We start from the raw sequence: 54943 nt of genomic DNA on the forward strand, positions 1-54943 counted from the left end.
CCCGGAGGTTCTCCTCACGTCAAGCCCGAAACGCCACCAACCTCATGGCCGGGTACACCTAGAGGCCGGCCCGGCTGAACGGAAGGACCGGGCTCATCCGAATGAGTTGATCACCCGAAGCGACCGTGCTCCACCGACTCGAAAAGGTGTCTCATGTTCACCATCAAGGTGCAGCTGCTCGAAGTGCACTGCGCGAAGACCGAATCCGACCTCTCGTCCGACAAGTTCCTGCTGACCGGCGCGATTCTCACGAACGGAGACAAAGCCCCGTTCGTCATGGACTCTTACGTCCGCATCAACGACGGCGAATCTCGTGATCTCTCCAAATACTCATGGACGCTCAAATCGCCCGACCGCAGCGTCACGTTCGCGCTGTCCGGGTGGGATATCGATGAGAACGACAGCTGGACGAACGAGGGAACGCAATATGCGTACGCCGCCATCGCTACCGCGATCTCTGGGACGGTCGGGGCCGTGGCGACTCCTGTGGCTGGCGTCGCCGTTGGGCTTGTCGCCGCCTTCGCCCACGGAATGATCGACGCGTTCACAGCCTGGGACAAGAACGACCATCTCTTCGACTACACAGAGACGGTGTCATTCGGCGGGATGTTCTTCGCGGATCGGGAATATGAAAAGACCGTTACACCGAACTTCCGCGGAAGTGGAGCAATCGCCGATGTGAATTACTCCCTGACGATCAAGATCCACTGTTCAGAGGACTCGGACGTACCCCAACCCCAACCCGACTTCCCGCAGCTGTATCGGTGGGCGAACAAGATGGCCGGATACGAGGGTTTCATCGGTGCCTTTCCAACGAACATCACGAAGAGGCACCAAGATGGGAGCCTCTGGGTCGATTGCGTCTGCTTCACTGCCGAGCACGCCACCTGGCGTGATGTCCCCGCACGGCAGTTGGGCAACGTCCCATTGAACGACTTCGTGGCGCACATGATAACGACCCACACCTACGCCGCCCAGAATGGATTCCGGGTCGGCTTTCCCACCTACTTCGGTGCCGAATACGAGGAACGCGTCTACGGCGCGATCCTTCTCCCCGAATCGTCCGTCGTCGTTCAGGATGTGAGCAGAGCGGGCGAATTGAACAACATACCCGTCGACGACATCGGGCAACGCCTGCAACAGGTCTCCGACTACGCGACACGAAACGGGTATGTGGGCGGATACCCAACCATGCAGAACGCGACGTACAACGGCAACGAAGTCTTCGGCGTGATTCTCGTCAAACCCGGCTGCGCGGAGGTGCGCAGTTACGCGATTTACGAACCCCCGAAGTAGACGACGGCCGGGCCGTTGCAACGTTGATGGGCGGCGAAGGCAGCGGAACGATCGTAAGTGTCCGAACGGAGTCCGCCCGCATGATGACGTCATGCGCGCGGCAATGCCCTGGATGCTCGTCAGGCGTCGTCGCGCACCTCGAACCGCGCAGTCAGCAGCGCCTCATCGACAGAGGACGGGCCGACCAGCAGCTCGAACTCACCCGGTTCGACGTGGCGATGCGCAGCGGAGTCCACGATGGAGCATTCGGCGACGGGCAACTCGATGCGCACCGTGGTCGACGCACCCGGGGCGAGGTCCACCTGCCGGTAGGCCTTCAGCTCCTTGTCCGTCCAGCTGACGCTCGTGACGCAGTCCCGCACGTAGACCTGCACCGTCTCCCGAGCCGGGCGCTCCCCGGTGTTGGTCACGGTCACCTCCGCGACGATGGTGTCGCCCGTGCCGAGCACCCCGTGTGCGAGCTGCAGGTCGGCATATTCCACGGTGGTGTAGGAGAGGCCCTCGCCGAACGCCCACGCGGGCGCCATCGTGAGGTCCGCGTACCGGTCGCCGTGCTGACCACGGATCTGGTTGTAGTACGTCGGTTGCTGACCCACATGCCGGGCGAACGAGATCGGCAGGCGCCCTGACGGCTCGACCTTTCCGGCGACGATCTCGGCGATCGCCTGACCGCCGAGCATGCCGGGGTTGGCAGCCCAGATGACCGCGGAGGCCTTCGCCACCGAGGGCGGCAGCACGAGTGGCTTGGACGCGAGCAGCACGACGACGACCGGCTTTCCCGTCGCGATCATGGCGTCGAGGAGCGCGATCTGGGCACCGATCAGCTCGAGCGTCGCCGTCGAGCGACCCTCGCCCACGAGCTCGATGCGGTCGCCGACCACGGCGACCACGACATCCGAGGCCTCCGCGGCCGCGATGGCCTCGTCGATGAGTCCTTGGTCGGGCGCGCACGGCACGACGATGTGCGGCCGCGGCTGTCCGTCAGGGAAGAGCGTGCCCTGCGGGTCGTCCTCGAGCGTGAGGATGTCGGCACCGCGTGCGTGCTGGATGCTCCAGCCGTCGATCTGGCGCAGACCGTCGAGCACGGTCGTGATCATCTCGCGGGGCTGACCGTCGAGCCAGCCGGCCTGACCGGATCCGCCGGCCCAGTCGCCGAGCTGCGTCTGGGCGTCGTCGGCCAGGGGGCCGACCACCGCCACGCGCACGGGGTCGGTGGCAGCGAGCGGCAGGATTCCGTCATTCTCGAGAAGGACGATCGAGCGGCGTGCGACCTCGAGGTTGAGTTCGGCATGCTCAGCGCTGCCGACCACGGCGTCGAGCCCATCGACGGGAAGGCGCGGATTCTCGAAGAGTCCGAGGTCGAACTTGAGGGTCAGGATGCGCGCGACGGCGTCGTCGAAGGCGTCCTCGGCGAGCATGCCCTGGGCGACCGCGTCCAGCGCGCCTTCGTAGAACTCCGGCGTGGCCATTACCATGTCGTTGCCCGCAGTGACCGCCGCGGCGGCCGCGTGGGCGTGGTCCGTGTGCACCTTCTGCTCCCAGACCATGCGGCCGACGTTGTCCCAGTCGGTGACCAGCGTGCCGGTGTATCCCCACTCGCCACGGAGCACGTCGTTCAGGAGCCAGTCGTTGACGGTGATCGGAACGCCGTCCATGCTCTGGTAGCCGAGCATGAACGATCGGCATCCCTCGCGCGCGACGCGCTCGAACGGCGGGAGGAACCAGCTGCGGAGCTTCCGCTGCGAGATGTCGGCCTCGCTCGCGTCACGGCCGCCCTGGGTCTCCGAGTATCCGGCGAAGTGCTTGGCCGTCGCGAGGATCGCGGTCGGATCATCGAGTCCCTCGCCCTGATAGCCGCGCACCATGGCGCTCGCGAACTCGCCGATGAGGAACGGATCCTCGCCGAACGTCTCGTTCACGCGGCCCCATCGCAGGTCCCGGGCGATGCAGAGCACCGGTGAGAAGGTCCAGTGCACCCCTGTCACGGCGACCTCTTCTGCCGTCGCCCGCGCGACCCGCTCGATGAGCTCCGCGTCCCACGAGGCGGCCATGCCGAGCTGGGTCGGGTAGATGGTCGCGCCGGGCCAGAACGAGTGCCCGTGGATGCAGTCCTCGGCGACGAGCAGCGGGATGCGCAGACGGGTTCCCTCGGAGAGCCGGTTCGCCTCGAGGATCCGCTCCGGAGAGGTGTGCAGGATCGAGCCGACGTGGCGTCGCACGACGATGTCATCGAGGTCGTCGCGTGCGTCGAGCTGCAGCATCTGCCCGACCTTCTCCTCCACGGTCATTCGCCCGAGAAGGTCGGACACGCGCTCCGCGGTGCTCAGCATCGGATCCTGATAGGGGAGCACCCCCGGGGCCTGATCGGCGTTCACCGTCTGCTCGGCGTTCACCGTCTGGGCGGAGCTCATGTGGTCGAACTTCCCGTCGCGGATCGGCCGGGTTCCGCATCCGTGACCACGGCGTCGATCGTGCGCACCTGGGTGACGGCGGCATTCATGTTCATGCCCTTCTTCTTCATGGCGCGAGCGCGCTCGCCCGCCGAGCGAAGACGCGGGTTGACGTACTCGTCGATGCCGAAGTTGACCAGTGCCAGGGCCACGCCGAGAAGCGCGATGCACAGACCGGCCGGCACGTACCACCACCAGTAGTCGGGGAAGGCGTTGTTCTGCTGCGCCCAGAAGAGAATGGTTCCCCAGTTCAGGTTCGACACCGGGATGACGCCGATGAACGCAAGGGTCGTGAGGCCGAGAACTGCCGCGGTCATGGTGCCGACGAAGCTCGACGCGATGATGGCCATCAGGTTCGGGAGCATCTCGACCAGGATGATGCGGTGCAGGGGCTCGCCGTTGGCGCGCGCCGCCTGAACGAAGTCGCGGTTGCGCAGCGACATCGTCTGTGCGCGCAGCACCCGTGCGCCCCAGGCCCATCCGGTCAGTCCCAGAACGGCCGCGATGAGGATAAGCGGTGGATTCTGGAACTGCGACGCGATGATGATCATCAGCGGCAGCGCGGGAAGCACGAGGAACACGTTCGACAGTGCCGAGAGGGACTCGCTCTTCCAGCCGCGCAGGTAGCCCGCCGTCACTCCCACCACGATCGCCGTGATCGTGGCCATGATCGTCGCGAGGAATCCGACCACGAGCACGCCGCGGGTTCCGTACACGAGCTGGCTGAAGACGTCCTCCCCGATGTGGGTGGTTCCGAGCAGGTGCTTGAACGACGGAGGTTGCAGGGTCTCGTTGAGGTTCTGCGTCGTCGGGTCGTACGGCGCGATCAACGGTGCGAAGATCGCCACGAGCACGAAGACGCCGAGGATGATGAGGCCGGCGGTCGACTTCGGGTTGCTGAACATCGCCAAGGATGACTTCAGCTGGGTCCAGAACGTCTTCTTCTTGGGGGTCGACAGGTCGGCGGTGAGCACGCTGGCGGTCTCCGGCGTGCCGGCGCCGGCGGGTCGGACGAGGGTCGAGGACTTCTCTGCGGGAGCGTTCATGTTCAGGACTCCGTCTCGCGAACGCGAGGATCGAGGATGGCGTACGCGATGTCCGCCAGGATGTTTGCGATGAGCACCGCCAGCACGAGCACGAGGAAGATGCCCTGCATCAGCGCGTAGTCCTTCGCGTTGGTCGCCCCGAGCAGCAGCAGCCCGATACCGGGGTAGGAGAACACCATCTCCATAACGAGGGTGCCGCCGACGATGAACCCGAGGGCGAGGGCGAAGCTCTGGATCTGGGGGAGCACCGCGTTGCGTGCCGCATAGCGCCAGAGAACGCGCTTGTCAGGCATTCCCTTGGCCTGCGCCACCGTGACGTAGTCCTCGTCGAGCACCGTGAGCATCATGTTGCGCATGCCCAGCACCCAGCCTCCGACCGAGGCGATCACGATGGTGAGCGCCGGGAGAGCCGCGTGGGAGAGCACTTGGGAGATGAAGTCGACGTTGAAGCCGGGCTCCACGCCGAGCTCGTAGGCGTGGCCGGCCGGGAACCAGCCGAGCAACGACGAGAAGACGGCGATGAAGATCAGTCCCAGCCAGAAGTAGGGCACCGTGCCCAAGAAGGTCGTGACCGGTACGAGAAAGTCGAGTCGCCCGCCGCGCCGCCAGCCGACGACGGCTCCGACGATGGTTCCGACGACGAACGAGATGATGGTCGCGATGCCGACGAGGCTGAGCGTCCATGGGAGGGCTGCGCCGATGACTTCGCTCACGGGCGCCATGCCGCTCGAGATCGAGATGCCGAGGTCGCCACGGAAGAGCATTCCCCAGTAGTGCGCGTACTGCTCCCACACCGTCGTGGAGTTGTCGAGGCCGAACTGAATGCGCAGCGCCTTCTCGGCTGAGGGCTGCAGCAGCCCTCGGCTGCCGGCCATGTAGGCCTGCACGGCGTCGCCCTTCATCATCCGCGGGATGAAGAAGTTGATGCTGATGGCCGCCCATGCGGTGAACGCGTAGAACAACACACGGCCGCCGATGAACCGCCACGGTATGCGGCTGTGGCCGCGCTCCGCCTTGGTCGCGGTCGTGCCGACGAGCGTCGGATCCACAGGCAGAGGCTCTGCCGGTGCCTGATCGACGGGCAGCGTGACGAGCGATTGGCCGTCGACGGACGACACCGTTTCGGGATCGTGGTGGCCGGTTGACAGGTCGGCGCTCATCGCACACCTCCGAGGATCGATGCCGCCCGGTTGCGGAAGAACTCCTCCGGGTCGGGTGAGGCAGCCCGCAACTCGCGGGTGTACGGGTCGCGGGGATGAAGGATGACGTCGTCGGCCGTGCCGCGCTCGACCACCTTGCCCTGGTTGAGCACCATGATCTCGTCACTGAAGTGGCGCGCGGTGGCGAGGTCGTGGGTGATGTAGAGCACGCCGAGTCCCTCTTCACGCTGCAGGTCGGCGAGCAGGTTCAGGACTCCGAGGCGGATGGACACGTCGAGCATCGAGACGGGCTCGTCGGCCACGAGCAGGGCGGGACGGGAGGCGAGTGCTCGGGCGATCGCCACGCGCTGGCGCTGTCCTCCGGACAGCTCGTGGGGACGGCGTTCCATCACCGAATCGGGGTCCAGTCGAACGCGCAGCAGCAGGCGCCGTACCTCGTCGTCGAGCTCCTGACGCGGAACGACCTTGTCCAACCGCAACGGCCGTTCGATGTGATGGCGGATCGAGTGATAGGGATTCAGAGACGCGAATGGATCCTGGAAGACCATCCGCAGCTGCTGGCGATACTTGCGCAGGCCGGCGCCTCCGCGCGGGATGGGGGTGCCGTCGAGCAGCACTTCGCCGCGAGTGGGCGTCTCCAGCTGAGTGAGGATCTTCGCGATCGTCGACTTGCCGCTGCCCGACTGGCCGACGAGGCCGATGGTCTGGCGCGAATGCAGCGTGAAGCTCACGTCGTCGAGAGCCTTGAGCTGGCCGGAGCCGCGCACGTTGTAGATCTTGGTGACGTTCTTGAACTCGAGAGTGGTCATCGGACCACCACTCCCTTCTCGCCGGTGAGGCGGGGGAACGAGCGGAGCAGGCTTCGGGTGTACTCGTGCTCGGGATCCGACCAGATCTGCTCGGAGGTCGCGAGTTCGACGATCTCGCCCTCGCGCATGATCGCGATCCGATCGCTGATCTCCAGCAGCAGCGGAAGGTCGTGGGTGATGAAGATCACCGAGAAGCCGAATTCGTGCCGGAGCTGCGAGATCTGCTTGAGGATCTCGCGCTGCACGAGCACGTCGAGGGCGGTGGTGGGCTCGTCCATGACCATCAGCTGGGGGCGCAGCGCGAGGGCCATGGCGATCATCACGCGTTGGCGCATGCCACCGGAGAGTTCGTGAGGGTAGGAGCGGATTCGCTGTCCACCCACCTTGACGATCTCGAGCAGCTCGATCACGGCCGCGCGTCGCTCCGAGCGGTTCATCTCCGGACGGTGGATGAGGAACACGTCGTCGAGCTGCGAGCCGATCGTCGTGACCGGGTTGAGGGCGTTCATCGCCCCTTGGAAGACCATGGAGATCTTGTCCCAGCGGAACCGGCGCATGTCCTCAACGTCGAGGGTGTTCACGTCGATGTCGTCTCCGTCGGCGTCGTGGAAGACGACGCTGCCGCTGGTGATGACCGCCGGCGGCTTGAGGAGGCGCTGGATGCCGTAGGCGAGAGTGGTCTTCCCACTCCCGCTCTCTCCGGCAAGGCCGACGATCTCGCCGCGCTGGATGTCGATGGTGACGTTCTTGACCGCCGCGACCGGCGGATCCACGTCATACACGACCGAGAAGTCGCGTATGGAAAGGAGGGAATCTGTCATGAGGAAATGCTTTCAGGCTCACAGCATGCGCATCCGGGGTGGATGGGGACCGTGAGGTCCACCATCCACCCCAGATGCACGGGATGGCTACTTGACGGGCTTCAGGTTCATCAGAACCTGGACAGCCGACGGCTGCGTCGGGTCGGCGGTCGCGTACTGGTCATCCTCGCTGGGCCAGCCGGTGTACTTGCGCGTGTTGTACTCGCCCAGGGTCGGGTGCGTACCGATCGGGATGGCGGGCACGTCCTCAACGAAGATCTTCTGGATCTGGTTGAGGGTCTCGGTGCGGGTCGCGTCATCCGATGCGCTGGCGTACTGCTGAAGCAGCTTGGTCGCCTCCGGGTTGTTGTAACGCCCGAAGTTGTCGGCCACCTGTCCGCCCGATGCCTGGTCGAGGTAGGCGCCGTTCATCGTGTCGTCGTAGATGTGCCACGGGTTCGATCCCGAGCCCGACCAGTGCAGCGCGGCCTGGAAGCTGCCCGAGGCGATGTTTCCGAACCACGTGTTGGCGTCAGGAGTCGCCACCTGCACGTCGGCGCCGAGAGCGGTCTTGACCTGCGACGCGACCAGCTGGATGCCGGTGACGTAGTCGTTCCAGCCCTGGGGGTCCTGCAGCGTGAAGGACACCGGCTGACCGGAGGGATCCGTCAGCGCGCCGTTGTTCCACGTGTAGCCGGCGTCGGTCAGAACCTTCTTCGCGCCGTCCACGTCGATCGAGAACTTCTGGTCCTGGTATTCAGGAGCGATGTACTGGTCGCCGGTCGGCTGGGGGATGCCCGTGACGCTCGTGAGTTCGGGGCCGGCGTTGCTGCGGGCCTTCTCGGCGTGCGCCTTGCGGTCGATGACCATGTTCACTGCCTTGCGGAACGCCACGTTGTCGAACGGAGCCGTGGTCGTGTTGACGAGGATCATGTCGGGGCTGAGCACGTTGGCGCCCCAGAACACGTTGTGCTTCGGGTCCTTGTCGACGTAGTTCGTCTTGTAGTCGGTGATGAAGATCTGGGCCCAGTCGGTCTCGCCGCTCTGCAGTGCGCGGAGCAGGCCCGTGTTGTCGTTGTACTCGAGGTACTTCAGCGTGCCGACGGGAACCTTGCCGCCCCAGTAGTCGGAGCGAGCCTTGAGGACGACGCCCTGCGACGAGAAGCTGCCGACCGTGTACGGGCCCGTGCCGACGGCCTTCTTCACCGGGTCCTTCGCCGGGTCCTTGATGTCCTTCCACTGGTGCTCGGGAACGATGCTGGTCTGCAGCACGTCGCCCTGCTTGACGAACTTCGACTCGCTGAAATTCAGGACGACGTTGTCGCCGTCCTTCTTGATGTCGGAGAGCTTCAGGCCGGCGAGGTCCAGAGCGGGAGTCTTCTTGATCAGGCTGAAGGTGAACACGATGTCATCGGCGGTGAAGGGCTTGCCGTCGCTCCACTTGACGCCTTCACGCGGGGTGACGGTCAGCTGGGTGTAGTCGCTGTTCCACTCCACCTTCGATGCCAGCCACGGGGTCGTCTCGTTCTTGCCGACGGGGTTCACCATGGCGAGCGGTTCGTAGAGCATGCGGTCGTAGCCGAGGGACATGCCCGAGCCCGTGCTGATGAACGGGTTGTTGATCTGCGTAGCGAGAACGGAAGAACCGTCCGGCTTCGCGACGGTGAGCGAGCCGCTGCCGGCCGCTTTGTCACCGCCGGATGACGCGGAGCATCCGGTCAGTGCGAGCGCGCTGAGCGCGACGACCGCGCCCCCCACGATCAGATGTTGCTTGAGCCTCATTGCTTCTCCTTTGTAAGACACTTCAGTGTGCCCCTCTGGGCGGGGTGGACCGGCTAGCCGGACACTTTACTTACTTGCAAGTAAGTAAGCTGAACAGAGAGTACTGGATAGTATTTCACTACACAAGCCGAGCCCGATGGAGAGTTATGAGCACCGGGAACACCAGCAATGCGCGCCCTGAGACGGAGCGCAGACGCACCGAGATCCTCCGTGCCGCGCTCGACGTCTTCGGCGCCAAGGGATCGACGAACGGGACTCTCGGCGACGTCGCCGACGAGGTCGGCATGACACACGCCGGCGTGCTCCACCACTTTGGATCCAAGCAGCGGCTGCTGCTGGAGGTGCTCGAATTCCGCGACAGAGACGACGTCGCAGGTCTGGCGAAGCGCCACATCCCTGGGGGTCCCGCCCTCTTCATGCACCTCGTCGGGACGGCACTGCGCAACTCGCTGCGGCCCGGGATCGTGCAGGCCTACACCGTTCTTTCCGCCGAGTCGGTCACCGACGGCCATGCCGCCCGCGAGTTCTTCCAGAAGCGCTACCGGGTGCTCCGCAGCGACGTGGATGGGGCCTTCCGCGAATTGTGTGCACAGGAGAACGTGAGCGACTCCGCCAGAATCGATCAGGCCGCGGCCTCCATCCTCGCGGTGATGGACGGACTGCAGCTGCAGTGGCTGCTCGACCCTTCGGTCGTCGACCTCGCCGACGCGACTGAGTTCGCCATCGGGGCGATCGTCAACGGGGTCGTGCGTCCAGGGCCGGCGCTGGCCTCGTACGTTCACGACTGAGAGGGCGACCTGCACAGCCGCCGACCTCGAGAATTCTCAGAGACAAGTTCACGTGGAATGGCTTATAACGGCGCTTTATAAGCCATTCTGCAGAGTCGCGAGGTAGGCCGCCGCGAGGCCCGCAATCGTCCAGCTGACGAGGCTGCCGACGAGGAATTCCTCGGCCTTGGATCCTCTGCGCTCATCGGCGCTGATCTCCGGAAAGCGAACGATGCCCTTCGCTGCCAGCAGGCCGACGATCACGGCCTCTGCGCCGGCGAGAGCGAGGGCGGTGATCAGGATGCGTTCGAGGGGTCCGATCACTCGACCACCCTTGAGTGTCGTCGCGGCATCGCCGACGCTGGCCGCCCGTAGCGTGTCGTCTTCCGCGACGGATGCGAGTTCCCGGGACCGGATCGACACCGTCCATCGACGCGGTCCCGATGGCGCGGACGGTTCCATGACGACGGTTCGACCCAACGCCGCGCGACAGATGAGGTTCGCCGTGCGCGTCAGAATCAGAACCACGGCCACCGCACCCACGAGCAACTCGGGCGCGAGCGGAAGGCCGATGCTCTTCGCGTAGTCAGAGTAATCGGTGACGAGTGGAGACACGGCCCGTTCTCCCGCTTCGGTGAAGACTCCAATGACGACGGCGACGACGAGTGCGAGCGCCGCCGCAATGAACCACGCGTTCGCGGCTCGCCGGATGAATCGACACTCCTGCCAGATCCAGACCGCCGCGAAGAAGGCGATGGCGACCGCGGCAGGGAGGGGAGCGGCGAGGACGAGCCAACCCGCCGCCGGCAGCGCGACTGCAACGAGCATCCCGAGCCAAACGACTCGCACCGGAATGGAGGGCGCGTTCTTTCCCGTGCGTGGCTCGGGCATTCCGGCGATGCCCATGACGATGTCGACCACGGCGACGGTGAGGAGCAGCAGAGGCGAGATCATCGTGAACCTCCGCCCGAGAACTGCTTCAATCCGCTGACGAGCGCGATAGCACCGGAACGGCTGAGCGTCTGGGAGACGGCGGATTGGCTGATGCGCTCGACGGTGGCGAGTTGGGTCTGGGTATTGCCTTCGAGCAGGCCGGCGGCCAGTCGCCGCTCGCGGCTCTTCATTCGCGAGATGGCCTGATCGCGCTGCAGGAGAAGGGCGTTGACGGCGGCGGTCAGACTCGGGTCGTCTGAGGCGAACCAGGTTCGCAGATACGGATGCCCGGAGGTCTGCAGTCGACGGCCAGTCGAGATCGCCTCGCGAGCGTGCCACCACGCAGAGCCGTCTTGGATGGAGCTCCCGTCATTGTTGACCTCGACCTCGATCGCATCCCCTTCTCCGATCCCGAAGCGGCAGTCAACGTCGCCAGGCAGCGTCAGTCTCACGAGTGCTGTGATGGCCAGTGCTGCTCCGAGACGGGTGAAGCGCGCCTGGAACTCGTCGCCGACTGTCGCCCACAGGGGCAACTCCGCCGGGAAATGCTCCTCCGCCCGCTCGAAAGCGGATCGGATCGCCTCCTGAGCCTTCGCGCGACTGGTGAGTTGGCGCGAGCCGACGATGTCGACGATGAGTGCGATCGATGTCACTTCGTCATGATATCGCTTATATCGTCCACATATAAGGAGAAATGTGCGCTGAGCAGCTCGGGGTTCTGACCAGGATGCCGTCGTTGTCCACGATCACGCCTCCGTCGAGCACGTCGCCGCACTGCGGGCACGCCCTCCAACACGCACGAGCGGCACGTCGGAGGTTTAGCCTGTGCACAGGAGCGTCGCTGGGCGGCTGAGCACCCTCGACGCTGCGCCGCGGATGCGGGATGCTGAAATCGAACGGAAGAGGCTGACATGAGCAATGAGACCGCACCGGAGACTGCAGTCGTCGAGCCCGACGACGAGCCGCGGGAGGCAGTGGTGATCGACCCCGAGCATGCCGCGCTCGCCGTTCCCGAGCCGCGTGTGGAGGTGCGGCGAAACGAGGACGGCGGCCGCTACGAACTGAGCATCGACGACCACATCGCCGGATACTCGGAGTTCAAGCTGCGCGACGGCCAGATCATCGTCACGCACACCGAGACCCTGCCCTCATACAAGGGGCGCGGCGTCGCGACCACTCTCGTCGAGGCGATGCTTCCTGACATCCGTCAGCGTGGCGAACGCCTCGTGGCGAAGTGCCCGTTCGTGGCCGAGTACCTGCGCGAGCATCACGACTTCGACGACATCGTCGATGGCTGAAAGCCTCGGGGTCGCCGTCGCACAATTCGCCCCGACTGCGGATGCGGCTGCGAATCTCGCCGAGATCCAGCGGCTCGCTCGACGGGCCGTCTCACGCGGCGCCGGTCTCGTCGTCTTCCCGGAGTACTCGGCCTTCTTCACGCCGGAGCTCGGGCCGCAGATGGTCGCGGCCGCTGAGCCGCTCGATGGCGCCTTCGTCGCCAGGCTCGCATCCTTGGCCGGAAAACTCGGCGTGCACCTGGTGGCCGGCGTGCTCGAGGACACCCCTGAGGGGCGGCTGTTCTCGAACACGCTCGTCGCGATCGAGCCCTCCGGCGACGTGGCCGCGGTCTATCGCAAGCAGCACCTCTACGACGCCTTCGGCCAGAAGGAGTCGGACTGGGTGCTCGCCGGCCCCGTTGCCGAGCCGGAGACGTTCTCGGTGGGCGGCGTCCGGGTCGGAATGCAGACCTGCTACGACATCCGGTTCCCCGAGGTCACGCGCCGGCTGGTGGACGCCGGCGCCGATCTCGTGCTCGTTCCCGCGGAGTGGGTGCGTGGTCCGCTCAAGGAGCACCACTGGCGCACGCTGGCCACCGCCCGCGCCATCGAGAACACCATCTATCTCGCCGCGGCCGATCACGCGCCACCGATCGGGGTGGGCAACAGCTTCGTTATCGATCCGATGGGCGTTGAGCTGGCCACCATCGGCGAGACGACGGACGTGGCGATCGGCTGGATCTCCGCCGAGCGCATCACCGCGGTGCGGCGCACCAACCCCTCGCTGGCCCTGCGGCGCTATGCAGTGACGCCCCGCTGAAGGGGCTCGGCGTCGCGGGGGGTGTTGGCCCTCAGGTTCGCAGCGCGGCGAGCTGTGCGGCTGCCCGCTGCAGAACGTCGATCCGCTTGCAGTACGCGAACCGGATGAGACTTCCGTAGGCAGACCGCCGGTCGGCATGGACGAAGGCGCTGATGGGAACGGCGACCACGCCGGCTTTTCCGGGTAGTTCCCGGCAGAAGTCGACGCCATCGCGCGCGCCGAGCCCGGCGGCATCCGCCACGATGAAGTAGCCCGCGGCAGGCAACGACACCCCGAAGCCGGCTTCGCGCAGGCCACTGGCGAGGAGGTCCCGCTTCTCACGGAGCACGGCCGCGATGTTCGTGAAGAACGCGTCGGGCAGGCCGAGCCCCAGGGCGATGGCAGGCTGGAACGGGGCGCCGTTGACGTAGGTGAGGAACTGCTTGACGGCGAGCACGGCGGTGACGAGCTGCGGGGGAGCGGTGAGCCAGCCCACCTTCCACCCCGTTGTGCTGAAGGTCTTTCCGCCCGACGAAATGGTGATGGTGCGTTCGCGGGCTCCGGGCAGGGTCGCGATCGGCACGTGCGGGGAATCGAAGAGAAGGTGCTCGTACACCTCGTCGGTCACGATGAGAGCGTCGTGGCGGTGCGCCAGCTCGACGATGAGCTGCAGTACGGGGCGTGGGAACACCGACCCGGTCGGATTGTGGGGCGTGTTGAGCAGGATGACGCGGGTGCGGTCGCTTACCGCCGCGCTGAGCTCGTCGAGATCAGGCTGGAAGTCGGGGGCGCGCAACGGCACGGTGCGATGGGTGCCGCCGGCGAGGGCGATGAGCGCGCCGTACGCGTCGTAGAACGGCTCGAAGGTGAGCACCTCGTCTCCCTCGTCGACGAGGGCGAGCAGGGTCGCGGCCAGTGCCTCCGTCGCGCCGGCCGTGACGAGCACCTCGCGGTCGGGGTCGAGTCGGATGCCGTAGAACCGTTCCTGGTGCGCAGCGATCGCCTCCCGCAGTACCGCGAAGCCCATGCCCGGCGGGTACTGATTGACGCCGTCGGCGATGGCCTCCCGAGCGGCCTCGAGCACCTCGCGGGGGCCGTCCTCGTCGGGGAATCCCTGACCGAGGTTGATGGCGCCGGTGCGGGTGGCGAGGGCGCTCATCTCCGCGAAGATCGTTGCGGCGATCGTTCCGTCGGGCGCGAGCAGACCCGCCCCGGTTGCCGCGCGCTGCCACGGTGCTGCCGCCATGTCGCTCCCGTCGGTGCTGGGGTGGTGCTGTTCTCGGTGGGCGTCGGATGCGGGCCCCGGTGCGGCCCGCCCGCCTGGTCTCAGGCTATGCGAATCGCCCGGTGGCTGTGGATATCTCCTGCGCCCGGAGGGCAGATGTTCTAGCGTTACGGAATGCGCGCCGCACGGTTCCGCCTCGCCTTATCGATGGCGGCCGTGCTCTCGGCACTCGTGCTTACCGGATGTGAACCGGCAGCCGAACCCCGCCCCACGCCGACGCCGACGGCGACCCCTGTGTTCGCCTCCGACGAGGAGGCGCTCGCCGCGGCGGAGAAGGCGTATGCGGCGTACTTGGCGGTGGATGATGGCGTTTCTCGAGATGGCGGACGGAATTCTGATCGCTACAAAGATGTGGCCACGGGCCAGGTGCTAGCGGACGCGTTGAGCACTGCAGCACAGCTTCAATCTCTGGGAGCTCACACGACCGGGACATCAACGTTCAGGACGTACAAGCTCGAGTCTGCGGATTATAGGGACGCGCGTGCCGTGACGATCCGCATTTACGTTTGTGATGACGTCTCGGGGACCAATCTCATCGATGCCGAAGGACATTCAATGGTGAAGCCCGATCGGAACCCGATAACACCGTTTGTCGTCGGAGCAACCTCCAACGGCGGCAAAATCCGTGTTTCCGAGCGGGAACTATGGACGTCGGGCAACTTCTGCTGATGAAACGTCGTGCCATAGCGATAGTGGTCGCAACCCTCCTTCTCGTCGGGCTGCCAGTTGGCGCTGCCGTCGCGGATACTTGTGCCCGCCTCGACCAGTTGGCCGGCGGTTGCGATGTTCCCGACTCGACCGGCTCAATCGATGGGGATCATGTCGATGTGTCCGCCGGCACCGGCGCGTCCGGTGGCGGGGGATCAGGGGGCGGCGAGTCAACCGGTGGCTCCGACGATGGCGAGCAGAGTGACGCACCGCCGCCACTCACCACGGTCATCAACGAGAACGGCGTGCCGGTCTCTCGCCGCGCTGTGGAAGGCGGCCAAGGCGACGCCGGAGCGCTCGGATGCTCAGGGCCCGTGGTGTGCAATCCGGCGACTCCGCTCCCCACCGTCGTCACCCTGAGCGACATCGCTTCATTCCGGCCGACTCCGCCGACCCAGGGCATGGATCCGGTCGGCTGGGCCGTGGTGGGCTTGCCCACGAACTTCTACGGGCAGGCATCCGTCGACGTCGTCAATGGCACGCTGCTGGGATTCCTGGCCGCCGTTCGGTTCACGCCTGTTCGTTACCGCTGGACCTACGGCGACGGAACGAGCGCCGCCTTCGCGTCGGGCGGCGGCAGTTGGACTGGGCTTCGCCTGGCCGAGTTCGACGCCACTCCGACGAGCCACGTCTACCGGAGCAGCGGACGGTACACGGCCGTACTCAGCGTCGACTACAGCGCAGAATACAGCTTCGCCGGGCAGCCATGGCGTTCGATCGCGGGTACGCTCGCAGTGTCGGCTGCACCGCTGTCGATACTCGCCGGTGAAGCCGAGACCGTGCTCGTCGCGCATTCCTGCACGCAGAATCCGAGCGGGCCCGGCTGCTGATTCCTGCCTCGTCAAGCGGCTTAGGGAACTCATAAGTGCGCGCTAGCCTGCTCCCAGTCTGCACGAATTGAATGCACAGGTAGGGCGATGAAGCTGGTATCGCTTTGGAAGGAGCAACCATGACCGAGAGCACCACCCCCACTCCGGACGGCCAGGAACCCGCGAAGCCCGTGACTGAGAACGAGACCACCGCAGAGTCGAAGAACGCGGAGTCGAACACCGCCTCCACGACCCCGGTACAGCCGGTCGCCGAGTCGGCCACGACGGATGCGGCACCCGCCTACTCGTCCACCGACGCCGCTCCTGCTGCGACTGCCGCGCCAACCCCGGCGGAGGCTCCGTCGGCCGCGGCCACCCAGCCCACCACCCCGCTGCCCCCGCAGCACACGCCGGCCCCCGGCCAGCAGACCGGCGCGTTCGGCCAGCCTGCCACCCCGAACGCGACCGTGTACGCGCCCGACTCGGCGCCGCATCCGTATGCGCAGCAGGCCCAGTACGGCCAGCCGCAGTACGGGCAGCCCCAGTACGGCCAGCAGCCGCACCACACGCAGCCGACCCAGCCGTATGGTGCACAGCCCTACGCGACCACCGGCACCGCGACCGACGAGAAGAAGTCGGGCGCACGTCGCGCAACCCTTCCCATCGTCGCTGCACTCATCGCCGGCGCCCTGATCGGTGGCGTCTCTGGCGCCGGTGTCACCGCGCTCGTCGACAACCAGAACGACTCCACCTCGACGGCGAGCTCGACCACTCCGCAGAACGTCGTCGTCAACAACAGCGACTCCGTCAATGAGATCACGGCCGTCGCGGCCAAGGCCTCGCCGAGCGTCGTCACCATCTCGGTCACCTCCGACAGCGGCAGCGGAACCGGTTCGGGCGTCATCCTCTCCAAGGACGGCTACGTGCTGACCAACACCCACGTCGTGACGCTCGATGGCAACGCCAGCCAGACCACCATGCAGGTGCAGACCTCCGACGGCAAGCTGTACGCGGCCAAGGTCGTGGGAACCGATCCCGTCGCCGACCTCGCCGTGATCAAGCTGACGGATGCCTCCGACCTCACGCCGCTCGACTTCGCGGACTCGAGCAAGCTCAACGTCGGCGACTCGGCCATCGCGATCGGCGCGCCGCTCGGTCTCGCGGGCACCGTGACCAACGGCATCGTGAGCGCGCTGAACCGTTCGATCCAGGTGGCGTCTTCGGCCGCCCCTGACAACGGCCAGGACCAGCAGCAGGCACCCGACGACCAGGGCGATGGCAGCCCGTTCGACTTCTGGAACTTCGACCTGCCGGGCCAGACGCCCACGCAGACGTCCTCGTCGATCTCACTGCCGGTCATCCAGACCGACGCAGCCATCAACCCGGGCAACTCCGGTGGGGCGCTGCTCAACTCGAAGGGCCAGCTGATCGGCATCAACGTGGCGATCGCCAGCGCGAGCGACGCGGCGAGCAGCGGCGGCCAGTCGGGCAGCATCGGTGTCGGCTTCGCCATTCCGGCGAACCTCGCCAAGCGCGTTGCCGATGAGATCATCGAGAGCGGCAAGGCCAGCCACGGCTTGCTCGGCGCATCCGTGCAGCCGGCCGACAGCACCAAGGACGGCATCGTCGGTGCGCAGATCAAGGATGTCACCTCCGGTGGCGCCGCCGACAAGGGAGGCCTGAAGGCCGGTGACATCATCACCGAGTTCAACGGCGTGCCGATCAGCGATGCCAACGACCTGACCGCACAGGTGCGCTACCTGCCCGCCGGTGCCAAGGCCGATGTCACGTACACCCGGGACGGAAAGAGCGCCACCACCACCGTGACGCTCGGTGAGCTGACCTCGTAGTCCTCCTCCTCCTTCCACTCGTGCAGGCGCTCGCGGAACACCGCGGGCGCCTGCCGCATGCGGGCGTCGCTTCAGGGCGGTGCGATAGGCTCGACCGGACCTGCAACGACTGGAGCCAATGAGCGAGAACGCCACGAGCGCAGAAGCACCGTCGCTTCCCGGGGTGTCGTACGTGATGCCCGTGCTCAACGAAGTGACGCATGTACGTGCGGCCGTCAACAGCCTCCTCCAGCAGGACTACGCCGGCCCGTTCGAGGTCACCGTCGCCCTGGGGCCATCCATCGACGGAACGACCGAGCTGCTCGCCGACATGTCGAAGCGCGATCCGCGCATCCACGTGATCGAGAACGAGATCGGCTCCACGCCGGCCGGGCTGAACGCCGCCATCCGTGCGTCGAGCTATCCGATCGTCATCAGGGTCGATGCCCACTCGAGCTTGCCGGTGGAGTACGCCCGCATCGCGGTGGAGACCCTTCTCCGCACCGGTGCGGCGAATGTGGGCGGCGTCATGGACGCCCAGGGGCACAGCCCGTTCCAGCGAGCCGTCGCTCGGGCCTACACCACCCGCGTCGGACTCGGCGGCTCGTCGTTCCATGTCGGGGGCACCGAGGGTCCGGCCGAGACGGTGTACCTCGGATGCTTCCGACGTGAGGCCATCGAGGCCGTCGGCCTCTTCGACGAGCGCATCAAGCGCGGGCAGGACTGGGAACTCAACCGGCGCCTCCGGTCCGCAGGGGAGACCGTGTGGTTCACGCCCGCATTGCAGGTCGTCTACCGTCCCCGTCCGAGCCTCAGCCGGCTCGCACGCCAGATGTTCTCGACGGGACTCTGGCGTGGGGAACTGGCGCGGCGCTTCCCGGCGAACAACGGCCTGCGCTACTTCGCACCCCCGCTCATGGTGCTCGGCGTCAGCATCGGGGTGCTGCTGGGCATCGGCGGCATCATCCAGGCCATGCTCGGGGCGGCGCCGTGGCTGCTCGTCGGCTTCGCGGCGCCGGCCGTCTACGCGCTGTTCGTGGTGCTCGCCACGCCGGTGGCGACACGGGGCGACGGAATTCGCGTGAGTGCCTGGTTTCTCTTAGTCTTGCCCTGCATTCACGTCTGCTGGGGCACCGGCTTCATCGCCGGGTATCTCGCCCTGACGAACAACATCGCAGCACACACCGGGAGATGACAGTGGCCGAAGCCCACGCCGCGCGGCCGACGTCGATCGCCGAACTGCGCGCCGTCGCCCAGCCGCCCGAGGTGCGCGGTCGCCGCAACGCCGAGCACTGGACGGCCTCGCTGTACCTGCGGCGGTTCTCGCCGTACCTCACCTGGTACCTGTTGAAGACGCCCATCTCGGCCAACGGCGTGACGGGGCTCATGATCCTCGTGGGCTGGTCGACCGCCGCGGCCCTGCTGATCCCGGGTATCTGGGGAGCCCTGCTCGCCCTTGTGCTCGGTCAACTCCAGATGCTCGTGGACTGCTGCGACGGCGAGGTCGCGCGCTGGCGCGGAACGTCCTCTCCCGCCGGGGTCTTCCTCGACAAGGTGGGTCACTACACGACCGAGGCGCTGATTCCTCTGGCCCTCGGCATCCGTGCTGCGGCGTGGCCCTTCGATGCACCCGACGATTACCTCTGGACGACGCTCGGGGCCCTTCTCGCATTGATCATCGTGCTCAACAAGGCGCTCAACGACATGGTGCACGTGGCGCGAGCCAACGCCGGACTGAGCAAGCTCGCCGACACCCACGGCGAATCCGCGCCCACGCAGAGTGCGATCGCCGCGTTGCGACGGGTTGCGCGCTTCGTGCCCTTCCACCGGCTCTACCACTCGGTGGAGCTGACCATGATCGCCTTTGCGGCGGCACTCGTCGGTCTCTTCGTCGGCGAGCCGAACGTAGACCGCGTCGTCGTCGCCGTCCTGGTTCCCCTCGCGCTGCTCTCCCTCGTCGGCCATTTCGTGGCCATCCTCGCGTCGAAGCGTGTCCGTTCCTGAGGTCGGCATCGGCGTCGTCGTGCTCACCCAGGGCCGACGCCCCGATGACCTGGCCGCCGGCATCCGCTCCCTTCTGAATCAGACGGGGGTGAGCCTCGACATCGTCGTCGTCGGGAACGGGTGGGAGCCGCGAGATCTTCCGGAGGGTGTCGGCGCGCTGGCGCTTCCCGAGAACGTCGGCATTCCCGCAGGCCGCAATCGCGGCGTGCCGCGAGTGACGGGGGAGTACCTGTTCTTCCTCGACGACGACGCGTCGCTGCCATCGACCAGCTTCCTCTTGGATGCCGTTGCCCGCCTGCGCGCCGATGCCTCCATCGGCCTGCTGCAACCACGGGTGGAGGACCCGGCGGGGGTGGTCTCGCCGCGGCGCTGGATCCCGCGCATCCGTAAGGGGTCGGCCGATCACTCGAGTCCTGTCTTCTCGGTGTGGGAGGGTGCAGTGCTTCTTCCCCGAGCGGTCTTCGATGCCACCGGCGGATGGGGCGAGCCCTTCTTCTATGCCCACGAGGGCATCGAACTGGCGTGGCGGGTGTGGGATCAGGGCCTGCGTGCCTGGTATGCGGGCGATCTCGTGGCGAATCATCCGGTCATCGCTCCTACCCGGCACTCGCAGTACTGGCGCCTCAACGCGCGCAACCGCGTGTGGCTGGCACGGCGCAACCTGCCCGCGCCCCTCATTCCGTTCTACGTGGGCTCGTGGACGCTCGTGCAGATGCTGCGCTTCGCCCGCCGGCCTTCAGGGGCACGGGCCTGGTGGGCGGGGTGGCGCGAGGGTTGGCGGGTCGATCCCGGGGGCCGTCGCCGCATGCGCTGGGTAACGATCTGGCGTATGTCGCGTGCGGGGCGCCCTCCCGTGATCTGAGCTCCGCACCCTTCAGTAGGGTTGATCGGGTGGGTGCAGTGAACGACGTTCGGCAGGGGTACCGCTTCGCGAAGCGGGTACTGGTCAACCGACGGGCGCAGAAGCAGCTCGCGCAGAAGCTGGATGTTGCCCCGCCGCTGAAGCGCGGCCGATTCGTCATCGGCGTGTACTTCGCCGACGGCCCCGTCAACCTGTACCAGATGCGCCAGTGGTACGAGCCGCTCGCCGAACTGGCCAAGCGTTGGCCCGTGCTCGTGCTCTCGCGCACCTCGGGGGCGGCATCCGCCCTGCTCGACGAGTGCCCGGTTCCCGTGGCCTACGTGCGCAAGGTGAACGACCTGGAGCAGGTGATCGCCGAGCAGGAGTTGCGGGTGATCCTGTACGTGAACCAGAACGCGAAGAACTTCCAGATGATGCGATACGGGCGTCGCTGGCACGTTTTCATCAACCATGGTGAGAGCGACAAGATGTACATGACCACCAACCAGTACAAGGCCTACGACTACGCGCTCATCGCCGGTGACGCCGCGCGGGCGCGGCTGGAGCGGGTGCTGTGGGATTACGACTTCGACAAGCGCGCCCTCTCCATCGGCCGCCCGCAGGCCGACCACTACTCCGGCGCCACTCCTTACGTGCCCGACGATCGTGAGGTCGTGCTCTACGCGCCGACGTGGGAGGGGGATCGCGCCGCAGCCGCCTACGGTTCCATCGCGACCCACGGCGTGGCACTCGTGCGATCGCTGCTGGCGAGCCCGCAGCATCGCGTGATCTACCGTCCGCATCCGCGTTCCGGTGTGGTCGACGACGCCTACCGTGCGGCCGACCGCGCGATCGTCCGCATGATCGAGCAGGCGAACGCGGCGGATGCCACGGCGCAGCACGTGTACGACACGGGGCCCGACCTGGGCTGGCAGTTGGCGGCCGCCGATGTGGCCATCGTCGACATCTCGGCCATGGTCTATGACCGGCTGGCCACCGGCAAGCCCCTTCTCATCACCCGGCCGGTGGAACCCGCCGCCGAGATCGACAACGGCGGCTACCTCTCGGACTGCGAGTGGCTGAGTGCTGAGGATGCGCCGAACATCGTGCGGATCGTCGATGACCTGGCCCATGGCGACGAGGCGCAGGCCCGTCTGCAGGTCTGGGTGGAGCGTTACTTCGGCGACACGACGCCCGGAGCCGCCACGGCCCGCTTCCACGGCGCGATCGAGCACCTGCTCTCGGAGTGGGAGCGGAACGCCGCGCTGCACGCGGACGACGGCTCGGTCGACGAGCGGGACCGCGAATCGGTCGACGAGGGCATCGAGCCCGACTGACGCGGCGCCGCCGCGGCTGCCCGCGAGCCGCACCCCGCCTGCTCCGTCCGCCGTTGCGCCACGTTCAGGGCCGTTGCGCCAGTTGTACTGGCGCAAGGGCCGCCGAAGTGGCGCAACGGCGCGGGCGTCAGGGGAGCGGGAACTCCTCGTCGGCGGGGGGCGCGGCATCCGTCGACGAGGAACGGCCGCCGGGCAGGGCCTTGCGAACCGTGCCGCCCACGGCGCTCGCTCCGCGGCGGATGGGCCGCAGCACCGCCCGCCCGAGGTGGCCGGGCCGCTTCACGACGATCACCTCACCGGCCGGCTCGAGCTCGACCGACAGCACGAGCGGCGCCGCTCCAAAGGCCAATCGAGCGGCCGCGACGACGCGCCGTCCGAAGATCTGGTTGCCGACGCCACCGACGACGGCGCCGACGCCGAAGGGGAGGGCCTTGGAGATCACGCTCGCACCCGCGCCCACGGTGAAGCGCCGGATGAACATCGACTTCAGCCGGTCCACGAGCGGACCGACCACCGCTCGCGGGATGCTGTTTGTGACGAGTTCGCCCCAGTACGCCGCGCGGCCCGGCCGGCCACTTGTGGCCTGGCCGGCGAGCTGGCGCACGAGGTCGGTGCCTTCTCGTCCGAGCATCATCGTCATGATGAGGGCGCGCGCCCGTTCCGGATCGGCGACGGCGATGCCGTGCACCTCGGCGACCGACTGCGCGAACAACGCCGTTGCCTCGAGAAAGCCCGCGGTCTCGGCCGCCGAGAGCGCGAGGGTGATCCCGGTCCCCACGCCGGGAATCACGGCCGTCGCACCGACGGCGGCGCCCCCGGTGGTCACGGCGGCGAGGTAGCGCCGCTCGAGGATGCGCACGAGTTCGGCCGGAGTCGCGGTGGGATGGTGTCGACGGATGCTGCGCAGGTGCGCGAGCACCGCCGGACGCTGCACCCCGAGGCCGAAGTCGATGGTGCGCACGACGCCGCCGGGCAGCTCGGGACCCGGGGTCTCGGTCGGCGGTTCGTACACGCGGTCATCCATGGTCTTACGGGCCATGCTCCGATCCTAGGTGGGGCCATCGGAGCCGACGGTGGGCTTGACAGGCTCGATTTCGGCGGCGGATAGCGGCGGCACGCACCGGCCGCACGCGTCGGTGGCACGCAACGGGATCGAGCAGGATCGAAGAAGCGCCTCCCGGCAGGCCCGACCTACCGTGACGGTATGACATCCATCGACCACATCACCCTCGACGTCGCCGACACGGCCGTCGCAGAGCAGTTCTACTCGGCCGCCTTCGGATTGGGATCGCGGGTGCGCCTCTGCGCCGCACAGCCCGCCTCGAGCGGGTTCCGCGGATACACCCTCTCGCTCATCGCCTCTCAGCCCGCCGACGTGAGCGCATTCACCGAGAGTGCGATCGCCGCAGGCGCGACGGAGCTGAAACCGATCGCCAAGTCGCTCTGGGGCTACGGCGGCGTCGTGCAGGCGCCCGACGGCGCCATCTGGAAGATCGCGACGTCGGCCAAGAGAGACGCCGGTCCCGCACGACGACACGTGGACTCCATCGTGCTCCTGCTCGGCGTCGACGACGTGGCCCTCAGCAAGCGCTTCTACGTCGAGCACGGATTCACCGTCGGAAAGAGCTTCGGCGGCTACGTCGACTTCGCCATGCCGGGAAGCCCGATCACCCTCGGGCTCTACCGGCGCAAGGCCCTGGCCAAAGACGCCGGCGTCGCCGTCGAGGGCACCGGCTCGCACCGCATCCAGGTCACCGGCGATGCCGGCCCGTTCACCGACCCCGACGGCTTCGCGTGGGCGACGGCACTTCTCCCGCCGACCTCAGCGGATGCCGTGCCGGGCCCCCGGAGCGCGAGCGCGTAGGGAGCTTCGGGTGGTCTCAGCCGACGCCGTGTTCCTCGTTGTAGCGATCGAGCACGGCGTCGATGGGGCCGTCGAGCACGAGCTTGCCCTTGTCGAGGTAGAGTCCGCGTGAGCAGAAACGCCGCAGGTCGCGTTCATTGTGGGAGACGAAGAACAGGGTGCGACCAGCGTCGAGCATCTCCTCGATGCGGCGATAGCACTTCTCGCGGAACGCCTTGTCGCCGACGGCGAGAACCTCGTCGACCAGCAGGATCGGTTCTTCGAGGCTCGAGACGACCGAGAACGCGATGCGCACCTTCATGCCGCTCGAGAGGTGCTTGTAGGGGGTGTCGAGAAAGTCGCCGATCTCGGCGAAGCCGATCATGTCGTCGAAGCGCTCATCGATCATCGCCCGCGTCATTCCGTGCAGGCCTGCGGTGAGGTAGATGTTGTCGCGCACGGTGAGGTCGTCGACGAAGCCGCCCGTGATCTCGATGAGGGGTGCGACGCCGGCGTGCACGCTCACCGTTCCCTCGTCGGGGATCATGACTCCGGCGACGAGCTTCAGCAGTGTGGACTTGCCCTGCCCGTTGCGGCCGACGACGCCGATCGCCTCGCCCTGCTTCACGGTGATGGTCACTCCGCGCAGGGCCCAGAACTCGTTCGGACGCGAGCGCCGCTCGCGGCCGGCGAAGAGGTCCTTGAACGTGCGACGGCCTCTCCGATTGCGCCGGAACCGGATGCCGACATCCTTCACCTCGATGGCGGGGGCCGTCATCAGATCTCCTTCAGAACGGAACGCACCAGCCGACCGAAGACGAAGATGCCGAGCGCGAGGAAGCCGAGCGACATGACGGCGGAGACGCCGACGTCGAACCAGTTCAGTTCAGAGGGGAAGAACCCCGCGCGGTAGAGGCTGAAGATGCCCGAGAGGGGATTGAACGCCGCCCAGAAACGGAATCCGTCGGGGAGGTCGCCGAGGCCGTAGACGATGGGCGATGCGTAGAACAGCAGTCGCAGGATGAGCTTGATCGCCCGCTCCAGGTCGCGGAAGAACACCACCAGAGGTGCGACGATGAGGCCGATGCCGATGGTGAGCACCGCCTGAAGCACCACCGCGAGCGGGAACAGGGCCAGCTCGATGTTCACCTTAGCGCCCGAGAAGATGGCGAAGAGGGCGAGCACCGGCAGGGCGGCGAGGAATTCGATGCCCTTGGAGAGCACGAGGCGGTTGACCCAGATGGAGCGCGGGATCATCGTCGAGCGGATGAGCTTCGCCTCGCGCAGGAACGCCCGCGTGCAGTCGGAGACCGCGCCGTTGAACCACGTCCAGGGCAGCAGCGCGCTCAGCAGCAGCACGATGTAGGGCTCGAGTCCGCTCCCGCGATGGAACACCTGGGTGAAGACGAACCAGAAGATCGCCGACATGAGCAGCGGGTCCAGGATCGACCAGAGGTACCCGAGGGCCGACGTGGAATAGCGCACCCGAAGGTCGCGACGAGTCAGCAGCCAGAGCGAATGCCGGTAGCGCTGTGCGGGCGATTGCTGCCGACGCGCCACGGCATAGGAACTCACCGGTCCATCGTAGGCGAGCACAGACGCGGCGCGGTTCAGCGGCGCGGGGGAGCGTCGATCAGACGAAGTGGTTCGCGCGCTCGAGGTCTTCGGCGAAGTCGATCTCGACGGCGTAGAGGTCGGAGATGTCGACCGGCTCGACGAGGATGCGGTCCTTCTCGATCGCGAGTTCGATGCCGCGCTCGAAGTAGTCCTGGTCGTTCACCCGGGTGAGGTAGCGGATGAGCGTGGACTTGTCGTGGCTCGAGATGTAATTGATGCCGACGGCCTCGCCCAGGCCGTTCTTGACCGTCTTGGAGAGCTCCTTGATGTAGCCCTCTGCGCTCGTCGTGTACTTGACCTCTTCGTCGGAGACCTTGGCGCGGTTCACCGTCACGAAGGACTGGTCACGCGCGATCATGGCGGCGGCGCGGTCGAGGATGGCCGGGTCGAAGACGACGTCGCCGTTCATCCAGAGCACCCCGCCCTGCTGCGAAGCCTGGAGTGCGCGGAGGAGGCTCTTGGAGGTGTTCGTCTGGTCGTACTGCTCGTTGTAGACGAACGAAGCCTCGGGGAAGGCCTCGATGATGTGCTCGAGCTTGTAGCCGACGACGATCGTCACCTTGGCATTGCGCCCGAAGGCGTGGTCGATGTTTTCGAACTGCTGCTGCATGATGGTGCGTCCGTCGCTCAGCTCGGTGAGCGGCTTCGGAAGCGAACGTCCGAGGCGGCTGCCCATGCCGGCGGCAAGAATGACGACCTGCGTGGTCACGATAATCTCCTCAAGCACCCGGATGACGCCGTCGAAAAGCCCCCAACATCGGAAATTCGTCTACGGTTCACCCTGAATTCAACACAGACACCCCGTTATGCCGTTTCCCAGAGTACCGTGTACCGCGAATCGGGGGACACCCCTTGCGGCCGCCGTGTCTGGATTGTAATGCTTCGTTGGGCGCTTTCTCAGGGTTCCCGGGCGACTTTGCGCCGATCGGACGGCCAATAGCCAGGTGCCCGACGCAAAGAGACGCCGCTCGTTGGGCTCGTCGCCGTGTGTTGATAGGTTGGCCCAGTGAGCTCCGTCCAGCAGTTCCCCGACCCCATCGACGCCGACATCGACGCCGAGGTCGAGGCGAGCGCGCCCACGCCGGTACGCCCGGTACGACCGGTACGTTCTCGCGGAACGGTCCGCTCGCCCAAGCAAGGGGATGCCGTCGATGCGTCCGCGGGGCGCGACGCGTCACCGGTGTCCGAGGATGATGCGGTGCAGCCGTCAAAGGCCCGCCCCGCCGCCGCGACGAACGCCGTTCGTGAGCGCGAGAGCGCCAAGGCGCGCGCCACACGAGAGAGCGCGAAGTCGACCGGAACCGCGTCGCCTCGTACGACGACCGGCGCGAAGAAGCCCGTGAGACGCCCCGCCAGCTCCCGCGTCGCGACTCCAGGCGCCGCCGACACGGATGCTGCCGACGCCACCGAGCCTGCTGAGACGGGTGTCGCCGACGCGTCGGCGACCACTTCGACGCGCGCCCCGCGACCGGTCAAGGCGCCCACTGCGCGAGCGACGACCGCCAAGACCCAGCGCCCGGTGCGAGCGCCGAAGCGCGGTACCGCCGTGGCGGTCACGACGGCCGTCGAGGATTCCTCCGACTCCCCGGAGCGGGCCGCGGGTCAAGAGAAGCCTGTTCGTGACGCGGCCACGGCGCGGCCGAAGACCGAAGAGCCGTCGGCCCTCACGGCGACCCCCGCCGAGGGGGAGGTCGAATCCCGCAACGACACAGCAGTCGAGCTCGCGGCGGACGACAGCGTGGCCATCGATGAGAAGCCGGTCGAGGCCACGTCGCTCGAGGCCGGGGAGGGCGACACTTTCGACGTGTTCGCGGACCTCGGCGTCGCCGACGACCAGTCCGACGGCATCCTTCCCGCCCTTCCCGCCGACACCGACTTCGACCAGTTGCTCGCGGAGGCAGTGATCGTGCCCCCAGCGGCGCTTTCTGACCGGCCCTTGACGACGGCCCGGCTGGCGCCGCCCGAGACCGCACCGGTGGTGCTCGCGATCCAGGGGCTGCGCAAGAGCTACGGCAGCACGCATGCCGTGGCCGGCGTCGATCTCGACGTGCGCACCGGATCGTTCTACGGCATCGTCGGCCCGAACGGTGCGGGCAAGACCACGACGCTCTCGATGGTGACCGGGCTGCTTCGACCGGATGCCGGTGCCATCACGGTGCATGGCATCAACGTCTGGGAGCGACCGACGGACGCCAAGCGCGTCACCGGAGTGCTGCCCGATCGGCTGCGACTGTTCGACCGCCTCACCGGGGCTCAGCTGCTGTATTACTCCGGCGTACTCCGCGGGCTCGACACCGACACCGTGCGGCGGCGCTCGGGCGACCTCGTGCGCGCCTTCGGACTCGATGAGGCCGTGAATCGGCTGGTCGCCGACTACTCGGCGGGTATGACGAAGAAGATCGCCCTCGCATGCGCGATGATCCATTCGCCGCGACTGCTCGTGCTCGACGAGCCGTTCGAGGCGGTCGATCCCGTCTCGGCGGCCAACCTCATCGAGATCCTGCAGAACTACGTGGCCGCCGGAGGCACCGTCGTGCTCTCCAGCCACGGCATGGACATGATCGAGCGGGTGTGCGACAGCGTCGCCATCATCGTGCAGGGCCGCGTGCTCGCGGCGGGCACGCTCGACGAGGTGCGCCAGGGCGTGCGCCTCGAGGACCGATTCGTCGAACTCGCCGGTGGGCGAAAGGTTGCAGAGGGCATGGAATGGTTGCACAGCTTCTCGGACTGAAGCTGCGTCAACTCGGCAACCTGTTCCGGCGAGGGCCGTGGCACGTCGTCGGGGTCATCGTCAGCATCCTCTACGGCCTCGGCATCGCCGTGCTCGCGTTCCTCGTGCTCGCCGGATTGCGGCTGGCCCCCGACATCAGCCTGCTGCGCGACGGGATCGTGCTCGCCGGCGCGATCGTGCTCGCCGGTTTCGTGATCGTTCCACTGTTCTTCGGCTCGGACGACAGCATGGACCCGCGCCGATTCGCCCTCTTCGGCGTCTCGAACCGCGACCTCTCATTCGGCCTCGCCGTCGCCGCCTTCGTCTCCATTCCGGCCCTGGTGCTGAGCGTCGCGCTGCTGGGCTTCGTGGTCACCTGGTCGCGCGGCGTGCTCTCGACGCTCCTCGCGCTCGTCGCCGCCGTGCTCGCCCTGGCCACGTGCATACTCGCCGCCCGGGTGAGCACGTCATTGGCGTCGATCTTCCTCGCCACTCGACGCGCGCGCGAGGTGAGCGCGTTCGTCGGCATCATCGCCATCGTGCTCATCTCGCCGATAGCAGTGCTCCTGGTGCAGGTCGACTGGGCGGGTTCTGGTCGGGGCACGCTCCACGGTGTGAGCGACGTGCTGTCCTGGACTCCCCTCGGTGCGCTCTGGGCGGTGCCCGCGGATGCCGCGGCCGGCAATGTGGGCCCCGCCCTGCTGAAGCTCGTGATCGCCGCCCTCACCCTCGGCCTGCTGTGGCTCGCCTGGCAGCGGCTCGTGGCGCACGCCCTGGTCACCCCGGGACGGCAGGCCCAGGCGCACGCGTACACCGGTCTCGGCTGGTTCGATCGCGTTCCTCCCGGCCCGACCGGCGCGATCGCCGCGCGTTCCCTCACCTACTGGCTGCGCGACGCCCGCTACTGGATGTCGCTCGTGATGATCCCCGTGCTGCCCGTGCTGCTCGTCGTTCCGCTCGCGGCCGTACACGTGCCGAGCGGCGTGCTCGCGCTGCTACCGGTTCCCGTCATGTGCGTCTTCCTCGGGTGGACCGTGCACAACGACGTGGCCTACGACTCCACCGCCGTCTGGCTGCACGTGGCCTCGGGGGTGAGCGGGGTCGCCGACCGCATCGGGCGCCTCGTGCCGGCCCTGTTGCTCGGCATTCCCCTCATCGCCGTTGGCACCATCGTGAGCATGCTGCTCTATCGCGACTGGAGCATCCTGCCCTCGTTCATCGGGGTGTGCACGAGCCTGTTCCTCGTGGGGCTCGGATGCGGAAGCTACACCTCGGCCCGCTTCCCCTACCCGGTGCCCAAGCCAGGCGAGAGTCCGTTCACCCAGCCGCAGTCGGCCGGGGCGGCAGCCGCGGCCGTGCAGTCGCTCACCTTCTTCGTCGCGATCGTGCTGACCGTGCCGGCGCTCTTCTTCGCCTGGATGGCGATGACCGTCGACCCCGACTGGCATCTGGCCGCCTTCATCGACGGCATCGCGACCGGCGTCATCGCCCTCGTGTTCGGCGTCTGGTGGGGAGGCGTCACGTTCGTGCGACGTGGGCCCGAGATCCTCGCGTCGGCCGTGCGGGCCTGAGTCCACCCCCCTGCGATAGGGAGTGGGCCCGGCCTAGAATGAACGGATGAGCGACACCTTCCACGCGAGCATCGCCGACCCGGGACAGCCCGGAGGCGGCACCAGCACCCTCGACCGTGAGCTCGAGGAGCTGCTCAACCAGGAGAACGTCGAGCCCGGAGATCACGAGCGCTTCTCGCACTACGTGAAGAAGGAGAAGATCCTCGAGTCGGCCTTGACGGGCAAGCCCGTCAAGGCGCTGTGCGGTAAGAAGTGGACTCCGGGGCGCGACCCCGAGAAGTTCCCGGTCTGCCCCACCTGCAAGGAGATCTACGAGCGCCTGCGTGAGGAGTAGCGGCGGTCGGTCGCCTCAGCGGTAGACGGTCGGGATGGCCGCCTCGCCGGCCGCGAGCCGGAATGCCTCGATGGGTAGTTCCTGCATGACGGCGGCCCGGTGCTCGCGGGCGGCGAGGGTGCCCTGCGGGCCGAGGTAGCGCGGATCGGCCACGCCGTCGCGCATGAGCGTGACCTGCAGCGGACGCTCGCGCGCGGCATCCCCGGTGCCCTCCGGCTCGCCCTCGGGCCCGTCGCCGAGATAGATGACTTCCTCGCGCGCCGTGCGGGTGGAGTCGATGCGTCGCACGGCGGTCTTGCGGCCACCGACGCTCGCCTTGTCGAGACTCGACTTGGCGACCGAGACCCACTCGCCGGCGTCGTCGCGGCGCGCCACGAGCTTGTAGACCATGCCCGCCGCCGGCGATCCGGAGCCGGTCACCACCGACGTTCCCACGCCGAAGGAGTCGACGGGGGAGCCGGAGAGCGAACCGATGGCGTACTCGTCGAGATCGCTCGTCACGGTGATGCGGGTGTTCACCGCTCCGAGCCGATCGAGCTGCTCGCGCACCACGCCGGCGATGGACGGCAGGTCGCCCGAGTCGATGCGCACGGCGCCCAGTTGAGGACCGGCCACGCGCACCGCCATCTCGACGCCCTTCTCGATGTCGTAGGTGTCGACGAGCAGCGTCGTCCCGGGGCCGAAGGCCGCCACCTGGGCGCGGAACGCCGCCTCCTCCGAGTCGTGCAGCAGCGTGAACGCGTGGGCGGCGGTGCCCATCGTCGGGATTCCCCACGTGCGCCCGGCCTCGAGGTTGCTCGTGGCCGTGAAGCCGGCGATGTAGGCGGCGCGTGCCGCGGCGATCGCGGCCCGCTCGCTCGTGCGACGGGAGCCCATCTCGGCGATGGGGCGGCCAAGCGCCACGGAGACCATGCGCGCGGCGGCGCTCGCGACCGAGGAGTCGTAGTTGAGCACGCTGAGGATGAGTGTCTCGAGGATGACTCCCTCGGCGAAGCTCGCGTTGATGATGAGCAGCGGTGAGCCGGGGAAGTACGCCTCGCCCTCGCGGTATCCCCAGATGGTGCCGCTGAAGCGGTAGTTCGCGAGCCAGTCCAGCGTCGGCCCGCTCACCACGTTGGCTGCGCGCAGCCACTCGAGCTCGGCATCCCCGAACCGGAACTGCTCGATCATCTCGAGGAGGCGGCCCGTGCCCGCGACGACGCCGTAGCGGCGGCCGGTGGGCAGGCGTCGGGCGAAAGCCTCGAACATGCTCTCGCGGTGGGCGGTACCGCTGCGCAGGGCGGCGTCGAGCATGGTGAGCTCGTAGCGGTCGGTCAGGAACGCGGTGCTGGCGGTCACGGCTTCACCCTACCTGCCGACTAAGCTTGCACGACGTGACGGATGCGCCGATTGGAATCTTCGACAGCGGCGTCGGCGGGCTCACGGTCGCCCGCGCGGTGAAGGACCAGCTGCCGAACGAGTCGATCCTCTACATCGGGGACCTCGAGCACTCGCCGTACGGCCCGAAGAAGATCGCCGACGTGCGCGGCTACGCGCTCGACGTTCTCGACGACCTCGTCGACCAGGGCGTGAAGATGCTCGTCATTGCCTGCAACACCGCCTCTGCGGCCATGTTGCGCGATGCTCGCGAGCGCTACAGCGTTCCCGTGATCGAGGTCATCCAGCCGGCCGTGCGACGGGCGGTCTCCTCGACACGCAACCGCCGTGTCGGCGTGATCGGCACGGTGGGAACCATCAATTCCCGCGCCTACGAAGACGCCTTCGCGGCGGCCCCCGACCTGTCGCTGTTCACGGCTGCGTGCCCCCGCTTCGTCGAGTTCGTCGAGGCCGGGGTGACCACCGGAGCAGAAGTGCTCGCCTACGCCGAGGAGTACCTCGCACCCCTGAAACAGGCCGGCGTCGACACGCTCGTGCTCGGCTGCACGCACTACCCGTTCCTGCGCGGCGCGATCTCCTACGTCATGGGCGATGCCGTCACGCTCGTCTCGAGCGACACCGAGACCGCCGGCGACGTCTACCGCACCCTCGTCGGCCAGGGGCTGGAGCGCACGAGCGGTCGTGCGCCGATCTATCACTACGAGGCCACCGGCAACAGCACCGCGGCCTTCCTCGACCTGGCCCATCGCCTGATGGGTCCCGAGATCAACAGCGTCGACCTCGTGCAGACCGGAACCATGCACGTGATCCGATGAGCGGCACCATCCACCACGGCACCAGCCACCATTCAGTGAGGACGACCTCGTGACAGAGATCACCCGCGCCGACGGGCGCACCCCAGACCAGCTTCGCGAAGTCACCATCGAGCGTGGCTGGAGCCAGCAGGCCGAGGGCAGCGCCCTCGTCTCGTTCGGGCGCACCAAGGTGCTGTGCACGGCATCCTTTACCAACGGCGTTCCCCGCTGGATGACCGGCAAGGGCAAGGGCTGGGTGACGGCCGAGTACGCCATGCTGCCGCGCTCGACGAACTCCCGCATGGACCGCGAGTCGGTGAAGGGCCGCATCGGCGGCCGCACCCACGAGATCAGCCGGCTCATCGGGCGCAGCCTGCGGGCGATCGTCGACATGAAGGCGCTCGGGGAGAACACCATCGTCATCGACTGCGACGTGCTGCAGGCCGACGGCGGCACCCGCACGGCCGCCATCACCGGGGCGTACGTCGCCCTCGCCGACGCGTTGGAATGGGGTCGTGAGCACAAGTTCATCGGCCAGAAGGCGACGCCGCTCATCGACAGCGTGTCGGCGGTCTCCGTCGGCATCATCGACGGCACGCCGATGCTCGACCTCGCCTACGTCGAAGACGTGCGCGCCGAGACCGACATGAACATCGTCGTCACCGGGCGCGGGCTCTTCGTCGAGGTTCAGGGCACCGCGGAGGGCGCACCGTTCGACCGCCGTGAGCTCGACCAGCTGCTCGACCTCGGCATCGCCGGGGGTGCGTCGCTGCGCGAGATCCAGGCCCAGTCGCTGGCGGCCGAGCTCGCTCGATGAGCATCGAGGTCGTGCTCGCCACGCACAACGCCCACAAGGTCGCGGAGTTCCAGCGCATCCTGGGTGCGGCGATGCCGCAGCTCACGGTGCTGCCCTATGACGGCCCGGCCCCGGTCGAAGACGGCGTCTCCTTCGAGCAGAACGCCCTTATCAAGGCCCGCGCCGCGGCAGCGCACACGGGGCTGCCCGCACTCGCCGACGACTCCGGCATCTGCGTCGACATCCTCGGCGGTGCTCCCGGCATCTTCTCGGCCCGCTGGTCGGGAGTGAACGACGGCGACGTCGACGACGCCAACCGCCGCCTGCTGCTCGCCCAGCTCGCCGACGTTCGGCCGGCTCATCGTGGCGCGCACTTCAGCTGCGTGATCGCCGTGGTGGCACCGGATGCCGAGAGCCGGCGCTCGTTCGAGGCCGTCGCCTCGGGGGAGTGGCCCGGCCGCCTCACTCAGGCGCCCGCCGGCTCGGGCGGATTCGGCTACGACCCGCTCTTCGTACCCGACGGGTTCGAGGTCACGGCGGCCGAACTGGCTCCCGAGGTGAAGAACGCCCACAGCCACCGAGCGCGTGCGTTCGCCGCGGCCATCCCGCTGCTCCAACGGTTGGCCTGAGGCTCGGCTGGCCCTGAGAACGGGACTCATTCCCATCAGCGGCGTGCGCGCGAAATCGCGCCTACCCTTGTAGTGACATGGCCCACGATCACGCGCACGGCGCATCCGACCGGTCCCGACTGCTCGTCGTCATCGGGATCGTCGCCGTCGTGCTCGTGGCCGAGGTGCTCGGCGGCCTGCTGAGCGGATCGCTGGCGCTGCTGGCCGATGCCGGTCACATGCTCTCGGACCTGACCGGGCTCATCGTGGCGCTCGTGGCTGCGGTCGTCGCGGCCCGGCCGGCGACCGACCGGCAGACCTACGGCTATCGTCGCGCCGAGGTCTTCGGCGCACTGATCAATGCGCTCATCCTCATCGGCGTGGCCATCGGCGTGACCCTGGAGGCCATTCCCCGCCTCGCATCCTCGGGCGATGTCGCCGTGCAGAGCACGACGATGCTGCTCGTGGGACTGTTGGGCCTGGCGGCCAACATCGCCGCGATGCTCGTGTTGCGTGGCGGCGATCGCACCTCGCTGAACCTGCGCGGAGCGGCGCTGGAGGTGTTCGGCGACCTCGTCGGATCGCTTGCCGTCATCGTCGCGGCGCTCGTGATCGCCGTCACCGGGTTCCTGCCCGCGGATGCGATCGCATCACTGCTCATCGCGGCCATGATCATCCCGCGTGCCGTCGTGCTGCTGCGCGATGTGGTGCGCGTGCTCAGCCAGTCGGTGCCGCCCGAGACGAGCGTCGCCGAGATCCGTCGCCACATCCTGGGCACCGAGGGCGTCGTCGACGTTCACGACGTGCACGTGTGGGCGATCACCTCGGGAGCGCACGTGTTCAGCGCCCATGTCGTGGTGGAGTCGAGGGCGCTCGCGGGGGAGCAGGCGGGATGCCTGCTCGACGAGCTCAGCGAATGCCTCTCACAGCACTTCGACGTGGAGCACTCCACGTTCCAGCTCGAGCCGGCGGAGCATGCGGCGCACGAGCACCCGCACCACGCCTGAGCGGTCAGCGCACCTCACGCTCAGTGAGCGGGAGGCCTCAGCTGTGCTCGGGGCGGCGTTGGAACACCTCGGGGTCGAGGGCGAGGCGCTCGGCCTCCGTCGCATCCGTGGTCGCCGCATCCGCTGACGCGGCGGCGGAACGCTTGGCAGCACGCGAGGACTGGATGTAGTGCCAGATGGTGGGCACGAGGGTGACGACGACCGCACCGATGAGGATGATGTCGATGTACTCGCTCACGAAGTCGGCCACCGGGGGAATGAACCCGAGCAGCCAGCCGAACATCGTCACGCCGGCGCCCCAGATGAGGGCCCCGATGAGGTTGTAGAGGGAGTAACGCCGGTAGTTCATCCTGCCGACACCCGCCGCGACCGGCGCGAAGGTGCGCACGATGGGCACGAAGCGGGCGAGAATGACGGCCAGCCCGCCGAAACGCGTGAAGAACGCGTTGGTGCGTTCCACGTTCTTCACGCTGAAGAGACCGGATTCCTTGCGCTCGAAGATGCGCGGGCCGAAGCGATGGCCGATGAGGTAACCGACTTCGCCGCCGAGGAAGGCCGCGAACCCGATCGCCAGGCACACCCACCAGATGTCGACGCCGATGAATCCCTGGAACGTGAGGATGCCCGCGATGACGAGCAGGGTGTCACCCGGAAGCAGGAAGCCGATCAGCAGACCGGTCTCGGCGAAGATGATCGCGCAGATCACCAGCAGCGCCCACGGACCGGCGCCGTGGATGATGGCCTCGGGATCGAGCCAGGGGATGAGGGCGGTGTGCATGGCCCGCAGTCTACTGTGACGGGGCGTCGGCAGCCTGAGGGCTGACCCTGCGTTCGCGACGGTCGATGCGCCAGGCGCGGATGCCGGCCAGGACGGAGGCGAGGATGGCGACGGCGGCGATCACGTAGGAGGCGACCCTGACCTGCGGATTGGATGCGGCGAAGTAGCCGATGACCGTGATACCCACGCCCCACGCGAGCGCGCCGACGAGGTTCGCGGTGACGAATCGCAGGTAGGCCATACGGCCCACACCCGCGATGACGGGCACGAAGACGCGGCCCCACGGCACGAAGCGGGCGATGACCACGGACCACCAGCCGAAGGTGCGGTAGAACCACTCGGTACGAGCGATCGCCTTCTGCGTGCGGGCGCCGCCGCGGCGGTCGAGATACGGACGGCCGTAGCGGCGGCCGAGCAGGAACGCGACCTGGTCGCCCGCGAAGGCGGCGATCCCGGTGCCCAGGGCGAGCACCCAGATGTTCAGGCCGGGCTGCACGGCAGCGAGGATGCCGGAGGCGAACAGCAGCGAGTCGCCGGTGATGAAGGGGATGAAGACGCCCACGAACAGCGCCGTTCCCGAGAAGACGAGCGCCCAGACGATGAGGTAGAAGAGCACGACCCCCACCTGGCCGATGAGGTCGGTCAGCTGCGAATCGAGCGCGGAGGCGTGCAGCATCCGTCAGCCCACCGGGCGGCACTGACGGCGCGCGTCATCGTCGGTCGGATAAGGCATGCCTCACTATCCCACGCGGACTGCGCCTGACCCGAGTTCTTCAGTGCGGAAGGCGGTCAACGCTCCAGATCGCAGGGGGTGGGTCAAGATCTCGGGAGTGCCTTGGGCAGACACCGCTGGCAACCGCGTCCGGGGACCGCAGAACTCTTTCGCGTTCTGGGTGGTGCCCTTCTCGCGTCTGCGACCGCCTTGATCGTTCTCGCGTCTGCGACCGCTTTGACCGTTGGGCTGACGGACCTGCTTGTCTTCGGGTCGCGTTCCTACTAGTGAGAATCGTGGGCTCACCAGTCGAGGACGCCGGGGGGCCGGGGTGGGGAGGTCCGGATGCCTACCCGTCCAACGCTGGCTGATCCCCGTCCCGTCGAAGTCTCCGGCTGAATGCCAACCTCACGAGTGAACCGCCTAGACCGAGCACACAGAGAACGAGCAAGCCAACGTCCGTGGGTCCAGGTCCGGCGTCGCTGATGTTGAAGATCATGGCTGCGCCGATGAGGGTGAAGGTGATGATGCTGCTGATCGCGTTGCGCGATGAGATGTACCACCAGGGCTGGCGGAATGGGAAGGCCATGAGCTGAGGCTAGTGGTCGAACGTTCTTCGTGGGTGTACCGCCGCAGATCCGCCATCCGTGGTGGTCGGTTCCCATGCCAGAGTCCGGCGTCACATACAAGTCGGAGCCGTCCAAGCGGTGCCCGTAGGGGCCGGGGCAGGGTGCGCCCGCAGGCCCCTCCACGTGGCGATCGTCTGATCGAACGCCGTGGGTGGCTCCCCTCTTCAGTGCGGAAGGCGGGACTTGAACCCGCACGCCGAAGCACAGGAACCTAAATCCTGCGTGTCTGCCAATTCCACCACTCCCGCAAGTGCCTCACCAGTGTAGGTCAGGGCCGCCGACGCCCCCCGGTCCTGCGTGTGGATAACTTCTGCGGGTGCCCTCGCATCCGCGCCATGATGCCGGGATGAGCGAGGCGGTTCGCACGATCACCGAGAACGTGCGCACCCGCGTGCGTCGCGACGGGGTCGACCTCGCCGGCGATGCCGCCCTCGCTGAGCGGTACGTTCGCACCGAGTTGCGTTCGTACGTCGAGCACGCGCTCGGCGCATCCGGTCCCCTCATCCACGATGAGGAGCAGGCCGCCCGTGAGGTCATCGCCGCCCTCACGGGCTTCGGTCCGTTGCAGCCCTACCTCGATGACCCGGGCATCGAGGAGATCTGGATCAACGGTCCTTCCCGCGTCTTCGTCGCCCGCTCCGGAGTGCCCGAACTGACCACCACCGTGCTGACCGAGCGCGTCGTGCGCGACCTTGTCGAGCGGATGCTGCAGAGCTCCGGTCGGCGGGTCGACCTCTCGAGCCCCTTCGTGGACGCCTCGCTTCCCGATGGCAGCCGCCTGCACGTCGTCATCCCCGACATCACCCAGAAGCACTGGGCGGTCAACATCCGCAAGTTCACGCGACGGCTGCGCGACCTCGGCGAACTCGTCAATCTCGGCTCGCTCTCGCTGCAGGCGGCGGAGTTCCTGCGGATGTGCGTTCTCGCCGACCAGAACATCCTCGTCTCCGGTCCCACCCATGCGGGCAAGACGACGCTGCTCGGCGCGCTGCTCTCGGGAGCGCGCCGCAGTGAGCGCATCGTCACCGTGGAGGAGACGTTCGAACTCGACGTCGCCGCCCGTGACGTCGTGGCCATGCAGTGCCGCCAGCCGAGCATCGAGGGCACCGGGGAGATCACCCTGCGGCGCCTCATCAAGGAGGCGCTGCGTATGCGCCCCGATCGCATCGTGGTCGGAGAGGTGCGCGAGGCGGAGAGCCTCGACCTGCTGATCGCCCTGAACAGCGGCGTTCCCGGCATGTGCTCGATCCACGCCAACAGCGCGCGCGATGCCCTCTCGAAACTGTGCACCCTGCCGCTGCTGGCCGGCCGCAACATCGATGCCGCCTTCGTGGTGCCGACCGTCGCCTCGTGCATCGACATCGTCGTGCACTGCGAGATCGACCGTCAGGGCGCTCGTCGCGTCACCGAGATCCTGGCTCCGAGTGGCACCGTGAGCGGCGCCGTCATCGAAGCCAGCCCGATCTTCCAGCTCAGCGATGGCGTGCTGCGGCCGGCGGGCGGGCACCCGACGAAGCTCGCGAAGTTCTCCGCCGCCGGGCTGGATCCCCGGATCGTGCTGAGCCGGGGTGCCGCGTGAGCCTCGCGGTGATCGCGCTCGGGTGCTGCCTCGGCGCGGGAGCACTACTGGTCGCGTCACCGTGGTTGTGGCCGGGGCAGCGCGGTTCCGCCACTCGATCCCGCCGCCCGGGGGTGCTGCGCTCCCGGCTCGCCCTCGCCGGGCTGCGGCAGGTGCCGCCGGCCGCATTCATCGCCGCAAGCGCCATCATCGGGCTGCTCACCTCAGCGTTGGCACTCGCCCTGTTCGACGTGATGGCCCTTGCTGCCGTCGTGTTCGTCCTCGGCGCCGCCCTGCCCTCCCTTCTCATCACCTGGCGCGCTCGTCGACGACGTGCGGCCAATCGCACGGTCTGGCCCGACGTCGTCGACCATCTGGTGGCGGCTGTGCGCGCGGGGCTCGCATTGCCGGATGCCGTCGCGAGCCTCGGAAGATCCGGCCCGGCGGCGACGCGCAGCGTCTTCACCGACTTCGAGCGGGAGTACCGGGCGACGGGCGACTTCGGCCATTGCCTCGATGACCTCAAGGATGCGCTCGCCGATCCCGTGGCAGACCGGCTGGTGGAGACCTTGCGGATGGCGCGCGAGGTGGGAGGAAGCGACCTCGGGGACGTGCTGCGCGGACTCGCCGCCTACCTGCGGGAGGACGCGGCCGTACGAGCCGAGTTGCGTGCCCGTCAGTCCTGGGTCGTGAGCGCCGCTCGTCTCGGGGTCGTCGCGCCTTGGGTCGTACTGCTCCTGCTCGTCTCCCGACCTGAGGGCGCCGCCGCCTATAACTCACCGAGCGGGGGAGTCATCATCCTGCTCGCTCTCGTCGTCTCCGCCCTCGCCTACCGTTTGATGATCCGCGTGGGCCGACTGCCCGAGGAGCAGAGGTGGTTCCGGTGAGTGCGGCCTCGGCGTGGTCGCTGGTCTTCGGATGCCTGCTCGGCCTGGGTCTCTGGTCGATCTTCGCCGCGGTGCCGCGGTTCGGTCGGCCACGCCTGGCGGATCGAGTGGCTCCGGCCCTCGTCGACGTCTCGGAAGAGGCTCGGGCCCACCTGCGACGCCGCACCGCCGACCCCTTGCCGGTGATCGGCGCCCTTGCGCTGCCGGTACTGACCGGAGGACGCGCGCTGCTGTCCTGGCTCTTCGGCGGCGCCGAGACCGCGGCCCTTCGTCTCCGCCAGGCAGGCTCGTCGCTCTCCGTCGACAGGTTCCGTGCGGAGCAGGTGGTGTGGGCGCTCGTCGGCTTCGCGGCGGCGGTCGCCGTCGTGGCCATCGCGGCACCGGCTCGCACACTGCCCGCCGTCGCCCAGCTGGCGCTTCCGGTGATCGCCGCGCTCCTCGGTGCCGCCCTGCGCGACCTCGTGGCCCGGAACGCGGCGCAGCGCAGGCTCGCTCGCATCACCGAGGAGCTGCCGACCGTTCTCGAGTTCCTCACCCTCAGCCTCTCGGCCGGGGAGAGCATCCTCGATGCCGTGCGGCGGGTGGCGCGCACGGGTTCAGGGGAACTGGCCGCCGAGTTCGGCGGGGTCGTGGCGCGCGTCGGTACGGGTGTGCCGGTTGCGACGACACTGGATGAGCTCGCCTCCGCCCTTCGCCTGCCCGCGCTCAGCCGCGCCGTCGATCAGATCACGGCGGCGCTCGAACGCGGCACCCCTTTGTCGGGCGTGCTGCGTGCCCAAGCCGGCGATGCGCGCAGTGACGCGAAGAATCGGCTGCTCGAGACCGCCGGCCGCAAAGAGGTCGCCATGCTCGTTCCCCTGGTGTTCTTGATTTTGCCCATCACCGTGGTGATCGCGATCTTCCCCGGGCTGTTCGTGTTGCAGGCGGGGTTCTGAGCAGAGCCGATCAACGAGAGAGGAACAGACATGAGAGCGATGATGGATCGGGCTCGGGTGCGAATGCACGGCTGGGCAGGGCAGGAGCGCGGCGACGTGCCCGGCTGGGTGCTCATCACGTTGATGACGGCCGGACTGGTCGTGCTGATCTGGGCGCTCGCCGGACCCGCGCTCTCCGGTGTGTTCCAGCAGGCCATCGAACGCGTCACCAACTTCTGAGGCGATGCGCCGCCTCCGGCAGCTACTCGACGACGAGGCCGGGTCGGCCGTCGCCGAGTTCGTGATGGTCTCGGCTCTTCTCACCGCCCTCGCCCTGGCCGTGCTGCAGCTCGGTTTCGCCCTGCTCATCCGCAACACGGTGCTGGATGCCGCGGCCGAGGGCGCCCGCTATGCGGCGCTCGCCGACACTGGATTGGCGGCGGGCGCCCAGCGCACCCGCGAGCTCATCACCACCGCCTTGGGCCCCGACTACGCCGCCCACATCGAGGCGCGCTACGGGAACTATGCCGGCCATGCCAGTACGGAAGTGCGGGTGCGCACACCGCTTCCGCTCGCCGGCCTGTTCGGGCCCGATCGGGCGATGGAGGTGGTGGGGCATGCGTCGCTCGAGACGCTCGATGGCGGATGACACGGGGTCGGCTTCCCTCGAGTTCGTGACCGTGGGCCTGATCCTGCTCGTTCCGCTCGTCTATCTCGTGCTGGCGCTCGCCGCCATCCAGGCCGGCGCGCTGGCGGCCGAGGGGGCCGCGCGACAGGCGGCGCGGGTGTACGTGCAGTCCCCGGATGCGCCATCGGCTCGTGACGCACTGGAGCGGGCGATTCTCGTCGGGCTCGGCGACCACGGCGTCGACCGCGATGACGCGTCGGTGTCGATCGATTGCGACGACGATGAGAACGGCTGCCTCACCCGCCGCAACTCCGTGACCGTCACCGTCCGACTGCGCGTCGAGCTTCCGCTCGTGCCCGACGTGCTCTCCATGCGCGACGTCGTCAGCGTTCCGGTGCAGGCTCGGGCGACGCAGCAGGTGTCGCGCTTCTGGGGAGCCGCCCGGTGAATCGGCTTCGAGCGCTCCGCGACGACGAGCGCGGTTCCACGCTGCCGCTCGTCATCTTCTTCATGGTGCTCGCCCTGCTCGTCATCATCGCCGTCGCGGGCGCGACCTCGCTCTACATCGAGCGCAAACGACTGCTCACGCTCGCGGACGGAGCGGCATTGGCTGGCGCGGAGGCCTTCGACCTCAGTCAGGTCAGTGCTGCGGACGGCGAGCTCCGCATCCGTCTCGAGGGTGACCGGGTGCGCGCCGCGGCCGAGGAGTACCTCGACGCGGCGCCTCACGAGCAGTTGCGCGACCTCGCGCTGTCGGATGCGGGAACTCCCGACGGTCATTCCGCGGCGGTATCGCTCACGGCATCCTGGCGCCCGCCCGTGCTCTCGCTGTTCCTGCCCGAGGGCATCACGCTGCGGGTGGACTCGACGGCCCGCTCGGTGTTCCGCTGACGCGGCGACGGCGGCGGGACGGCGCGTAGCGCGGGAGGTAGCGGGCGAGCAGGGCCGCTCCGATCAGACCCAGTGCTCCCATGACGCCGCTCGCCACGGCGATGGAGGCGACGGCCGTCAGGGCGGCGACGAGCAGCGGCGCCGCAGCACCACCGGCATCGCCGGTGAAGCGCCAGGCTCCGAGGAACGGCGCCGGATCAGCCGGTGGCGCCAGGTCGGCTCCGAGTGTCATGAGGATGCCGCTGCCGATGCCGTTCGCGACCGAGAGGAAGATCGCGATGGCGATGAAGAGCTGCACGTTGGGGCCGGCGTCGTGGGTGAAGGCCAGGGCGATGTGCCCGAGGCCGAGCCCGATCATCGACGGGACGGCCACCCAGATGCGGCCGAACCGGTCCATGACCTGCCCGCTCGTGTAGAACAGCGCGAAGTCCACCGCTCCGGCGACGCCGATGACGAGCGCCGTGTCACGCTCCGACATGCCGATCGAGAGCGCCCAGAGCGGCAGGATGACCGTGCGCGACGACCGCAGAGCGGCGATCAGGGCTGCGCCGGTGCCGAGACGCAGGAGCACGGCCGCGTGAGTCCGGATCGAACTGAAGAGCCCTTGGCTCTCCTCCGCGGCCTCTTCGGCTCCGAGGGTGCGTACCGCGCCGGTGGTGGCCGTCACACGCTCCGCCGTCCCGAACATCCGCTCGGGATCGGGCAGGAGCAGCAGCAGCACGATCACGCCGACGCACGCGGCGATGAAGACCCAGAACACCGCCTGCGTACGCCCGGTCAGGTGCAGCAGACCGGCTGCCACGAACGGGCCCACGAACCAGCCGGCGCGGAAAACGCCGCCGAGCGTGGAAAGCGCGCGGGCGCGGTACCGCATCGGAACGTAGCTCGTCATGAAGGCGTGCCGCGCGAGCGCGAAGACGGCGGTGGCGAGGCCGACGAGGAAGATGCCGGCGGCCAGCACCCACGGCGACGCGGCGAGCAGGCAGACGAACACGCCGATCATGGCCAGTATGGCGCCGCCGATCATGGCCGTGCGCTCTCCGATGCGGCTCACCAGCCAGCCGCTCGGGATGTCGCCGATGAGTTCACCGAGCATGATCATGGCGGCGATGAAGCCGGCCAGGGCCAGCGAGGCGCCGAGGTTCGAGGCGACCGTAGGAATGAGGGGGATGATGCAGCCCTCGCCGATCGAGAACAACAGCGTGGGCAGGTAGGCGGCGAGGGCCACCGAACGCAGGCGGAACGGGCGCTCGGTCATCGACATCGCTTTCTAGGCTACGCCCGGGCCGACCGCCTTCCGGCAGCGGCCAAGTAGGCTGGGGCCAAATGATTGACCTCGATCTCTCCGCCCAGATTGCCGAACTGCGTTCGACCTTCGACGACATCCGTGCCGTCGTGGATGTCGACGAACTGACCGCCGAGATCGGCCGCCTCAGCGAGGAGGCCGGCGCACCCGACCTGTGGGACGACACCGTGAACGCGCAGCGGGTCACGAGCGCGCTCAGCCACCGGCAGTCGGAGCTCGCCAAGATGAACAGCGTCGCCTCGCGTCTCGATGACCTCGAAGTGCTCATAGAGCTGGCCAACGAGGCCGGCGACGAGGAGAGCGCCGAGGAGGCGCGCGCCGAGTTGACCAGCCTGCAGAAGGTCATCGGCGAACTCGAGGTGCAGACCCTCCTCGACGGCGAGTGGGATTCCTATCCGGCCGTCGTCACCATCCGTTCGGGAGCCGGGGGAGTGGATGCCGCCGACTTCGCCGAGATGCTGTTCCGCATGTACCTGCGGTGGGCAGAGAAGCATAAGTACCCGGTCACCGTCATGGACACCTCTTACGCCGAGGAGGCCGGCATCAAGTCGGCGACCTTCGAGGTCGACGCCCCGTATGCCTTCGGCACTCTGAGCGTCGAGGCCGGTACCCACCGTCTCGTGCGCATGAGCCCGTTCGGTGCGGCCGGCAAGCGTCAGACCAGCTTCGCGGCGGTCGAGGTGATCCCGCTCATGGAGGAGGCCGGCGAGGTCGAGATCCCGGAGAACGACATCCGCGTCGATGTCTTCCGGTCGAGCGGCCCCGGCGGCCAGTCGGTCAACACCACCGACTCCGCCGTGCGCATCACGCACCTTCCCACCGGCACGGTCGTGTCGATGCAGAACGAGAAGAGCCAGATCCAGAACCGCGCCGCCGCCATGCGGGTGCTGCAGTCCCGCCTGCTGCTGCTGCAGAAGGAGGCGGAGGCGGCGCAGAAGAAGGAACTCGCCGGCGTCATCACCGCCAGCTGGGGCGACCAGATGCGTTCCTATGTGCTCGCGCCGTACCAGATGGTCAAAGACCTGCGCACCGACTACGAGGTGGGCAACCCGTCGAACGTGTTCGACGGCGACATCGACGGTTTTATCGGTGCCGGCATCCGTTGGCGCAAGCAGAAGACCGAGTGATCGGCGCATCGCGGCGCACCGGTGCTGTGTGAACGGTGAGTCGTTGGCGCGATCGGGGCAGCGGCTGTTTAGGCTCGATTGCGATGATCCGCTTCGACAACGTCACCAAGAAATACTCGGGCACGAACAGGCCGGCGCTCTCCGCGATCGACCTTGAGATTCTGCGCGGCGAGTTCGTGTTCCTCGTCGGCGCCTCGGGATCGGGAAAGTCCAGCTGCCTGCGCCTCATGCTCAAAGAGGAGAAGCCCAGCAGCGGCCAGATCCACGTGCTCGGCCAGAACCTCGGCTCCATCTCGAGCCGTAAGGTGCCCTACTTCCGGCGCAACCTCGGCGTCGTGTTCCAGGACTTCCGCCTGCTGCCGAACAAGAACGTCTACTCCAACGTGGCCTTCACCCTGCAGGTCATCGGCAAGTCCCGCGGCTTCATCCAGGAGGCGGTGCCGGACGTGCTGCGCCTCGTCGGTCTCGACGGCAAGGCCCAGCGCCTTCCCCATGAGCTCTCCGGCGGTGAGCAGCAGCGCGTCGCCATCGCGCGCGCCATCGTCAACAAGCCCCAGATCCTGCTCGCGGACGAGCCGACGGGAAACCTCGACCCCGTCACGAGCGCGGGCATCATGACCCTGCTCGAACGCATCAACGCCGGCGGAACGACCATCGTCATGGCGACCCACGAGGCAGGAATCGTCGACCAGATGAAGCGTCGCGTGGTCGAGCTCTCGGCCGGCCAGATCGTGCGCGACGAACGTCAGGGCGGCTACACCACGGCCATCCAGACCGTGCCGGCTCCGGCCGAATCGATCGCCGTGGCGGTTCCCTCCGACGAGGCCCCGACCCCGACGGCCTCGACCGCGCCGGCTGCGCCGGCCACGCCGACCTCCCCGACCGGAGCGGTGGGGCCCAAGGTTCCCGCCACGTACATGCAGAACGCCCGCCCGCTCTACGTCGAGCCCGAGGTGACCGACGACGTGACGGATGCCGCGGCTGCGGTCACCGCGGCGGCCACCGCATCCGTGCCGATCGTGCCCGAAGAACCGCCGACGTCGACGATGACACGGCCGGTGCTGCCGGTCAGCAGGGCCGCCGACGACGTGCCCGAACAGCTGACCCTTGCCGAGAAGCTCGGCCTGCGCGCCCCGGGCGCGCGCACCAACGAGACCGGCGAGCAGGAAGTGGGGCCGACCCGATGAGATTCGGACTGGTTCTCGCCGAGGCCGGCAACGGCCTGCGTCGCAACGCCTCCATGGTGGTCTCCGTGGTGCTCGTGACCTTCATCTCGCTCACCTTCGTGGGCGCGGCCATCCTCATGCAGATGCAGATCGCCCAGATGAAGGGCTACTGGTACGACCGGGCCCAGGTCGCGGTCTACATGTGCACCTCGATCTCCACCGGCGAGAACTGCGTCGGGGGCGAGGCGTCCGCCGATCAACTCCAGGCGGTGAAGGCCGAGCTCGACGGGCCGACCCTCTCGCCGTTCATCAAGTCGTTCGACTTCGAAGACCATCAGCAGGCGTTCGACAACTTCCAGGAGCAGTTCAAGGGCAACCCGGTCGCCGACTACGTCACTCCCGACCAGCTGAACCAGACCTACTGGGTGAACCTGAAGGACCCGTCGCAGTCCGACGTGATCCAGGAGAGCTTGGCCGGAATGGCCGGCGTGGAAGACGTCGTCGACCAGCGCAGCTACCTCGACCAGATCTTCGCGGTGCTCAACGCGGCGAGCTTCACGGCCATCGGCATTGCCGTGCTGATGCTCGTCGCGGCCGCCCTGCTGATCGCCACGACCATCCGGCTCTCCGCCTTCTCGCGAAGGAGGGAACTGGGCATCATGCGACTCGTGGGCGCCTCGAACAGGTTCATCCAGACGCCATTCGTGCTCGAGGGCGTCTTCGCGGCCCTCATCGGGTCGTTGCTGGCCGGCGGCGCCATCTGGGCGATCGTGCGGTTCTTCGTCCAGGGCTACCTCTCCACGCGCCTGCAGTTCACCTCGTTCGTCGGAACGGATGACGCCCTCATCGTCGCGCCCATCCTGCTGGCCGTCGGCGTGGTACTGGCGGCGTTCTCGGCGAACTTCGCGATCACCCGCTACCTCAAGGTGTAGCGGGGCCGTCCGTCCGCGGGAATACCGTAGACTGAAAGGCTGCTCGCCACCCGGCGGGCATTCGTTCGCGACGACGAAGGAGGAGGCCATGCCCAGGGAACGCGGACAGAACGTCGTGGCGACGAATCGGCGAGCCCGGCACGACTACCTCATCGGCGACACCTACGAGGCGGGACTCGTGCTGACCGGCACCGAGGTGAAGTCGCTGCGCGCGGGGCGTGCCTCGCTCGTCGACGGCTATGCCTACATCGACGGCGGCGAGATGTGGCTGGATGCCGTGCACATTCCCGAGTACGGCCAGGGCACGTGGACCAACCACCCGCCTCGGCGCAAGCGCAAGCTGCTGCTGCACAAGCACGAGATCGTCAAGATCAGCCACAAGACCAAAGAGGGCGGCTACACCCTCGTGCCGCTGCAGATCTACTTCTCCGATGGCCGGGCGAAGGTGCAGATCGCGGTCGCCAAGGGCAAGAAGGACTACGACAAGCGCCAGGCCCTGCGTGAGCGCCAGGACAAGCGCGAGGCCGACCGCGCCATCTCCGGTCGCGCGCATCTGGGGGAGTAGTGACGACGAGGGATCTCATCCGCATCCCGGGCACATACAACTTCCGCGACGCGGGCGGCTACTCCGCCGATTCGGGACTGCTGCGCCGGGGAAAGCTCTTCCGCTCCGACGGACTGCACGCGCTCGACGACGAGGGGCGACGCATGCTCGCCGAGCTCGGCGTCGCGCTGGTGATCGACCTGCGCGACGAGCAGGAGTCGGCGGCCATGCCCGACGCGCTCGACGGCCTCGCCGTGCGGCGCATCCAGTTGCCCGTGTTCGAGGGCGGCGGAAGCGGAGTCGCCGCCGGCGGCCTCGACGGGCTGTACACCCGCATCCTCACCGATCACGTCTCCGTCGTGGTCGAGGCGCTGCGGGCGATCGCAGCGTCGGGAGAGGATGCCGTGGTCGTGCACTGCACGGCGGGGAAGGACCGCACCGGCGTGGTGGTTGCCCTGACGCAACTGGCGGTCGGCGTGGATCGCCGGAGTGTCGTCGAGGACTACGCCGCCACGGAGGCGAACCTCGCCGGCGAGTGGCTCGAGGCCATGATCGCCATGATCGGGCGGTACGGTGTTCCCGATTCCCCGCAGCTCAGGGTGCTGATGGGAGGCAGCCCGGCCGAGGCGCTCGAATCGGCGATCGACGTCGTGGAACGCGAGCACGGCTCGGTGCGGCAGTTCCTGCTGGCGTCGGGTCTGAGCCTGGCCGAGCTGGCCGCGCTCGAGGACGCGCTCGTGGAACGGGATTAGTTTCGCCTCGGTGATCGTTGTAGACTGTGTGGCCCGGCGGTCGCGAGAGCGCAGGCCGGAATTGAAAACTCAACAGCGTGTGACAGTGGCCCATTTCAGCACCTGAAGTGTTCGCGGGGATGATCGGTTTCGACATTGCCTGTGAGACTGTGAGAAGCGGGCCGAGGATGCAGGGTTATCTCGTAAACGATCTCTGCAAAACACAAGTGCCAATTCCAAGCGCACTGACTTCGCTCTCGCTGCGTAAGCAGTAGAGCCCTAAAAGTCCGTCAGACCGGGTTTGTTCTCGCCCCGGACCCTGGCGTCATCTAGAGGACTTGCTGCGTGCTGATGTCTGAGCGTCACGCGGGACTTGAACTCGGGCTGGGCTCGTCCTCCTAGAGGCCTACGGCAAAGGAGGGAGCCGAGCAGAACGCTTTCGTAGGCTACGCCCGTAGAAGGCGCGGAATCTCAGCAGTGGACCCGGGTTCAATTCCCGGCATCTCCACCATCGGCCACTGTCACACGCGGTTGAGTTCGGTCCGGCGGAACTCGCGTTATATCGCATGTGGCCGAGGTGCGCGACCCCTTACGTCGAGCGTCGGCGGCCCGTAGTGTCGGTTCTCTCAACTCGAAGGGGGAGACCATGCGCAGATTCTTCATACTGCTCCTCGTCACCACGGTCGGATTCGTGGCGTACACGTACGGGGCGAAAGCCGGGCGTGGCCGCTACCGCGACATCCGCGCCTCGCTTGACGCCCTGTGGAACGACCCGCGGGTCAAGAAGGCCCGCAAGAAGGCCAACCAGGACGCCGCGAAGATCGCGAAGTCGGCAGAGAAGCGCGCCCTGCGCGCCGTATCAGGAGGACATTGACATGACGGACACGACCAACTCCGGCCAGAACAACGATCCGATCGAGACCAGCGACGACCTGCTGGTCGACGTCGAGGCCCCCGACACCGCTGGGCAGGACCCGACGCCCGTCGATGACGCCACCGCTCACCTCGGTGAGGCCGCGCAAGACGGTGCCGAAGCCGTCGGCACCTTCGCGCAAGGCGTCGCCGAGAAGGCGACCTCTGCGGGCGAGCACCTGCAGGATGCCGCAGCGTCGCTCACCGACGACACCGGGGCCGACGCGAAGACCACGGCCAACGAGGTCATCGACACCCTCAAGCAGGGCAGCGCCGACCTGGCAGACGCCGTCACGAAGACCGCCTCGCAGCTGAGCGCCAAGGCCGAGGCGGAGTATCGCCGCAACCCCGGCAAGGTCATCGCCGTTGCGGTCGCCGCTGTGGGTGGTCTCGTCTTCATCGCACGGGCGATCGCCAAGCGCTCCTGAGCCCCCGCTCCTGCGAAGGCCGCGCATCCGAACGGATGCGCGGCCTTCGTGCATTCCCATGACAGGGAGGCCGACGGTCTCGTCGGATCCTCGACGGGGCGCGCTCAGCCCTGCTCGGCGGCCGAGGCGCAGTCGATGCAGAGTTCCGCCTCGGGTCGTGCTTCCAGTCGGGCGGTGCTGATGCGTTTGCCGCACCGCGCGCAGAACCCGTAGCGTCCCTCTCCCAGTCGCGTCAGTGAGCGCTCGACCGCGGCCAGATCGCGCTCGAGTGCTTCCCGCGTTCCGGTCAGGCGAGACCATTCGGACGACATCGTCGGGCCCTCTGGGTCGTGCTCGTCGTCGGCGACACCGTCTCCCCGTGACTCCCGGACAGTGAGCATCGACCCGTCGAGCCGGGCGAGTTCCGACACCATGGCTCCTCGACGCAGCTTCAGGGCGGCGCCGAAGCGGTCGAGTTGCGCGGGAGTCGGGGCGTGTGCGGTCACGGCACCCTCAGGGGAGGTAGTAGGTCGGGTTCGGCAGCTTCACGTCGATGTCGGCGTGCCCGCCGATCAGGTCGCTGAACTGGTCGCCGTAGTTGGCGATGATGCGGTAGCCGCCACCGGCCGGGCTCTCGACGTGGGCGCGCGTCTGCGACTTGTACTCGATCGTCGTGCACTTCGCCGTCACGCAGGTGACGTAGTCCGGCTGCTGCGAGGCACCGGTGCCCGTCCACTTGGTGTAGTAGTTCCGCTCGGTGAAGCCGGTGTAGCCCACCTTCCGCAGATTCCCGATGGTCGCCGCCTTCTGGTTGTCGTTTCGACCCGTCAGGCCGATCAGCGTGCAGCCGGCCTTGTGCAGGAGCGTTGCCACTGGAACCATCGTCGGAGTCGCGGGGAAGCGCTGCTGCTGAACCCAGACATCCTGTTCGGCAGGGTCGAACGTGAAGTGCATGTCGGCGACTTCCATGTCGTAGGTCCAGAGCGTGGTGTCGTCGGCGTCGAGGACGACCGCGGGATTCTTGTGCAGCAGCTTGCCGAGCACGCATCCGAGGGCGATCTTCGGCAGCGTCCTGGCGGCGATGCGCCGCATCTCGCTGATGTAGGGGGAATCGGTCTTGTTGGACGTACCGTCGCCCGTGTCGCCGTAATAGGTCGCGATGGTCTTCTTGACGGAGTCGATGTTCGGGATGCCTTCGCCGCCCTCGGTCGCGCCGCTGGAGCCGTCGGGTGCCATGGTGAAGTGCGTCCGCGGCGCCAGTTGCGGCTCATCCACGCCCGGCAGGTTCGCGGAGGGCAGGTAGTAGGTGGGGTTCGGAAGCTTCAGGCTCGCGTTCGCGTATCCGCCCTGGAGGTCGGAGAACTGATCGCCCACGTTGAGGGTGATGGTGTAGCCGAGGTCGTTCTCGATGTGCTTGCGCGTGCCCGCCTTGTACTCCACCGTCGTGCACTTCGGCGTGGCGCAGCTGATGTAGTCGGGCTGCTGGGAGGCGCCGGTTCCCGTCCACTTCGTGTAGAAGTTCTCGGCGTCGAATCCGGTGTAGCCGACCTTGTCGAGGTTGCCGAGGGTCGCCGGCTCCTGGTCGGCGTTGCGGCCGGTCAACCCGAAGACGGTGTAGCCGATCGCTTCCGCAGCCTGCACGAACCCGACCATGCCGGGAGTGGCCGGGAAGCGCTCGTCCTGCACCCAGACATCCTGCTCGGCGGGGTCGAAGGTGAAGTGCATGTCGGCGACTTCCATGTCGTAGGTCCACAGCATCGTGTCGTCGGCATCGAGCACGATGGCGGGCTTCTCCCCGGCGGCGATCGCCGCGGCGTATTCGGGCTGCAGGCGTGCCTTCGCCGTCGAGAGGATGCCGGCCATCTCGCTGATGTAGGGGGAGTGCTGCTTATCGGCGATGCCCGTTCCCGGATCGCCGTAGTAGGTAGCGATGGTCTTCTTCACCGAGTCGATGTTGGGAATGCTCTCCCCGCCCTGGGTCGCGCCGCTCGAGCCATCAGGAGCCATCGTGAACTGCGTGCGCGGGGTCAGCGCCGCGTCGTTCGCGGTGTCGTTGCCAGAATCGAGCACCGTCGCATCAGCGGTTCCGGCGCCACTGAGGCTCAGGCCGACGACGAGAACGCCACCGAGCACCGACGAGGCGATGCTGCGGCGCGAGAAGGGGGAGAGCGACATGGAGCACGGCCTTTCACGTGGACAGCGAAAGGGGCGTGTACCCCGACTCGCGGCGAGCACGTCCCCCAACCTGAATGCTACGACGCACCCTCTTTCGGGGGAACCCCCGGTTGATCACTCGAGCGCGAGCGCCTCCAGAACGGCGTCGTGAAGAATGCCGTTGCTGGCGAAGGAACTGCCTGCGTCGAGGTCCCGACCGCCGCGGAGGTCGCTCCAGCGGCCGCCGGCCTCTTCGACGATGGGAATGAGGGCGGCGACGTCGTAGCGCTGCACGCCGAATTCGCCGACGGCGTCGACCAATCCCTCCGCGAGCAGCATGTACGACCATAGGTCGCCGTACGCCCGGTCGCGCCAGACCTGTTCCGCCAGCGCGAGCAGGGGCTGCAGGTAGCCGGCTTCCCTCCACTGCGCAATGCTCTGGAAGCTCAGCGAAGCGTCGGAGAGGGCGCCGACCGCTGAGACGGAGATGGCTCGGGGCTCGCCGCCGGACGCCGACGTCCACGCTCCCTGTCCGCGGCTCGCCCACCAGCGTCGCCCGAGAGCAGGGCAACTCGCTACACCGAGCACCGGCTCCCCGTCGACGGCGAGGGCGATGAGAGTTCCCCAGACGGGTACGCCGCGCAGGAAGTTGGCGGTGCCATCGATCGGATCGATGATCCACTGGCGGTCGGTACTGCCCTCCACCCCGAACTCCTCGCCGTAGACCCCGTCGCCCGGCCGATGCTGGGCGAGCTGCTCGCGGATGGCCCGCTCGACAGCCTGGTCGGCATCCGTGACGGGAGTGCGGTCGGGCTTCGTCGAGATCACGAGGTCGGCCGCGCGGAAGCGGTCGAGCGCGAGCGAATCGGCGGTGTCGGCCAACGCCAGGGCGAGCGACAGGTCGGAGGGGGAGTCGGCAGCGGTCACTGCTTCAGGCTATCGAAGGACACGCCCGGCCTCCGGGCTTACGCTGTCCCGATTGGCGGTCACCGCGAGGGTGATGCTAATGTTGAGCCTCGGCCCGGGAGAGATTCCGAGCCGAAAATGCACCTCTAGCTCAATCGGCAGAGCAACTGACTCTTAATCAGTGGGTTCAGGGTTCAAGTCCCTGGGGGTGCACGGAAAGCCCCGAACCTCTCGCCAGGTTCGGGGCTTTTTCACGTTCGGGACTGTTTCGCCCGATCGCAGCTGAGCACTCAAGCGTCGGACAGGTGAACATGACTCCCGCCTCAGCCGCCCTGCATCCGCCACCTGGTGTTTCTACCGCCAAGTATCCCTGTGCGCGATCAGTGCGACTGTCAGCGCGACCGTCAGCCCCGATCGAGAAGCGCGCCCATCGTCAATTGCGGTTCCGTATCGGCCGGCACGGGGAACCAGGCAAGGAAGGTGACGCCCTCGCTGGTGGCGTCGAAGCGAGCGATCGTCTCATTGCCCGGCTCGTAGAAGGTGTCGCCGGGGTGCAGCACGGAGTGAGCGTCGGTTCCCACCTGGAAGTAGGCGGACCCTGATTCGATGACGCCGAAGACCGGGCCGTTGTGCCAATGCGCTCCGGCGTGGAAGTTCGGTGCGATGGTGATGCGGCGCACCTCGACGTAGGCGAAGCTCGGAGCTCCATCGATCTCGTAGGTGCTCAGGACTCTTCGCTCGACCGGTGACTCGCTCATGCATCAATGATGGCAGCGGGGCTTGGCTGCCGGTCGGCACAGGGTGTCGGTGGTCGCTGCGATGCTGTGGTCATGGAGAAAAGCTCGACATACATCGCCGGCCGCGAGGTGGCCGTGAATGACGTGCTCTGGAGCGCAGGCGGCGGGTTCGCGGTGACCAAGGTGGTCGAAGGTCGCGGAGGGCGACGCGTGTTCTACCAGCACCCGCAGAAGAAGCGCGCATACGTCACGATCCCCGACGACGCACGCACCCGGGTCGTCGTTCCGCGACCCGCGACGGAGCGCGCCTGAATAGCGCTTCTTCTTCCCAGTCCCGCTCGCACGATGACAGTGTTTGTGCCGCGACAACCCGGCGAGGATGGCGCCTCGTGAGTCGACCGTTGCGCCGTGGTCCTCTCGAGCGGCAGACTCGCACGTGGAGAGGGGATGCACGATGTCGGATCTCACCGGGGGACCGGACGAGCGCACGCGGCAGTTGGCTCAGCGCGCCAGTGAGGGCGAGTTGGATGCCGCTTGGCTGCGTCGACAGCTTGATTCCGCCCTTGCAGCTTGGGGCGACGACGAGTCGAAGCTTGACGTCGAGAAAGACGCTCGCCAAGACTACTGAGGCGCCGCTGCGGGTGGGCCCGGCGAGGCGACAGGCCACGCTGCCGCCGAACGCTCTGGCGAGTGACGGAGCGACTGCGATAATGTGAGCCTGTCTCACCCGGCGCGGCATCTGAGTCCGCGTTGTACCGGCTGCGGCCGGCACCCGAATCGCAAGAGAACACATCCGAACGTCCCGCGCGTTGCGGTCGTGATCACGCCCGCACTTGGCCGTGTGGGGCTTCGTCATCATGAGAGAGAATGCTCGATGAAGCGCACTCTGATCACGGCCGCATCCGCCAGCGCCCTGCTGGTGGCCCTCGCGGTCGTACCGCCGGCCTATGCCGACGTGCCCGCCCCGGCGACGACCACCCCAGCGGCGAGCACGACGCTCACCGGCCGAGCGGCCGACATCGCCGTCAGCGCCGACGGTTCCACGGCCTACGTGAGCCACTACGAGGACGGACGCGTCGACGTCGTCGACCTCGCCACCCACTCCGTGGCATCGACACTCAACCTGGCAGTCGGTCGTGAAGACAACCTTCGATACCAGGCACTCTTCGTCAGGTTGAGCGCCGACGGTTCCCTCCTGTACGTGTTCGGAAACCTCGGCGGCGGATACTTCGCCGTCGTCGACACGACGACCCTTGCCGTCACGAGCGAGCATTTCGACGTCGACGCGTATCCGCTTGATCTCGTCGTCAACCCGGCAGGCGGAGACGTCTACGTGCTGAATGACTACGGGGCGGGGATCGACTCCTACGATCCGGTCACGTTGCAGCCGGTCGGATCCGTCGCGATCCCCGGCGGTGGCACTCCGGGCCACCCCGACATTCCCACGACGGGCACGGTCTCCCCAGACGGCGCAACGCTCTACGTCGCGCAGGTCGGTACCTCGGCGAGCATCGTCAAGTACGACATCGCGAGTGCATCCGTCATTGGCGAGGCCTCGGGTGGATCGACCTACAACCTCTCCCTCTCTCGCGACGGAAGCCTGCTGCTGGATCGGATGCAGGGAGGATTGATCCTGCTCGACCCTGCCGACCTGCACGCGATTTCAACGCCGACCGTGCCGCAGTGGCCGGCCGACTCGGCCTTCTCACCCGACAGTACTGAGATCACGAGCGTCGGCTGGGATCCGGTCGGCGAGCAGACACCGGTCGCGTATGTGATCGATACCGATTCCGGCCAGGTGCTCTCCCAGTTCTCGGTCGAAGGCTGGGCGCCGAGCCACGTGGCCTATCGCCCCGACGGGCTGGAGCTGCTCGTCAGCTCGCAGTCCACGCTCCTGTTCTTCCGCAGCGCGATCATCGGCGAGACGGATGCGCCGCAGGCGACCGTGGGCGAGCACTACGCGTTCGATCCCGCATTGGCCAACACGACCTCATCGGAGGTCACCGGGGGCAGCCTGCCGCCGGGATTGAGCCTTCAGCACGGGGTCATCACCGGAACTCCGACCGAAGCGGGCACCTTCACCGCAACCCTGAGTGCTCACGGGCTGTTCGGGCCGGCCGCGACGGCGGACGTGACCGTGGTCGTTCAGGCGGCGGCGGAGCACCACCCGCCCTTCGTGTCGATCGTGCTCGGGATACTCCGCGCCATCTGGGCCTGGCTGCACGGACACCACCCGGGTGCCTGACCCGTGCGGGGCGGCCCCGATCGGCCGCCCCGCACGTTTCACACCGCCTCGACCGGCACTTGGAGCTCGGTCACCCAATCGGGTCCGGGAATGTGGCCAGGAGCGTTGAGGTACACCTCGCGATTCGCGCCCGTCATGCGGTAGCCGTCTGCGACGAGCTGCTCCACGAGGGCGAGCCACGTGTCGCCGA

At 67.6% G+C, this 54943-nt stretch carries 58 protein-coding genes, 2 tRNA genes and 1 other RNA gene (1 of these 61 cut by a window edge); 38 read left to right on the forward strand and 23 right to left on the reverse strand.

Annotated features, from left to right (window positions below; translation table 11 throughout):
* The first annotated feature begins 153 nt into the window (after window positions 1-153).
* Complete coding sequence (locus tag WDJ51_RS09635; protein ID WP_337852241.1) at window positions 154-1296, forward strand: hypothetical protein; 1143 nt, start codon at window positions 154-156, stop codon at window positions 1294-1296.
* Between the two features lie 119 nt (window positions 1297-1415).
* Here WDJ51_RS09635 and WDJ51_RS09640 read toward each other — a convergent pair whose 3' ends face one another.
* The 6 genes from WDJ51_RS09640 to WDJ51_RS09665 form a co-directional block, all read right to left on the reverse strand.
* Complete coding sequence (locus WDJ51_RS09640) at window positions 1416-3626, reverse strand: glycoside hydrolase family 3 N-terminal domain-containing protein (RefSeq protein ID WP_337852315.1); 2211 nt, start codon at window positions 3624-3626, stop codon at window positions 1416-1418.
* A gap of 77 nt (window positions 3627-3703) precedes the next feature.
* Complete coding sequence (locus tag WDJ51_RS09645; protein WP_337852242.1) at window positions 3704-4792, reverse strand: ABC transporter permease; 1089 nt, start codon at window positions 4790-4792, stop codon at window positions 3704-3706.
* A gap of 2 nt (window positions 4793-4794) precedes the next feature.
* The gene (locus WDJ51_RS09650; RefSeq protein ID WP_337852243.1) at window positions 4795-5952 is read right to left on the reverse strand and encodes an ABC transporter permease; all 1158 of its coding nucleotides are present in this window, start codon (window positions 5950-5952) and stop codon (window positions 4795-4797) included.
* The gene (locus tag WDJ51_RS09655) at window positions 5949-6761 is read right to left on the reverse strand and encodes an ABC transporter ATP-binding protein (RefSeq protein ID WP_337852244.1); all 813 of its coding nucleotides are present in this window, start codon (window positions 6759-6761) and stop codon (window positions 5949-5951) included. Before WDJ51_RS09655 ends, WDJ51_RS09650 begins: the two co-directional genes overlap by 4 nt.
* Window positions 6758-7582: an ABC transporter ATP-binding protein gene (locus tag WDJ51_RS09660; protein ID WP_337852245.1), complete on the reverse strand. Its 825-nt coding sequence runs from the start codon at window positions 7580-7582 to the stop codon at window positions 6758-6760. The genes WDJ51_RS09655 and WDJ51_RS09660 overlap by 4 nt, the downstream gene beginning before the upstream one ends.
* Before the next feature lie 87 nt (window positions 7583-7669).
* Window positions 7670-9343, reverse strand: coding sequence for an ABC transporter substrate-binding protein (locus WDJ51_RS09665; RefSeq protein WP_337852246.1), 1674 nt, complete (start codon window positions 9341-9343; stop codon window positions 7670-7672).
* Between the two features lie 146 nt (window positions 9344-9489).
* Between WDJ51_RS09665 and WDJ51_RS09670 the strand changes: the two genes are divergently transcribed.
* Window positions 9490-10131 carry a TetR/AcrR family transcriptional regulator gene (locus WDJ51_RS09670; RefSeq protein WP_337852247.1) on the forward strand — a complete coding sequence of 214 codons (642 nt, stop codon included), beginning with the start codon at window positions 9490-9492 and terminating at the stop codon, window positions 10129-10131.
* A gap of 75 nt (window positions 10132-10206) precedes the next feature.
* On the opposite strand, the gene WDJ51_RS09675 is transcribed toward WDJ51_RS09670, so the two are convergent.
* Window positions 10207-11064: a hypothetical protein gene (locus WDJ51_RS09675; protein WP_337852248.1), complete on the reverse strand. Its 858-nt coding sequence runs from the start codon at window positions 11062-11064 to the stop codon at window positions 10207-10209.
* Window positions 11061-11696 carry a SatD family protein gene (locus WDJ51_RS09680; RefSeq protein WP_337852249.1) on the reverse strand — a complete coding sequence of 212 codons (636 nt, stop codon included), beginning with the start codon at window positions 11694-11696 and terminating at the stop codon, window positions 11061-11063. Before WDJ51_RS09680 ends, WDJ51_RS09675 begins: the two co-directional genes overlap by 4 nt.
* A 258-nt stretch (window positions 11697-11954) precedes the next feature.
* On the opposite strand from WDJ51_RS09680, the gene WDJ51_RS09685 reads away from it, so the two are divergent.
* Both WDJ51_RS09685 and WDJ51_RS09690 read left to right on the forward strand, forming a co-directional pair.
* Window positions 11955-12341 (forward strand): GNAT family N-acetyltransferase, encoded by a 387-nt coding sequence (locus tag WDJ51_RS09685; RefSeq protein ID WP_337852250.1) that lies wholly within the window; start codon window positions 11955-11957, stop codon window positions 12339-12341.
* On the forward strand, window positions 12334-13140 hold the full coding sequence (locus WDJ51_RS09690; protein WP_337852251.1) for a carbon-nitrogen hydrolase family protein: 807 nt from the start codon (window positions 12334-12336) through the stop codon (window positions 13138-13140). Before WDJ51_RS09685 ends, WDJ51_RS09690 begins: the two co-directional genes overlap by 8 nt.
* Window positions 13141-13171: 31 nt before the next feature.
* Here the strand turns inward: WDJ51_RS09690 and WDJ51_RS09695 are convergent, their stop codons facing one another.
* On the reverse strand, window positions 13172-14365 hold the full coding sequence (locus WDJ51_RS09695; protein WP_337852252.1) for an aminotransferase class I/II-fold pyridoxal phosphate-dependent enzyme: 1194 nt from the start codon (window positions 14363-14365) through the stop codon (window positions 13172-13174).
* Between the two features lie 153 nt (window positions 14366-14518).
* Between WDJ51_RS09695 and WDJ51_RS09700 the strand changes: the two genes are divergently transcribed.
* The 7 genes from WDJ51_RS09700 to WDJ51_RS09730 all read left to right on the forward strand — a co-directional run bounded on the left by WDJ51_RS09700 (window position 14519) and on the right by WDJ51_RS09730 (window position 21932).
* On the forward strand, window positions 14519-15073 hold the full coding sequence (locus WDJ51_RS09700) for a hypothetical protein (RefSeq protein WP_337852253.1): 555 nt from the start codon (window positions 14519-14521) through the stop codon (window positions 15071-15073).
* A 158-nt stretch (window positions 15074-15231) separates the two neighbouring features.
* The gene (locus WDJ51_RS09705) at window positions 15232-15942 is read left to right on the forward strand and encodes a PKD domain-containing protein (RefSeq protein ID WP_337852254.1); all 711 of its coding nucleotides are present in this window, start codon (window positions 15232-15234) and stop codon (window positions 15940-15942) included.
* 119 nt (window positions 15943-16061) lie between these two features.
* Window positions 16062-17771 carry a S1C family serine protease gene (locus WDJ51_RS09710; protein ID WP_337852255.1) on the forward strand — a complete coding sequence of 570 codons (1710 nt, stop codon included), beginning with the start codon at window positions 16062-16064 and terminating at the stop codon, window positions 17769-17771.
* Between the two features lie 118 nt (window positions 17772-17889).
* Window positions 17890-18945 carry a glycosyltransferase family 2 protein gene (locus WDJ51_RS09715; RefSeq protein ID WP_337852256.1) on the forward strand — a complete coding sequence of 352 codons (1056 nt, stop codon included), beginning with the start codon at window positions 17890-17892 and terminating at the stop codon, window positions 18943-18945.
* Window positions 18942-19754 carry a CDP-alcohol phosphatidyltransferase family protein gene (locus tag WDJ51_RS09720; RefSeq protein WP_337852257.1) on the forward strand — a complete coding sequence of 271 codons (813 nt, stop codon included), beginning with the start codon at window positions 18942-18944 and terminating at the stop codon, window positions 19752-19754. The genes WDJ51_RS09715 and WDJ51_RS09720 overlap by 4 nt, the downstream gene beginning before the upstream one ends.
* On the forward strand, window positions 19741-20616 hold the full coding sequence (locus WDJ51_RS09725) for a glycosyltransferase family 2 protein (protein ID WP_337852258.1): 876 nt from the start codon (window positions 19741-19743) through the stop codon (window positions 20614-20616). Before WDJ51_RS09720 ends, WDJ51_RS09725 begins: the two co-directional genes overlap by 14 nt.
* 29 nt (window positions 20617-20645) lie before the next feature.
* On the forward strand, window positions 20646-21932 hold the full coding sequence (locus tag WDJ51_RS09730; protein ID WP_337852259.1) for a CDP-glycerol glycerophosphotransferase family protein: 1287 nt from the start codon (window positions 20646-20648) through the stop codon (window positions 21930-21932).
* Window positions 21933-22059: 127 nt separating this feature from the next.
* On the opposite strand, the gene WDJ51_RS09735 is transcribed toward WDJ51_RS09730, so the two are convergent.
* Window positions 22060-22971, reverse strand: a complete 912-nt coding sequence (locus tag WDJ51_RS09735) for a hypothetical protein (RefSeq protein ID WP_337852260.1) — start codon at window positions 22969-22971, stop codon at window positions 22060-22062.
* Between the two features lie 165 nt (window positions 22972-23136).
* Here WDJ51_RS09735 and WDJ51_RS09740 point away from each other — a divergent pair, with 165 nt between their 5' ends.
* Window positions 23137-23796 (forward strand): glyoxalase, encoded by a 660-nt coding sequence (locus WDJ51_RS09740; RefSeq protein ID WP_337852261.1) that lies wholly within the window; start codon window positions 23137-23139, stop codon window positions 23794-23796.
* A gap of 16 nt (window positions 23797-23812) precedes the next feature.
* On the opposite strand, the gene WDJ51_RS09745 is transcribed toward WDJ51_RS09740, so the two are convergent.
* The 3 genes from WDJ51_RS09745 to WDJ51_RS09755 are packed head-to-tail and all read right to left on the reverse strand — an operon-like array spanning window position 23813 to window position 26101.
* Complete coding sequence (locus WDJ51_RS09745; RefSeq protein ID WP_337852262.1) at window positions 23813-24553, reverse strand: ABC transporter ATP-binding protein; 741 nt, start codon at window positions 24551-24553, stop codon at window positions 23813-23815.
* Entirely contained in the window at window positions 24553-25350 is a 798-nt protein-coding gene (locus tag WDJ51_RS09750; RefSeq protein WP_337852263.1) for an ABC transporter permease, read from the reverse strand. The genes WDJ51_RS09745 and WDJ51_RS09750 overlap by 1 nt, the downstream gene beginning before the upstream one ends.
* A 58-nt stretch (window positions 25351-25408) precedes the next feature.
* Complete coding sequence (locus WDJ51_RS09755; RefSeq protein ID WP_337852264.1) at window positions 25409-26101, reverse strand: phosphocholine cytidylyltransferase family protein; 693 nt, start codon at window positions 26099-26101, stop codon at window positions 25409-25411.
* A 1227-nt stretch (window positions 26102-27328) separates the two neighbouring features.
* Here WDJ51_RS09755 and WDJ51_RS15515 point away from each other — a divergent pair.
* Genes WDJ51_RS15515 through WDJ51_RS09770 form a run of 3 tightly spaced genes read left to right on the forward strand, consistent with a single transcriptional unit; the run spans window position 27329 to window position 30007 of the window.
* Window positions 27329-28123: an ABC transporter ATP-binding protein gene (locus tag WDJ51_RS15515; protein ID WP_443218481.1), complete on the forward strand. Its 795-nt coding sequence runs from the start codon at window positions 27329-27331 to the stop codon at window positions 28121-28123.
* Complete coding sequence (locus WDJ51_RS09765) at window positions 28099-29673, forward strand: hypothetical protein (RefSeq protein WP_337852266.1); 1575 nt, start codon at window positions 28099-28101, stop codon at window positions 29671-29673. Before WDJ51_RS15515 ends, WDJ51_RS09765 begins: the two co-directional genes overlap by 25 nt.
* A gap of 46 nt (window positions 29674-29719) precedes the next feature.
* The gene (locus WDJ51_RS09770; protein WP_337852267.1) at window positions 29720-30007 is read left to right on the forward strand and encodes a DUF3039 domain-containing protein; all 288 of its coding nucleotides are present in this window, start codon (window positions 29720-29722) and stop codon (window positions 30005-30007) included.
* Between the two features lie 15 nt (window positions 30008-30022).
* Here the strand turns inward: WDJ51_RS09770 and WDJ51_RS09775 are convergent, their stop codons facing one another.
* The gene (locus WDJ51_RS09775) at window positions 30023-31345 is read right to left on the reverse strand and encodes a nicotinate phosphoribosyltransferase (protein ID WP_337852268.1); all 1323 of its coding nucleotides are present in this window, start codon (window positions 31343-31345) and stop codon (window positions 30023-30025) included.
* Window positions 31346-31380: 35 nt separating this feature from the next.
* On the opposite strand from WDJ51_RS09775, the gene murI reads away from it, so the two are divergent.
* The 4 genes from murI (at window position 31381) to WDJ51_RS09795 (ending at window position 34589) form a co-directional block, all read left to right on the forward strand.
* Window positions 31381-32199: a glutamate racemase gene (gene murI, locus WDJ51_RS09780; protein ID WP_337852269.1), complete on the forward strand. Its 819-nt coding sequence runs from the start codon at window positions 31381-31383 to the stop codon at window positions 32197-32199.
* 49 nt (window positions 32200-32248) lie between these two features.
* Entirely contained in the window at window positions 32249-32995 is a 747-nt protein-coding gene (rph, locus tag WDJ51_RS09785; RefSeq protein WP_337852270.1) for a ribonuclease PH, read from the forward strand.
* On the forward strand, window positions 32992-33603 hold the full coding sequence (gene rdgB / locus WDJ51_RS09790; RefSeq protein WP_337852271.1) for an RdgB/HAM1 family non-canonical purine NTP pyrophosphatase: 612 nt from the start codon (window positions 32992-32994) through the stop codon (window positions 33601-33603). The genes rph and rdgB overlap by 4 nt, the downstream gene beginning before the upstream one ends.
* Window positions 33604-33680: 77 nt before the next feature.
* Window positions 33681-34589, forward strand: coding sequence for a cation diffusion facilitator family transporter (locus tag WDJ51_RS09795; protein ID WP_337852272.1), 909 nt, complete (start codon window positions 33681-33683; stop codon window positions 34587-34589).
* Between the two features lie 37 nt (window positions 34590-34626).
* On the opposite strand, the gene WDJ51_RS09800 is transcribed toward WDJ51_RS09795, so the two are convergent.
* The 3 genes from WDJ51_RS09800 to WDJ51_RS09810 all read right to left on the reverse strand — a co-directional run bounded on the left by WDJ51_RS09800 (window position 34627) and on the right by WDJ51_RS09810 (window position 36956).
* Complete coding sequence (locus WDJ51_RS09800; protein ID WP_337852273.1) at window positions 34627-35367, reverse strand: DedA family protein; 741 nt, start codon at window positions 35365-35367, stop codon at window positions 34627-34629.
* 10 nt (window positions 35368-35377) lie between these two features.
* Entirely contained in the window at window positions 35378-36043 is a 666-nt protein-coding gene (locus WDJ51_RS09805) for a DedA family protein (protein ID WP_337852274.1), read from the reverse strand.
* A gap of 833 nt (window positions 36044-36876) precedes the next feature.
* Window positions 36877-36956 (reverse strand) — tRNA-Leu (locus WDJ51_RS09810).
* Between the two features lie 98 nt (window positions 36957-37054).
* Between WDJ51_RS09810 and WDJ51_RS09815 the strand changes: the two genes are divergently transcribed.
* From WDJ51_RS09815 to WDJ51_RS09845, 7 genes are read left to right on the forward strand one after another with little or no spacing between them, the layout of a single operon-like run.
* Window positions 37055-38287 carry a CpaF family protein gene (locus tag WDJ51_RS09815; RefSeq protein ID WP_337852275.1) on the forward strand — a complete coding sequence of 411 codons (1233 nt, stop codon included), beginning with the start codon at window positions 37055-37057 and terminating at the stop codon, window positions 38285-38287.
* Entirely contained in the window at window positions 38284-39153 is an 870-nt protein-coding gene (locus WDJ51_RS09820) for a type II secretion system F family protein (protein ID WP_337852276.1), read from the forward strand. The genes WDJ51_RS09815 and WDJ51_RS09820 overlap by 4 nt, the downstream gene beginning before the upstream one ends.
* Window positions 39141-40088: a type II secretion system F family protein gene (locus tag WDJ51_RS09825; protein ID WP_337852277.1), complete on the forward strand. Its 948-nt coding sequence runs from the start codon at window positions 39141-39143 to the stop codon at window positions 40086-40088. Before WDJ51_RS09820 ends, WDJ51_RS09825 begins: the two co-directional genes overlap by 13 nt.
* 30 nt (window positions 40089-40118) lie before the next feature.
* Entirely contained in the window at window positions 40119-40307 is a 189-nt protein-coding gene (locus WDJ51_RS09830) for a hypothetical protein (protein ID WP_337852278.1), read from the forward strand.
* Between the two features lie 4 nt (window positions 40308-40311).
* Complete coding sequence (locus WDJ51_RS09835) at window positions 40312-40716, forward strand: TadE/TadG family type IV pilus assembly protein (RefSeq protein WP_337852279.1); 405 nt, start codon at window positions 40312-40314, stop codon at window positions 40714-40716.
* Window positions 40706-41143 (forward strand): hypothetical protein, encoded by a 438-nt coding sequence (locus WDJ51_RS09840; RefSeq protein WP_337852280.1) that lies wholly within the window; start codon window positions 40706-40708, stop codon window positions 41141-41143. Before WDJ51_RS09835 ends, WDJ51_RS09840 begins: the two co-directional genes overlap by 11 nt.
* On the forward strand, window positions 41140-41586 hold the full coding sequence (locus tag WDJ51_RS09845) for a pilus assembly protein TadG-related protein (protein ID WP_337852281.1): 447 nt from the start codon (window positions 41140-41142) through the stop codon (window positions 41584-41586). The genes WDJ51_RS09840 and WDJ51_RS09845 overlap by 4 nt, the downstream gene beginning before the upstream one ends.
* On the opposite strand, the gene WDJ51_RS09850 is transcribed toward WDJ51_RS09845, so the two are convergent.
* Window positions 41543-42850: an MFS transporter gene (locus WDJ51_RS09850; protein WP_337852282.1), complete on the reverse strand. Its 1308-nt coding sequence runs from the start codon at window positions 42848-42850 to the stop codon at window positions 41543-41545. The two genes, WDJ51_RS09845 and WDJ51_RS09850, sit on opposite strands and share 44 nt — an antisense overlap.
* Window positions 42851-42912: 62 nt before the next feature.
* Between WDJ51_RS09850 and prfB the strand changes: the two genes are divergently transcribed.
* The 8 genes from prfB to WDJ51_RS09890 all read left to right on the forward strand — a co-directional run bounded on the left by prfB (window position 42913) and on the right by WDJ51_RS09890 (window position 48732).
* Window positions 42913-44019: a peptide chain release factor 2 gene (prfB, locus tag WDJ51_RS09855; RefSeq protein WP_337852283.1), complete on the forward strand. Its 1107-nt coding sequence runs from the start codon at window positions 42913-42915 to the stop codon at window positions 44017-44019.
* Window positions 44020-44102: 83 nt separating this feature from the next.
* A complete protein-coding gene (gene ftsE, locus WDJ51_RS09860; RefSeq protein WP_337852284.1) occupies window positions 44103-45206 on the forward strand; it encodes a cell division ATP-binding protein FtsE in 1104 nt (367 codons plus the stop codon).
* Window positions 45203-46117: a permease-like cell division protein FtsX gene (gene ftsX / locus WDJ51_RS09865; RefSeq protein WP_337852285.1), complete on the forward strand. Its 915-nt coding sequence runs from the start codon at window positions 45203-45205 to the stop codon at window positions 46115-46117. The genes ftsE and ftsX overlap by 4 nt, the downstream gene beginning before the upstream one ends.
* An 88-nt stretch (window positions 46118-46205) precedes the next feature.
* Window positions 46206-46682 (forward strand): SsrA-binding protein SmpB, encoded by a 477-nt coding sequence (gene smpB, locus WDJ51_RS09870; protein WP_337852286.1) that lies wholly within the window; start codon window positions 46206-46208, stop codon window positions 46680-46682.
* The gene (locus tag WDJ51_RS09875) at window positions 46682-47413 is read left to right on the forward strand and encodes a tyrosine-protein phosphatase (protein WP_337852287.1); all 732 of its coding nucleotides are present in this window, start codon (window positions 46682-46684) and stop codon (window positions 47411-47413) included. The genes smpB and WDJ51_RS09875 overlap by 1 nt, the downstream gene beginning before the upstream one ends.
* 115 nt (window positions 47414-47528) lie before the next feature.
* Window positions 47529-47903, forward strand: a transfer-messenger RNA (tmRNA) gene (gene ssrA / locus WDJ51_RS09880).
* A 135-nt stretch (window positions 47904-48038) separates the two neighbouring features.
* A complete protein-coding gene (locus WDJ51_RS09885; RefSeq protein WP_337852288.1) occupies window positions 48039-48266 on the forward strand; it encodes a hypothetical protein in 228 nt (75 codons plus the stop codon).
* Between the two features lies 1 nt (window position 48267).
* Window positions 48268-48732, forward strand: coding sequence for a hypothetical protein (locus WDJ51_RS09890; protein WP_337852289.1), 465 nt, complete (start codon window positions 48268-48270; stop codon window positions 48730-48732).
* A 104-nt stretch (window positions 48733-48836) separates the two neighbouring features.
* Here the strand turns inward: WDJ51_RS09890 and WDJ51_RS09895 are convergent, their stop codons facing one another.
* From WDJ51_RS09895 to WDJ51_RS09905, 3 genes are all read right to left on the reverse strand, one after another.
* A complete protein-coding gene (locus tag WDJ51_RS09895; protein WP_337852290.1) occupies window positions 48837-49217 on the reverse strand; it encodes a TraR/DksA family transcriptional regulator in 381 nt (126 codons plus the stop codon).
* A 7-nt stretch (window positions 49218-49224) separates the two neighbouring features.
* Window positions 49225-50886, reverse strand: coding sequence for an HAD family acid phosphatase (locus WDJ51_RS09900; RefSeq protein ID WP_337852291.1), 1662 nt, complete (start codon window positions 50884-50886; stop codon window positions 49225-49227).
* Between the two features lie 114 nt (window positions 50887-51000).
* On the reverse strand, window positions 51001-51792 hold the full coding sequence (locus WDJ51_RS09905) for an inositol monophosphatase family protein (protein ID WP_337852292.1): 792 nt from the start codon (window positions 51790-51792) through the stop codon (window positions 51001-51003).
* Window positions 51793-51911: 119 nt separating this feature from the next.
* On the opposite strand from WDJ51_RS09905, the gene WDJ51_RS09910 reads away from it, so the two are divergent.
* Window positions 51912-51984, forward strand: a tRNA-Lys gene (locus tag WDJ51_RS09910).
* A 191-nt stretch (window positions 51985-52175) separates the two neighbouring features.
* Here the strand turns inward: WDJ51_RS09910 and WDJ51_RS09915 are convergent.
* Window positions 52176-52529, reverse strand: a complete 354-nt coding sequence (locus tag WDJ51_RS09915; protein ID WP_337852293.1) for a cupin domain-containing protein — start codon at window positions 52527-52529, stop codon at window positions 52176-52178.
* A gap of 72 nt (window positions 52530-52601) precedes the next feature.
* Between WDJ51_RS09915 and WDJ51_RS09920 the strand changes: the two genes are divergently transcribed.
* The 3 genes from WDJ51_RS09920 to WDJ51_RS09930 all read left to right on the forward strand — a co-directional run bounded on the left by WDJ51_RS09920 (window position 52602) and on the right by WDJ51_RS09930 (window position 54753).
* Complete coding sequence (locus WDJ51_RS09920; RefSeq protein ID WP_337852294.1) at window positions 52602-52820, forward strand: hypothetical protein; 219 nt, start codon at window positions 52602-52604, stop codon at window positions 52818-52820.
* 142 nt (window positions 52821-52962) lie between these two features.
* Window positions 52963-53136: a hypothetical protein gene (locus tag WDJ51_RS09925; RefSeq protein ID WP_337852295.1), complete on the forward strand. Its 174-nt coding sequence runs from the start codon at window positions 52963-52965 to the stop codon at window positions 53134-53136.
* Window positions 53137-53382: 246 nt separating this feature from the next.
* The gene (locus WDJ51_RS09930; RefSeq protein WP_337852296.1) at window positions 53383-54753 is read left to right on the forward strand and encodes a putative Ig domain-containing protein; all 1371 of its coding nucleotides are present in this window, start codon (window positions 53383-53385) and stop codon (window positions 54751-54753) included.
* Between the two features lie 38 nt (window positions 54754-54791).
* On the opposite strand, the gene WDJ51_RS09935 is transcribed toward WDJ51_RS09930, so the two are convergent.
* A protein-coding gene (locus WDJ51_RS09935; protein ID WP_337852297.1) for a MerR family transcriptional regulator crosses the window boundary here: on the reverse strand, window positions 54792-54943 show its 3' end. Its footprint extends 703 nt past the window's final position; 152 of the gene's 855 nt are visible here — the last part of the coding sequence; its start codon lies beyond the right edge, outside the window; its stop codon occupies window positions 54792-54794.

The organism is Rathayibacter sp. YIM 133350 (assembly GCF_037404875.1).
Taxonomy (GTDB): domain Bacteria; phylum Actinomycetota; class Actinomycetes; order Actinomycetales; family Microbacteriaceae; genus Orlajensenia.

Bases quoted from the DNA above. Each gene is read 5' to 3' on its own strand.
- WDJ51_RS09635 (WP_337852241.1), top strand. From the start codon at position 154: ATGTTCACCATCAAGGTGCAGCTGCTCGAAGTGCACTGCGCGAAGACC.
- WDJ51_RS09640 (WP_337852315.1), bottom strand. From the start codon at position 3,626: ATGCTGAGCACCGCGGAGCGCGTGTCCGACCTTCTCGGGCGAATGACC.
- WDJ51_RS09645 (WP_337852242.1), bottom strand. From the start codon at position 4,792: ATGAACGCTCCCGCAGAGAAGTCCTCGACCCTCGTCCGACCCGCCGGC.
- WDJ51_RS09650 (WP_337852243.1), bottom strand. From the start codon at position 5,952: ATGAGCGCCGACCTGTCAACCGGCCACCACGATCCCGAAACGGTGTCG.
- WDJ51_RS09655 (WP_337852244.1), bottom strand. From the start codon at position 6,761: ATGACCACTCTCGAGTTCAAGAACGTCACCAAGATCTACAACGTGCGC.
- WDJ51_RS09660 (WP_337852245.1), bottom strand. From the start codon at position 7,582: ATGACAGATTCCCTCCTTTCCATACGCGACTTCTCGGTCGTGTATGAC.
- WDJ51_RS09665 (WP_337852246.1), bottom strand. From the start codon at position 9,343: ATGAGGCTCAAGCAACATCTGATCGTGGGGGGCGCGGTCGTCGCGCTC.
- WDJ51_RS09670 (WP_337852247.1), top strand. From the start codon at position 9,490: ATGAGCACCGGGAACACCAGCAATGCGCGCCCTGAGACGGAGCGCAGA.
- WDJ51_RS09675 (WP_337852248.1), bottom strand. From the start codon at position 11,064: ATGATCTCGCCTCTGCTGCTCCTCACCGTCGCCGTGGTCGACATCGTC.
- WDJ51_RS09685 (WP_337852250.1), top strand. From the start codon at position 11,955: ATGAGCAATGAGACCGCACCGGAGACTGCAGTCGTCGAGCCCGACGAC.
- WDJ51_RS09690 (WP_337852251.1), top strand. From the start codon at position 12,334: ATGGCTGAAAGCCTCGGGGTCGCCGTCGCACAATTCGCCCCGACTGCG.
- WDJ51_RS09695 (WP_337852252.1), bottom strand. From the start codon at position 14,365: ATGGCGGCAGCACCGTGGCAGCGCGCGGCAACCGGGGCGGGTCTGCTC.
- WDJ51_RS09700 (WP_337852253.1), top strand. From the start codon at position 14,519: ATGCGCGCCGCACGGTTCCGCCTCGCCTTATCGATGGCGGCCGTGCTC.
- WDJ51_RS09710 (WP_337852255.1), top strand. From the start codon at position 16,062: ATGACCGAGAGCACCACCCCCACTCCGGACGGCCAGGAACCCGCGAAG.
- WDJ51_RS09715 (WP_337852256.1), top strand. From the start codon at position 17,890: ATGAGCGAGAACGCCACGAGCGCAGAAGCACCGTCGCTTCCCGGGGTG.
- WDJ51_RS09720 (WP_337852257.1), top strand. From the start codon at position 18,942: ATGACAGTGGCCGAAGCCCACGCCGCGCGGCCGACGTCGATCGCCGAA.
- WDJ51_RS09735 (WP_337852260.1), bottom strand. From the start codon at position 22,971: ATGGCCCGTAAGACCATGGATGACCGCGTGTACGAACCGCCGACCGAG.
- WDJ51_RS09740 (WP_337852261.1), top strand. From the start codon at position 23,137: ATGACATCCATCGACCACATCACCCTCGACGTCGCCGACACGGCCGTC.
- WDJ51_RS09745 (WP_337852262.1), bottom strand. From the start codon at position 24,553: ATGACGGCCCCCGCCATCGAGGTGAAGGATGTCGGCATCCGGTTCCGG.
- WDJ51_RS09765 (WP_337852266.1), top strand. From the start codon at position 28,099: ATGGTTGCACAGCTTCTCGGACTGAAGCTGCGTCAACTCGGCAACCTG.
- WDJ51_RS09770 (WP_337852267.1), top strand. From the start codon at position 29,720: ATGAGCGACACCTTCCACGCGAGCATCGCCGACCCGGGACAGCCCGGA.
- rdgB (WP_337852271.1), top strand. From the start codon at position 32,992: ATGAGCATCGAGGTCGTGCTCGCCACGCACAACGCCCACAAGGTCGCG.
- WDJ51_RS09795 (WP_337852272.1), top strand. From the start codon at position 33,681: ATGGCCCACGATCACGCGCACGGCGCATCCGACCGGTCCCGACTGCTC.
- WDJ51_RS09800 (WP_337852273.1), bottom strand. From the start codon at position 35,367: ATGCACACCGCCCTCATCCCCTGGCTCGATCCCGAGGCCATCATCCAC.
- WDJ51_RS09805 (WP_337852274.1), bottom strand. From the start codon at position 36,043: ATGCTGCACGCCTCCGCGCTCGATTCGCAGCTGACCGACCTCATCGGC.
- WDJ51_RS09815 (WP_337852275.1), top strand. From the start codon at position 37,055: ATGAGCGAGGCGGTTCGCACGATCACCGAGAACGTGCGCACCCGCGTG.
- WDJ51_RS09830 (WP_337852278.1), top strand. From the start codon at position 40,119: ATGAGAGCGATGATGGATCGGGCTCGGGTGCGAATGCACGGCTGGGCA.
- WDJ51_RS09835 (WP_337852279.1), top strand. From the start codon at position 40,312: ATGCGCCGCCTCCGGCAGCTACTCGACGACGAGGCCGGGTCGGCCGTC.
- WDJ51_RS09840 (WP_337852280.1), top strand. From the start codon at position 40,706: ATGGCGGATGACACGGGGTCGGCTTCCCTCGAGTTCGTGACCGTGGGC.
- WDJ51_RS09850 (WP_337852282.1), bottom strand. From the start codon at position 42,850: ATGTCGATGACCGAGCGCCCGTTCCGCCTGCGTTCGGTGGCCCTCGCC.
- prfB (WP_337852283.1), top strand. From the start codon at position 42,913: ATGATTGACCTCGATCTCTCCGCCCAGATTGCCGAACTGCGTTCGACC.
- ftsE (WP_337852284.1), top strand. From the start codon at position 44,103: ATGATCCGCTTCGACAACGTCACCAAGAAATACTCGGGCACGAACAGG.
- ftsX (WP_337852285.1), top strand. From the start codon at position 45,203: ATGAGATTCGGACTGGTTCTCGCCGAGGCCGGCAACGGCCTGCGTCGC.
- smpB (WP_337852286.1), top strand. From the start codon at position 46,206: ATGCCCAGGGAACGCGGACAGAACGTCGTGGCGACGAATCGGCGAGCC.
- WDJ51_RS09885 (WP_337852288.1), top strand. From the start codon at position 48,039: ATGCGCAGATTCTTCATACTGCTCCTCGTCACCACGGTCGGATTCGTG.
- WDJ51_RS09890 (WP_337852289.1), top strand. From the start codon at position 48,268: ATGACGGACACGACCAACTCCGGCCAGAACAACGATCCGATCGAGACC.
- WDJ51_RS09900 (WP_337852291.1), bottom strand. From the start codon at position 50,886: ATGTCGCTCTCCCCCTTCTCGCGCCGCAGCATCGCCTCGTCGGTGCTC.
- WDJ51_RS09915 (WP_337852293.1), bottom strand. From the start codon at position 52,529: ATGAGCGAGTCACCGGTCGAGCGAAGAGTCCTGAGCACCTACGAGATC.
- WDJ51_RS09920 (WP_337852294.1), top strand. From the start codon at position 52,602: ATGGAGAAAAGCTCGACATACATCGCCGGCCGCGAGGTGGCCGTGAAT.
- WDJ51_RS09925 (WP_337852295.1), top strand. From the start codon at position 52,963: ATGTCGGATCTCACCGGGGGACCGGACGAGCGCACGCGGCAGTTGGCT.
- WDJ51_RS09930 (WP_337852296.1), top strand. From the start codon at position 53,383: ATGAAGCGCACTCTGATCACGGCCGCATCCGCCAGCGCCCTGCTGGTG.